This is a genomic window from Burkholderia singularis (assembly GCF_900176645.1).
In the GTDB taxonomy this organism is placed as follows: Bacteria; Pseudomonadota; Gammaproteobacteria; order Burkholderiales; family Burkholderiaceae; genus Burkholderia; species Burkholderia singularis.
On the sequence record NZ_FXAN01000058.1, the window covers coordinates 1 to 49,699 of the forward strand.

At 60.9% G+C, this 49,699-nt stretch carries 42 protein-coding genes, 1 tRNA gene and 3 pseudogenes; 22 read left to right on the top strand and 24 right to left on the bottom strand.

All coding sequences use genetic code 11. The annotated features are described in order from the left end of the window. A partial coding sequence (locus BSIN_RS26220) for a hypothetical protein (RefSeq protein ID WP_218192420.1) occupies positions 1 to 214 on the top strand: 214 nt, incomplete at its 5' end. A 692-nt stretch (positions 215 to 906) separates the two neighbouring features. On the opposite strand, the gene BSIN_RS12530 is transcribed toward BSIN_RS26220, so the two are convergent. Next, entirely contained in the window at positions 907 to 2,223 is a 1,317-nt protein-coding gene (locus BSIN_RS12530) for an APC family permease (protein WP_089340751.1), read from the bottom strand. 247 nt (positions 2,224 to 2,470) lie between these two features. On the opposite strand from BSIN_RS12530, the pseudogene BSIN_RS12535 reads away from it, so the two are divergent. From BSIN_RS12535 to BSIN_RS12545, 3 genes and pseudogenes are all read left to right on the top strand, one after another. Continuing rightward, positions 2,471 to 2,734: pseudogene (locus tag BSIN_RS12535) on the top strand (integrase core domain-containing protein); the annotation flags it as partial. 212 nt (positions 2,735 to 2,946) lie between these two features. Continuing rightward, complete coding sequence (locus tag BSIN_RS12540; RefSeq protein ID WP_089340752.1) at positions 2,947 to 3,660, top strand: autoinducer binding domain-containing protein; 714 nt, start codon at positions 2,947 to 2,949, stop codon at positions 3,658 to 3,660. 56 nt (positions 3,661 to 3,716) lie between these two features. Further along, positions 3,717 to 3,980: pseudogene (locus tag BSIN_RS12545) on the top strand (integrase core domain-containing protein); the annotation flags it as partial. A gap of 44 nt (positions 3,981 to 4,024) precedes the next feature. Here the strand turns inward: BSIN_RS12545 and BSIN_RS12550 are convergent. Beyond that, positions 4,025 to 4,109 (bottom strand) — tRNA-Leu (locus BSIN_RS12550). A gap of 363 nt (positions 4,110 to 4,472) precedes the next feature. After that, complete coding sequence (locus BSIN_RS12555) at positions 4,473 to 5,351, bottom strand: lysyl endopeptidase (RefSeq protein ID WP_143757426.1); 879 nt, start codon at positions 5,349 to 5,351, stop codon at positions 4,473 to 4,475. A 507-nt stretch (positions 5,352 to 5,858) separates the two neighbouring features. Here BSIN_RS12555 and BSIN_RS12560 point away from each other — a divergent pair. Beyond that, positions 5,859 to 8,285, top strand: a complete 2,427-nt coding sequence (locus BSIN_RS12560; protein WP_089340779.1) for a GH92 family glycosyl hydrolase — start codon at positions 5,859 to 5,861, stop codon at positions 8,283 to 8,285. Between the two features lie 50 nt (positions 8,286 to 8,335). Here the strand turns inward: BSIN_RS12560 and gcvA are convergent, their stop codons facing one another. Beyond that, the gene (gcvA, locus tag BSIN_RS12565; RefSeq protein ID WP_089340754.1) at positions 8,336 to 9,268 is read right to left on the bottom strand and encodes a transcriptional regulator GcvA; all 933 of its coding nucleotides are present in this window, start codon (positions 9,266 to 9,268) and stop codon (positions 8,336 to 8,338) included. Between the two features lie 129 nt (positions 9,269 to 9,397). Here gcvA and BSIN_RS12570 point away from each other — a divergent pair, with 129 nt between their 5' ends. Next, a complete protein-coding gene (locus BSIN_RS12570) occupies positions 9,398 to 10,102 on the top strand; it encodes an SDR family oxidoreductase (RefSeq protein WP_089340755.1) in 705 nt (234 codons plus the stop codon). A gap of 435 nt (positions 10,103 to 10,537) precedes the next feature. Next, positions 10,538 to 10,978: a cupin domain-containing protein gene (locus BSIN_RS12575; protein WP_059520243.1), complete on the top strand. Its 441-nt coding sequence runs from the start codon at positions 10,538 to 10,540 to the stop codon at positions 10,976 to 10,978. 144 nt (positions 10,979 to 11,122) lie between these two features. On the opposite strand, the gene BSIN_RS12580 is transcribed toward BSIN_RS12575, so the two are convergent. The 4 genes from BSIN_RS12580 to BSIN_RS12595 form a co-directional block, all read right to left on the bottom strand. Next, positions 11,123 to 11,653: a VOC family protein gene (locus BSIN_RS12580; RefSeq protein WP_089340756.1), complete on the bottom strand. Its 531-nt coding sequence runs from the start codon at positions 11,651 to 11,653 to the stop codon at positions 11,123 to 11,125. Between the two features lie 99 nt (positions 11,654 to 11,752). Then, on the bottom strand, positions 11,753 to 13,048 hold the full coding sequence (locus BSIN_RS12585; RefSeq protein ID WP_089340757.1) for a metal-dependent hydrolase family protein: 1,296 nt from the start codon (positions 13,046 to 13,048) through the stop codon (positions 11,753 to 11,755). A 114-nt stretch (positions 13,049 to 13,162) separates the two neighbouring features. After that, positions 13,163 to 13,921 carry an alpha/beta fold hydrolase gene (locus BSIN_RS12590; RefSeq protein WP_159935955.1) on the bottom strand — a complete coding sequence of 253 codons (759 nt, stop codon included), beginning with the start codon at positions 13,919 to 13,921 and terminating at the stop codon, positions 13,163 to 13,165. A gap of 69 nt (positions 13,922 to 13,990) precedes the next feature. After that, positions 13,991 to 14,611, bottom strand: coding sequence for a DUF1636 family protein (locus BSIN_RS12595; protein WP_143757427.1), 621 nt, complete (start codon positions 14,609 to 14,611; stop codon positions 13,991 to 13,993). Positions 14,612 to 14,977: 366 nt separating this feature from the next. Between BSIN_RS12595 and BSIN_RS12600 the strand changes: the two genes are divergently transcribed. The 3 genes from BSIN_RS12600 to BSIN_RS12610 all read left to right on the top strand — a co-directional run bounded on the left by BSIN_RS12600 (position 14,978) and on the right by BSIN_RS12610 (position 18,528). Then, on the top strand, positions 14,978 to 15,595 hold the full coding sequence (locus BSIN_RS12600; RefSeq protein ID WP_256583777.1) for a helix-turn-helix domain-containing protein: 618 nt from the start codon (positions 14,978 to 14,980) through the stop codon (positions 15,593 to 15,595). A gap of 241 nt (positions 15,596 to 15,836) precedes the next feature. After that, positions 15,837 to 17,195 carry a cytochrome-c peroxidase gene (locus BSIN_RS12605; protein WP_256583778.1) on the top strand — a complete coding sequence of 453 codons (1,359 nt, stop codon included), beginning with the start codon at positions 15,837 to 15,839 and terminating at the stop codon, positions 17,193 to 17,195. A gap of 277 nt (positions 17,196 to 17,472) precedes the next feature. Continuing rightward, positions 17,473 to 18,528: a hypothetical protein gene (locus BSIN_RS12610; protein ID WP_089340761.1), complete on the top strand. Its 1,056-nt coding sequence runs from the start codon at positions 17,473 to 17,475 to the stop codon at positions 18,526 to 18,528. Positions 18,529 to 18,578: 50 nt separating this feature from the next. On the opposite strand, the gene BSIN_RS12615 is transcribed toward BSIN_RS12610, so the two are convergent. Next, on the bottom strand, positions 18,579 to 19,901 hold the full coding sequence (locus BSIN_RS12615; RefSeq protein WP_089340762.1) for a TIGR00366 family protein: 1,323 nt from the start codon (positions 19,899 to 19,901) through the stop codon (positions 18,579 to 18,581). A 267-nt stretch (positions 19,902 to 20,168) separates the two neighbouring features. Here BSIN_RS12615 and BSIN_RS12620 point away from each other — a divergent pair, with 267 nt between their 5' ends. The 4 genes from BSIN_RS12620 (at position 20,169) to BSIN_RS12635 (ending at position 24,269) form a co-directional block, all read left to right on the top strand. Next, entirely contained in the window at positions 20,169 to 20,879 is a 711-nt protein-coding gene (locus tag BSIN_RS12620) for a GntR family transcriptional regulator (RefSeq protein ID WP_143757428.1), read from the top strand. A gap of 110 nt (positions 20,880 to 20,989) precedes the next feature. Further along, positions 20,990 to 21,787 carry an SDR family oxidoreductase gene (locus tag BSIN_RS12625; protein ID WP_089340763.1) on the top strand — a complete coding sequence of 266 codons (798 nt, stop codon included), beginning with the start codon at positions 20,990 to 20,992 and terminating at the stop codon, positions 21,785 to 21,787. A 33-nt stretch (positions 21,788 to 21,820) separates the two neighbouring features. Continuing rightward, positions 21,821 to 22,753, top strand: a complete 933-nt coding sequence (kce, locus tag BSIN_RS12630) for a 3,5-dioxohexanoate:acetyl-CoA acetone transferase (RefSeq protein ID WP_089340764.1) — start codon at positions 21,821 to 21,823, stop codon at positions 22,751 to 22,753. A gap of 211 nt (positions 22,754 to 22,964) precedes the next feature. Continuing rightward, positions 22,965 to 24,269, top strand: coding sequence for an MFS transporter (locus BSIN_RS12635; RefSeq protein WP_089340765.1), 1,305 nt, complete (start codon positions 22,965 to 22,967; stop codon positions 24,267 to 24,269). 39 nt (positions 24,270 to 24,308) lie between these two features. Here the strand turns inward: BSIN_RS12635 and codA are convergent, their stop codons facing one another. The 3 genes from codA to BSIN_RS12650 all read right to left on the bottom strand — a co-directional run bounded on the left by codA (position 24,309) and on the right by BSIN_RS12650 (position 27,262). Continuing rightward, complete coding sequence (gene codA / locus BSIN_RS12640) at positions 24,309 to 25,550, bottom strand: cytosine deaminase (protein WP_089340766.1); 1,242 nt, start codon at positions 25,548 to 25,550, stop codon at positions 24,309 to 24,311. 222 nt (positions 25,551 to 25,772) lie between these two features. Next, the gene (codB, locus tag BSIN_RS12645) at positions 25,773 to 27,035 is read right to left on the bottom strand and encodes a cytosine permease (RefSeq protein ID WP_089340767.1); all 1,263 of its coding nucleotides are present in this window, start codon (positions 27,033 to 27,035) and stop codon (positions 25,773 to 25,775) included. Then, positions 27,032 to 27,262: a hypothetical protein gene (locus BSIN_RS12650; RefSeq protein ID WP_143757429.1), complete on the bottom strand. Its 231-nt coding sequence runs from the start codon at positions 27,260 to 27,262 to the stop codon at positions 27,032 to 27,034. The genes codB and BSIN_RS12650 overlap by 4 nt, the downstream gene beginning before the upstream one ends. 390 nt (positions 27,263 to 27,652) lie before the next feature. Here BSIN_RS12650 and BSIN_RS12655 point away from each other — a divergent pair, with 390 nt between their 5' ends. Next, a complete protein-coding gene (locus tag BSIN_RS12655) occupies positions 27,653 to 27,958 on the top strand; it encodes a DUF4148 domain-containing protein (protein WP_089340769.1) in 306 nt (101 codons plus the stop codon). A gap of 156 nt (positions 27,959 to 28,114) precedes the next feature. On the opposite strand, the gene BSIN_RS12660 is transcribed toward BSIN_RS12655, so the two are convergent. Then, positions 28,115 to 29,125: a LysR family transcriptional regulator gene (locus BSIN_RS12660; RefSeq protein ID WP_089340770.1), complete on the bottom strand. Its 1,011-nt coding sequence runs from the start codon at positions 29,123 to 29,125 to the stop codon at positions 28,115 to 28,117. A 204-nt stretch (positions 29,126 to 29,329) separates the two neighbouring features. On the opposite strand from BSIN_RS12660, the gene BSIN_RS12665 reads away from it, so the two are divergent. The 3 genes from BSIN_RS12665 to BSIN_RS12675 all read left to right on the top strand — a co-directional run bounded on the left by BSIN_RS12665 (position 29,330) and on the right by BSIN_RS12675 (position 33,720). After that, positions 29,330 to 31,534 (top strand): FUSC family protein, encoded by a 2,205-nt coding sequence (locus BSIN_RS12665; RefSeq protein ID WP_089340771.1) that lies wholly within the window; start codon positions 29,330 to 29,332, stop codon positions 31,532 to 31,534. A 143-nt stretch (positions 31,535 to 31,677) separates the two neighbouring features. Next, entirely contained in the window at positions 31,678 to 31,890 is a 213-nt protein-coding gene (locus tag BSIN_RS12670) for a hypothetical protein (RefSeq protein ID WP_089340782.1), read from the top strand. Positions 31,891 to 32,061: 171 nt separating this feature from the next. Next, positions 32,062 to 33,720 carry a histidine-type phosphatase gene (locus BSIN_RS12675; RefSeq protein WP_089340772.1) on the top strand — a complete coding sequence of 553 codons (1,659 nt, stop codon included), beginning with the start codon at positions 32,062 to 32,064 and terminating at the stop codon, positions 33,718 to 33,720. Here BSIN_RS12675 and BSIN_RS12680 read toward each other — a convergent pair. Beyond that, positions 33,711 to 34,841 (bottom strand): DmpA family aminopeptidase, encoded by a 1,131-nt coding sequence (locus BSIN_RS12680; protein ID WP_089340773.1) that lies wholly within the window; start codon positions 34,839 to 34,841, stop codon positions 33,711 to 33,713. The genes BSIN_RS12675 and BSIN_RS12680 overlap by 10 nt on opposite strands. Positions 34,842 to 34,874: 33 nt before the next feature. Then, a complete protein-coding gene (locus BSIN_RS12685; RefSeq protein WP_089340774.1) occupies positions 34,875 to 36,281 on the bottom strand; it encodes an APC family permease in 1,407 nt (468 codons plus the stop codon). 122 nt (positions 36,282 to 36,403) lie between these two features. On the opposite strand from BSIN_RS12685, the gene BSIN_RS12690 reads away from it, so the two are divergent. After that, positions 36,404 to 37,204 (top strand): helix-turn-helix transcriptional regulator, encoded by an 801-nt coding sequence (locus BSIN_RS12690; RefSeq protein ID WP_089340775.1) that lies wholly within the window; start codon positions 36,404 to 36,406, stop codon positions 37,202 to 37,204. A 228-nt stretch (positions 37,205 to 37,432) separates the two neighbouring features. Here the strand turns inward: BSIN_RS12690 and BSIN_RS12695 are convergent. The 3 genes and pseudogenes from BSIN_RS12695 to aptA all read right to left on the bottom strand — a co-directional run. Beyond that, positions 37,433 to 37,936, bottom strand: a pseudogene (locus BSIN_RS12695) (murein hydrolase activator EnvC family protein); the annotation flags it as partial. 215 nt (positions 37,937 to 38,151) lie between these two features. Beyond that, positions 38,152 to 39,669: a CoA-acylating methylmalonate-semialdehyde dehydrogenase gene (locus BSIN_RS12700; RefSeq protein WP_089340784.1), complete on the bottom strand. Its 1,518-nt coding sequence runs from the start codon at positions 39,667 to 39,669 to the stop codon at positions 38,152 to 38,154. Positions 39,670 to 39,956: 287 nt separating this feature from the next. After that, positions 39,957 to 41,312, bottom strand: coding sequence for an omega-aminotransferase AptA (gene aptA / locus BSIN_RS12705; protein WP_059520222.1), 1,356 nt, complete (start codon positions 41,310 to 41,312; stop codon positions 39,957 to 39,959). Positions 41,313 to 41,414: 102 nt separating this feature from the next. Between aptA and BSIN_RS12710 the strand changes: the two genes are divergently transcribed. Further along, positions 41,415 to 42,380 (top strand): LysR family transcriptional regulator, encoded by a 966-nt coding sequence (locus BSIN_RS12710; RefSeq protein ID WP_069236037.1) that lies wholly within the window; start codon positions 41,415 to 41,417, stop codon positions 42,378 to 42,380. A 342-nt stretch (positions 42,381 to 42,722) separates the two neighbouring features. Continuing rightward, complete coding sequence (locus BSIN_RS25355) at positions 42,723 to 43,241, top strand: hypothetical protein (RefSeq protein ID WP_143757430.1); 519 nt, start codon at positions 42,723 to 42,725, stop codon at positions 43,239 to 43,241. Positions 43,242 to 43,522: 281 nt separating this feature from the next. Here BSIN_RS25355 and BSIN_RS12715 read toward each other — a convergent pair whose 3' ends face one another. Beyond that, entirely contained in the window at positions 43,523 to 43,783 is a 261-nt protein-coding gene (locus BSIN_RS12715) for a hypothetical protein (protein WP_059520220.1), read from the bottom strand. Between the two features lie 302 nt (positions 43,784 to 44,085). Between BSIN_RS12715 and BSIN_RS12720 the strand changes: the two genes are divergently transcribed. Continuing rightward, positions 44,086 to 44,556, top strand: coding sequence for a DUF3761 domain-containing protein (locus BSIN_RS12720; protein WP_059520219.1), 471 nt, complete (start codon positions 44,086 to 44,088; stop codon positions 44,554 to 44,556). Positions 44,557 to 44,772: 216 nt separating this feature from the next. Here BSIN_RS12720 and BSIN_RS12725 read toward each other — a convergent pair whose 3' ends face one another. The 5 genes from BSIN_RS12725 to BSIN_RS12745 all read right to left on the bottom strand — a co-directional run. Continuing rightward, a complete protein-coding gene (locus BSIN_RS12725; RefSeq protein ID WP_069236039.1) occupies positions 44,773 to 45,234 on the bottom strand; it encodes a dihydroneopterin aldolase in 462 nt (153 codons plus the stop codon). Beyond that, positions 45,231 to 45,869 (bottom strand): sarcosine oxidase subunit gamma, encoded by a 639-nt coding sequence (locus BSIN_RS12730; protein ID WP_089340776.1) that lies wholly within the window; start codon positions 45,867 to 45,869, stop codon positions 45,231 to 45,233. The genes BSIN_RS12725 and BSIN_RS12730 overlap by 4 nt, the downstream gene beginning before the upstream one ends. Beyond that, a complete protein-coding gene (locus BSIN_RS12735; protein WP_089340777.1) occupies positions 45,859 to 48,870 on the bottom strand; it encodes a sarcosine oxidase subunit alpha family protein in 3,012 nt (1,003 codons plus the stop codon). The genes BSIN_RS12730 and BSIN_RS12735 overlap by 11 nt, the downstream gene beginning before the upstream one ends. Further along, entirely contained in the window at positions 48,867 to 49,172 is a 306-nt protein-coding gene (locus BSIN_RS12740; RefSeq protein WP_089340778.1) for a sarcosine oxidase subunit delta, read from the bottom strand. Before BSIN_RS12740 ends, BSIN_RS12735 begins: the two co-directional genes overlap by 4 nt. 26 nt (positions 49,173 to 49,198) lie before the next feature. Then, on the bottom strand, positions 49,199 to 49,699 hold a 501-nt coding region (locus BSIN_RS12745), incomplete at its 5' end, for an FAD-dependent oxidoreductase (protein WP_143757431.1).

Sequence of the window (49,699 nt, forward strand, 5' to 3'; positions counted from 1 at the left end):
TTTCGCTTTGAACGCCGCTGAGTGCGTCCGTCGGGTTCTCTTCGTCATCTTCCGGGTTCCTTTGCCGGCATTATCGCCGGCTCAGGCCCCGAGCGTTCCACTTATCCGGCTGTCCGAATTTGCGCAGCCACCTCTTACTAAATTTCGCGCCATCGATTCACGCGTGCCTAGCCATCCACCCGATTATGAAATATTGCACCGTGAAGCATATTGATCGCAAAGCGTGGCAATTCCCATATATTCCGAGACCCTGAGAGCGTGTAGATACCGAACACCCCTGGGCACATGAAAATGCATCACTCAACAAATTCGTCAACTGCAAGCGACGAGCATTAGAACCATTAAATCCGAGGTAAAATTATGCAAGCCGCTTCAGAATTCTTGCCCAGCCATCACCTTCTCTCTTTGACACACGTTACCAATACCGCCATGACACGCCAAACATATCGCACGCGCTTACCATTATTTGATACGACATTTTCACCCCGAATAAGCTACCTGGCTACGGAGGTCAATCAACGCAAAATCAAATTTTATCGAATCAATAAGCCACAGCAACATAAATTAATATCTCCATGTAAATACCTACTACGTCAGGCTGGCAAAATCCAAGCAACAAGCACAGCCCCAAAAAACAATTCCCGCAAAGAATTTTTCAGCGATTCCCCCGACCGCCGAATAATAAAAACACCTCATCCAAACACCTTACCCGGAAAGCAAAATGCCACGATAATAAAATGAAGACAAGACATGACATTTCATACACCGTCAATTCAGTACGGGCCATGCGGCATAAATGCGTCACATCGACAACAAGGCGGGACCCATTGGGCGTGCAAAACAAGCATTTAATATTGCGCGATAATCGTGATCATCGCGCGGTGATGGATGGAAAAATTGATCGAGTTAATCTTTAATATCCGCAGTCGCCCCTGCTCCACGCGACAACAAAGATCCCAGCACAAATAAGGTCAACGGGTACACAATCATCCAGCCGAATCCCTGCATCAGAAAAATCCAACTCGCGAACGCGACGAGTGCGACGATTTTACTGCCGGCACTTCTGGTATTTTTGAGAAATGCCAGAATCGCGCCTCCATACAACAAAATAAACCCCTGCGTCGTCATCAGGAATGCATAACTAGTTTTTATTTTAAAATATTGCATTGCGAACATTATCACAATGTAAACCAATAAAGCGGCCAGCAAACTGATTGCAGGAACGCCTTTCGATGTCACATGAGCCAGAAATTTAGGCAAAACACCCGCGCGAGCGGCCGACATGTATGCCCGAGATGCACCAAAAACCCATGAATTCGCGTTAGCAGCGAGGATGACGACCATTAAGAGAATGATGAAGCGACCAAACTGAGTGCTTGGAAGCAGCGATGCGACACCCGCCAATCCAGAAACGTCGATTCCACGCAGCGCCGATGCCGAGATAGTCGCCGCAAAAACAAGATAAATCAATGCAACAAAAACGAAACTCCACCAATATATTCTCGGAATATTTTGAGACGGATTTTCTATTTCATCGAATCCGAACGTAAGATTCTCCCATCCCTGGAAAGCCCAAAATGCAATGGACGCGGAAAGCCACACACTCGACACATGTATTTGAGACAAATCGGCAACGGAAAGAGCTCCCAATGCTTCAGTCACATGCGTTGACGACGTAATTGTGATGTATCCCACGATACACAACACCAGCGCGACAGCTACTCGGTTCATCCAGCCCAGCTTTTCTACGCCGGCCAAGTTGACCGTGGTTGTGACGATGGCAAGGCCGACACCGCATGGAATAGCCCAGATCTTCGTATCGATGCCAAATAAACTCGCCAAGTAACTGCCCCCTACCATAAAAAACGCCGGCATACCCACGGCCAAAGTGCCGCACGTCAATAACAAAATGCCGTTTTTCGACCAGGAACCGAATCCAATGCTGGCGTAGAGCGCGATACCTTCCGAAGATGGATATTTCCGTCCCAGAAAAGAAAAAATATGAATAAGAGCGGGCATCAATAAAATAATTAAAATCCATCCCGCAAGCGCCACCACTGGGCCGGTGGACTCGACAGCAAGCCCCGGCAAGCCAAACAAGCCGGACCCCACCACCATGGAAACCGCGATCGCCACACCGGAGAGGAATCCAATCTTTCTTATTAGCATATCGAAAATGTAGATAATTTTACGGGGACGGATGCTGACTCGGATGATCAGCAATGGTTACTCGAATCCTTGAAAATACCTTGGAGCGGAAATGCTGCACACCGATGATCGCCTCGCGGCACATATCGGGCTTCCGTTCCGGCTGAAGCATCTCCCTGGCTTTCATAACTAGACAAAAATTGAACCCGATAATTGGCACTCTAGAAAGCTGCCCAAACGGGCAGTGTCAGGTCAACTAATTCCGGTTCAGGGTCAATGCTGCGGCGTAGTCGGGAACAGACCGGTGCGCCGTGATCAACCACACCGCACGCGCAGCTTCGCTCGAGAACTGGGCCTTGAGCCGCTGACCACGCCGGTACGTTCGCCGCAGAGCAATGGCATGGCCGAGTCGTTCGTGAAGACCATCAAGCACAATTACGTCGCCTATATGGACAAGCGTAATGTAACAATAGCGCTCTCGCGTCTGGCTGTTGCGTTTGACCACTACAATGAGCGCCACCCGCATAAAGCCCTGAAATACCGCTCGCCTCGCGAGTTCAGGCGCGCTACGGTGTCATCAACCTAACGGTGTCCATGTGTCCTGAGTTACAGGGGCAACTCCAATTGCCGCCCTACATTCAAACCCAGCAATATCGCTCCTTTCTTTCAAACATCAATTTAAATATACACTTAAATAAATACAGAAATACATTCAAGACTGGTTTTTAGTGCCTTAGCGCCTTGGTGATGCCACAAGTACCCCTTTGGGGACACAATTAGCCGATTAAGGTGTACAGAATGAGTGGATGGAGAGAAGTCTATTTAGATTCGTTCGCTACCGCGACGTCTGGTGCCGACGTTTTTCAATCGCTGGCCGCCTCGGTGCGGGAGCTGGGATTCGAGCATTGTGCATTCGGCGCGCGAGTGTCGTTCCCCGTTTCCAAACCGCAATTTTCCCTTCAGTCGGATTATCCAGACGCGTGGGTGGAACGCTATATCCGCCACAACTACTTTGCGATCGACCCGACGGTTAAATACAGTCTGACACAGTCGCTACCGCTGATCTGGCAAGCAAATAATCAAGCGCAGAGCGTGGAATTCTGGGAGGAAGCTGCCGATTATGGCTTGCGTTACGGTTGGTGCATGCCAGTTGGGGGACGAGCGGGAATGATTGGACTCGTAACTATGGTTCGCTCCAGCGAACCCATCACGGAACGAGAACTCGTTGGCCGGGAATATCAGATGTCATGGCTTGTGAATGCAGCCAACGCCGCAATGAGCCAGCATCTTCTCAAGGAATTAGCCCCCGAATACACCGTGGAACTCACTGCCCGGGAGCGCGAAACGTTGAAATGGTCTGCATGCGGAAAAACTTACTTGGAAATCGGTAAAATCATGTTCATTGATGAGCGAACCGTCAAGTTTCATTTGGTCAATACAATGCGCAAACTCAATGCATCAAATAAAACCGAAGCAGCGGTAAAAGCAGCTATGTTGGGTTTGTTGTTCTAGATGGCATCGCGATGCATTCCAGAAAATGAGTGCATGCAATATTGATCTGCTCTAGCACCGACAACAGCTTCATCGAGACATTCAACGGCTCGTTCAGGGACGAATGCCTGAACCTACACTGGTTCGAATCGTTGGCGGAAGCCAAACGTGAGACCGAGGCTTGGCGCCGCGACTACAATGAGATGCGACCTTACACGGCGCTCAAGGATCTGACGCCGGGTGAGTTCGCCCGGCAATACAGCCTTCGGCCGAAGGCTCATGAAAAACCGAACACTAACGCTCGGCGCTGCCCAAGAAATTCAAGCGGTTCACAATCCTGAAACTGATAGGCTTTTTAGCGCCCTTGAGACTCGGGGAAAAATACTGGTGCCCAGGTCGGGACTCGAACCCGAACGCCTCTCGGCGCTACCCCCTCAAGATAGTGCGTCTACCAATTCCGCCACCTGGGCAAGGGGCGCTATTGTAGCGGCTCGTTAAGCTTTTGTGAATACCGGCCAACTCGATGGCGATGGACTCCGTGCAAGGCCGGCCAAGGCCCGCTCGGCAAGCCAACATCCTCGAATATTCGGGTTGCCAATGCGCGCCCGTTGGCGCATGTGCATATGATTCCCGCATGCGAATCGCTCGCGCCGGAAACACATCCCGTCCATTCGACGAAACCGCGATCGGACGGATATGATCGTGCACCGACCAAGCGGTAATCGAAACGCCGCCATCACCTTGCGCAACCCATCGGCACAGAAGCGAAGCGGATTTCGATTCCCACTGGAGCCTGCCGAGCACGAACCGGCCGGCCTCCCGGCCCGACTTGCTCATTTGCCTGCCAGCCCGGCGCTGAAAGCGCTCATATAGGCCGACGCTGTGCTGACGCCCCCATAGCTTTTCCCCGCGATATCGTCATACAGCCAAAGGAACGCACCAACGATCCCGCATTGCTTCTTCCACGCGCTCATCACACTTTGAGCCTGCGGCGGCGAGTCATCCCAATCCGCGACACCCGGAAACACCGGAACGCCGCCGAAATTCCAGCCACTGCACGGGGTATTCAGCGCCCCGCCCGCATAAGTTTGCAGATGAACGCCATCGACCGTTCCCGGCCTTTGCGCATTGATTTGCGATACCACCGAAGTCCAATAAGACGCGTTCGTATAGGGATCGGGCATCACGTGGTAACCCAGGCTGCCCAGCATGACGCCGAATTGGACGGTCGTTGCGGCGTCGTAGCTGTTCTCGTCATCGAAGTCGATCGCGTCGACCGAGGGCAGTGCCTGCTTGATTGCCAAGAAGTCCTTATAGAGGATGCTGGAGGGTCCCGTTCCTTGCGACTGCACGAGAGCCTTGATGTTCTGCCAGTCGCCGACATTGGACGAACCGATGCTGAACGTGATGCGCTTGACGGTGCCCTGCTTCAACGCTGCCAGATTGTTCGCGAAATTCGGATAGGTGGCGTTGCCGACGTACACTCCGTTCTTCACCAACGGAAACTCGCCGTTGAAATTCAGATCGCCGGCCGAACTGACCGCGATGTTCCAGACGACGATCTCGGTCGCGCCAGACGCCGCCAGTTCGCTGATGTTGTTGGACGTATTCTTATAGATTGGGCCGCCGCCGAACAGCGTCGTATAGCCTGTCGCGCCAGCCAGCGCCGTCAGCGAAAACGTCAGGCCTCCCAACAATGACAGCGCGCCCACCCAGCGCGAGCGCGCGCGGGTTCGCGCCGGAAACTGCAGCTTGCGGATCAAGGTTCCCATTGAATACCTCGTCTACTTGAATTCGTGAAAGTTTCCGTGCCCAGATTTATCGGCGCGCTGCCGTCATTGCCGAATGCTTTCAACCAACAGTCGGTCTTTTAATACATCGAATATTGATAAGACATATTATTTGAAATAGCCCGGCACACAACCTGCGTAGCCCTGCATCGATCAGTTTAGCCGAGGCTTCCGCCTGTTTCGTACCCAAGCGAACATTGACACACCATTCTCATTCATATAAACAAAGTAACTTTCATCTAAAACCACAAGCTACCTCGGCGAACGATTATTATTGATTGCCGCGCGCCGAATCATTTTAAAGGGACCGTACATCCGGCCGCTCGTTTCAGAAATCTTTTGTTTATCTCAATTCAATAAACCCCATAAACATCGATGCGGCGCCGAACAGGGCCGGCCGATCCGGAACAAAATCAAACGGAGACGAAAATGCGAAGAAGCGGGAAGCTGACGGGTGCGATGCTGATGCTCTACGCGGCACTGACATCGTATGGCGGCCATGCGCTTGCGTTCGACGGCGCATGGCTCGCGCCGCTAGCCCAACCGATAGCCGTCGCGCCGAATGGTTCGATGGATTCGGGCGGTGCGGCCTCCGAGCGAAACGCAGACCTCGCACTCACGCCATACGTGAACCCATTGATCGGCACGGACTATGCGACGCACCGCCCCGCCGATCCGGTCGGCTCGGGGCTTGGCGGCGGCACGTTCCCCGGCGCGACGCTGCCGTTCGGGATGATTCAATGGAGCCCGATGACGCCGACCGCACAATACGACGCGTCGGTAGGCGACGGCTCCGGATTCTCCGGCGGCTACTGGTATGGCGACACGTCGATCAACGCATTCAGCATCCTGCATCTGAGCGGCACCGGCTGCTGGGCAAACGGCGGCTACCTGAACGTAATGCCGACGCTCTCCCCAGGCGCGCGCACCCAGACAAGCTTCAGTCACGCGAATGAGACCGCGCGGGCCGGCTATTACGCCGTGACGCTCAACAACGGCATCAAGGCAGAATTGACGGCAACGCTGCGCACCGGCTACGCGCGCTTTAGCTATCCGCCGCTCGCGCAGGGCCAGCAAGCCAGCATCTCGATCGATCCGACCGTGCTCAACAACCGCGCACAGGGTTCGACGAGCGACACGATCCAGCAAATCGGCGATCGTGCGCTCTCGGGCCGAATCGCGGGCGGCGGCTTCTGCTGGGCGGGGCATAGCGTGCCAGTCTATTACTACGCAAAGTTCAGCCGGCCGTTCGCGGCAAAGCCGGTGCTCGCCGCCAATCGGCCCGTCTCGGTGACATTCGCGCTCGACGCAAAACAACCGGCCGTGTTGATGAAGCTCGGCATCTCGTTCGTCAGCGAGGCAAACGCAAAGGCTAATCTGGACGCCGAAAACCCCGACACCGATGCCGCCGGCCGGGCAAACTGGAACTTCGATCAAGTGCGCGCGGCCGCCGACGCTGCATGGAATGCGCGTTTGAACGCGATTCAGGTAACAGGCGGCAGCGATGCGGACAAGACCAAGTTCTACACGGCGCTCTATCACGCATCGCTGCACCCGAACGTTTTCAACGATGTCAACGGCCAGTATCCCGACTTTCTCACGTCCGGCGCGACGCCGAAAACGAAGCAGGTCGTGCGCGGCCGCACGATGTACGCGAACTTCTCGGGCTGGGACGTCGACCGCTCGTTCATGCAACTACAGGCGTTACTCGATCCGGTACGAACGAGCGACATCGTGCAGTCGCTCGTTCTGGACGCGCAAACTTGCGGTGCATTCCCGCGCTGGGCGTACTTCAACACGGAAACCGCGGTCATGCCCGGCGACGCCGGGTCGCTGCTCGTCGCGAATGCACACGCGTTCGGCGCAACGAATTTCGATACGCAGGCCGCCCTCGCGATCATGAAGAACAGCACGGCGCCGGGCGCGGCCTGCGCCGGCTCCCCGGTGATGGGCGGCCGCGCCGACTTCGATCGCCTCGGCTACGTGCCGTCGACAAGCGCGGACGACAACCAAAGCGCGTCGAATACGCTGGAGTACGCGCTACGCGACTTCGCCGTATCGCGCTTTGCAATGGCCCTCGGCGACACGGCCACAGCCGCCGCCCTGCTGAAATCGAGCGGCAGTTGGAAAAATCTGCTCAACCAGGGCGCCATTCATCCGAAGACGCCGACTGGCGCATGGGTGGCAAACGGCGGCTTCATGGAGGGCAATTCCGAACAGTACACATGGTATGTGCCGCAGAATTTCGGTGAATTGCTCAGCCGGATCGGCGATACGCGCACGGTCGTCAAGCGGCTCGACGCATTTTTCACGAACCTGAACGTCGGTACCGAAAAACCCTTTTTCTACGTCGGCAACGAAGTGACGATGGCCGTGCCATGGGTATATGCGTGGGCCGGCGCGCCTACCCATACGCAGCGTGTGCTGCACGCGGCGCTCGGAACCCAGTTCGATACGAGCCCAGGCGGCCTGCCGGGCAACGACGATCTCGGCGCAATCTCGGGCTGGTACGTGTGGGCCGCGCTCGGCCTCTATCCAGTCGTGCCGGGCGTGAGCGGACTGGCGCTGTCGAGTCCGCAGTTCGAGAAAATCGACGTGCGCATCGGGCAGGCAAACGGCCGCTACCGGCTGTTGCGCATCGTCGCGCCTGGGGCCGGCTCGAACAACACCGCAGCGCTCTACGTCCAATCGCTGCAATTGAACGGCGCAGCCTACTCGAGCGCGTGGCTGCCGCTCGCGGCAATTGCGCGCGGAGGCAAGCTGACTTTCACGATGACGGGCAATCCGGCTGCCGCAGCGTGGGGAACCGACGCCTCGGCATTGCCGTCGTTTCCGGATACTCACACGACACCGTAAGCAAGCGGCAATGCGCGCCGGTGCCCCGGCGCGCGTTCGAGCCGCGCGGTTCACATGCGCAGCAAGCTCGCCCAGTGGCTTTGCCGGTCCTTGTCGCGCTGCGCGAACAACCACTCGCGCATCGCCCGAGCCGTGTCCGACGATTTGGATTCCTTCGGATATACCACGTAGAAACCCAGTGACAGCGGAAACGAAAAATCGCCAATCCGGCGCAGCCGGCCCGCGGCAATATCGCCGCCCACCAACGGCTCGCTCGTCAACGCGACGCCTTGGCCCGCAATGGCGGCATCGATCGCCAGCGCCGACATGCTGAATCGCGGTCCCTTCGCGGGATCGATCTGATCGAGCAGATCCAGCGCGCCGAGAAATTCGGGCCATAGGTCGTGCGCGTCGTGCAGCAACACATGCTTGGCCAGATCCGACGGTGCGTGGACCGCGCGCGGACCATCGAGCAGCGACGGACTGCCGACCGCAAAGATATCGAGAGAAAAAAGCAGATCGCCGCTCACTGCGTTGCCGAACGGCGGTTTGCCAAGACGAATGGCAATATCCACACCGTCGCCCCTGAACGTGCTGAGTTTTTCGTCTGCCACCACGCGCACTTCGATGGCGGGATATGCTTCGCCGAACTGAGCCAGGCGCGGGATCAGCCATTTCGATGCAAACGAAGGCGTCGTGCTGACCGTCAGTGTCGACGGCCGGCGGTCGAGTGCGTCGGTTGCATCGGAGATGATGTGCAACGCACGCTGAATAGCGGAGAAATACGCGAGCCCTTCGTCCGTCAGTGCAAGTCCACGCGGCAGACGCTCGAAGAGCCTCAGCGTCAGCGCCGCTTCGAGATGGCGCACCTGCTGCGCGACCGCGCCTTGCGTCACGCCGATCTCCTGCGCCGCCAGTCGAAAATTGAGATGGCGCGCCGCCGCCTCGAACGCGCGCAATGCGTTGAGCGGCGGCAGGCGCCGCCTTTTCAGTTCATCTTTCATACAGCAGAAAAACTACAGGCAATGATGAGAAATCATGGTTCGACAGAACCATTCTATCTCTCTAAAGTACCGTGAATAAAAGCAGATTTTTAGGCAGCAAAATATACGACACGAATTCAGGAGAACAATATGACCGTAGAAAAAGTGGCACTCGTCACGGCAGCGGGTAAAGGCATGGGCGCGGCGATCGCAAAGGAACTGGCTTCGAACGGCTACCGGGTAGCACTGATGTCGCCGTCGGGCAGCGCCGAGAAGCTCGCCGCGGAACTCGGCGGCATCGGCATGGCCGGCTCGGTGACCGATACGGCCGACCTCGATCGCCTGGTCCATCTGACGCTCGAACGGTATGGCCGCATCGATGCTGTCGTCAACAATACCGGGCATCCGCCCAAGGGCGATCTGCTGTCGATCGACGACGAAAAATGGCACACGGGCCTCGATCTCATCATTCTGAACGTCGTGCGTGTGCTGCGTCGCGTCACGCCGGTCTTCCAGGCTCAAGGCGGCGGCGCGATCGTCAACATCTCGAGCTTCGCGGCCGACGCTCCCGAGCAGGCGATGCCGGTTTCGTCCGCGCTTCGCGCCGCGTTGAGCGCATTCACGCGCTTATACGCCGAGCGTTATGCGAACGACAACATCCGCATCAATTCGGTTCTGCCCGGCTTCATCGACAGTTGGCCGCAAACGCCCGAGATCGTCGCGCGCATTCCGTTTGGCCGCTTCGGTAAAACGCAGGAGATCGCGAAGACGGTGGCGTTCCTGCTGTCGGATGGCGCGGGCTATATCACCGGCCAAAATATCCGGGTGGACGGCGGAATTGTCCGAGCGCTGTAAACGCGTTGTGCCCCGCGCCTGGTAAATCATACGCACTCCCGGATAAATACCGGACCACTATCACGCCACCACCCGCCAACCTACGCAGTGTCATTCAGGCGGTGCGCCGCAATGCCGCGCATCGAGGCTTTTCCGGCAGGAAAAGTGCACCGCCGCCGCGAACGCGGCCGCCTGCCAATCTGGCGAGTGAATGCATGCCAGTACATTCCACCGCGTCGCACCCATCCGATCTGATCATCTTTTGCAACGACTCTGCAATTCGCTACCAGAATTTGTTAATTCTCTACAAGTAGACAATTTTTTTCTTGCTGGTATGCGGCTCAGCCTTACAAAATAGCCATCGCCGGTTCTTCACCAAGTACACGACAGCCATTTTCCTGTATCGGGAACCGCGCTTTTCCCATCCTCGAATTCAACAGCTGCAAAGGTAGATCGATGTCCTCTCCCGCTTTCGAGTCCGTACGGTTGGACGACGTTGTGTTACAACCCTCGCCCATCAATCCGGCCTGGATCATCGAGGGCAATCCCGTCGCCCGCTGCGGTCAATGGTCGTCCAGCCCTGATTCGACGACGACCATGTGGGTCTGGGATTGCACTGCGGGACGCTTCAATTGGTACTTCGAAGTCGACGAGACCATTCACGTGATCGAAGGCGAAGTGATCATTTCGTCGCCGGGCCATGCCCCTCGCACGCTGCGCGCGGGCGATGCCGCATTGTTTCCCGCCGGCAGCCATTCCGAATGGTACGTACCCCGATACGTCCGCAAGCATGCGATTCTGCGCCCGCACATTTCCAAGCCGGCGCTTCTCGTCCATAAAGTAATTCGCAAGCTGAACAACACGCTAAGCGGCCGCAAGCCAGCAGCGGCGTTCTGAGCGGCTGTGCAAAGCGCGGATATCGCATGCGCGCGCGGAAGCCCACTTGAGCCGCACCAGCCGGCACGTTCACGCGTGCGACGTCGATTTCGGTGGAACGCCCGCACGCGTCGTGCTCAGCAGGCAGTCGTTCCGGCGCTTCGCTCACGTCGCGTCATTCGCGGGCAACGCAATCTTCTCTTTCAACGCCGGATACTCGCGCGCATCGAAGAACCGCTCGCTGGCGTCGTAGCGGCGCGCGTCGGCAATGGGCACCGGCAAATCCGGCTCCGCCGCCTGATCGAAGGTCAGTTCGATCTTGATGCCGTTCGGATCATGAACGAACATCTGCCAGTTCGAGCCGCCGTTTTGGTTTTGCTCCCGCGCGCTGATTCCTAACTTTTCGAAATGCGCACGATAGTGCGTAAACCCGTGCGCGAGCAGCGAAATGTGATCGACAGCGCCTCGTTCGTTGTCCGTTGGAATCTCTCCGCGGCCGTCTGCCGCTGCATAGCCGGCATATACATGAAGAATCGGCTGACCGATCGCGTTCGGCACGGCAAGCCAAGCGCCGGGGAATTTCAGCCCGGCCGGCCGAGGCACCTCTTTCAACCCGAGTGCACCCTTGTAGAAAAGAAGCGTGGCGTCGAGATCCGCCGTGCGGATCGCGCAATGAAAAATGCCGCCAATCATCATCGAAAATCCTCCTCCATGCGGATCGGCTAATACCGTCCACGTTCATCAAATATTTCGGATAACCATGCATTGGATCCGCACGTGCGCAAACACCATCGCTCACGCATAGGCCCGGCGGCCGCCGAGCGGCTCGATCCTTCCCGCGGCCGGCGCAGGCCGTTTGCAATACGCTCCATCCTTCATCACGATCTTGATATTGTCACGATCCTGCAGCAACGTAATATCGTCGACGGGATTGCCGTCGACGACGAGCAAATCCGCGAGATAACCTTCCCGGATCAGCCCCAGATTCGCGATGCCCATGATTTCGCCGCCCCATTTCGTCGCGGCCATCAGCGCCTCGGCCGGCGTGAAGCCGAGTAGATTCACGAAGTGTTCGAGATCGCGGGCATTCGTGCCGATCGGGTTCCACGCGAATCCGTAGTCTCCGCCCGGCAAAATGCGCAGGCCGCGCGCCTTCAAATCGCGGTAAACGCGCGGACATCGTTCGAGCATGTCGAATAACTCGTGGTCCTGCGCAAACTGCCGCGTGATGCCCCAAGGCTCGGCCTCGTAGGCGGCCGTATAGATCGCGCCGATCGCGGGTGCGAGAAAAACGCGGTCTTTTTGCGCTTCGAGCAGATCGAAGGTGTCGCCCTCGATGAAATCGCAGTGGTAAATCACGCGAAAGCCATATTTCAATGCCAACCTCACCGATTCGTCCGCGCGTGCATGGCAAGACAGCCACGCGCCTCGCATGTGCGCCTCCTCGGCCGCTGCGGCCACTTCCGCCTCGGTATACGACAGACGTTGGCCAAAACCGTGACGGCCATAGAATGGATCGCCCGAGATATTCACCTTGACCGTATCGACACCCTCGCGAATCAGTGTTCGAACGGTGCGGCGCACTTCGTCGACGCCGTCCGCGATCACTTCGAACCCCTGATGATGCATATGATATTGACGTTCGTCGCCCAGACCGCCAGTGGCGACCAGCTCCGGCGAAGCGGCGCGCATGCGCGGGCCCGGAAACCGTCCTGAGTCGATCGCATCGCGAATCGGCACCTCGAGCCGAAACTTCGCGGATGCGGCCGAATAAAGGCTGGTGAATCCGGAGTCGAGCATCAGTTTCACGTTCTCGAGCGTCAACAGCGTGTGCTCTTCGAGCGGAATTTGCCCAAGCTCGTTGAACTTCGCCATGTTGCTGTACGTCACGTGCGCATGCGCTTCGACGAGCCCCGGCATCAGCGTCATGCCTTGTCCGTCGATGATGTCGTAGTGCGACTCGTGCGTGATGCTGTGCGCCCCGCGCCCCACGCTTCGGATGAGGCTTCCTTCGACCAACACCTCGCCCTCGAAACAGGGCGCGCCAGTACCATCGAAAATCTTCAACTGCGTGAACAATTGTGGCTTCATTTGCCTCTCTCACGATGAACGCCGGAATGCAACCCTTCAGTCGCGACATTGCCCTCGAGCGGTGCGGGCTTCGATCTGGACGCGGCGATGTTCGCGTGCCGCCGCCACTGACACTCAGTCGGCGACACGCAATAGAAATTCGCGCAGCAAGCCGCTAATCTCGCCCGCTTTCTCTATCGGTGTCCAGTGGCCGCAGGCGGGCAGCTCCGCATACGTCGCGGCCAGAATCTTCTGCGCAATCGCCTTTGCAACCTCTGGCGGTGACGTCGCATCCTGATCGCCAGTCACAACCAGCGTGGGGCAACGCAGCGTCTCGATGGGCGCGGGCGACAGCGCGACGATCGCCTCGCAGGTTTGCGCATACGATTCGGGGTCCTGACGTATCACCAGTTCACGCACGAAGGCTGCGATTTCCGGACGATCGCGCCGAGTTTCCTTTGCAGTTCCCGACAGTACCGTCGTATCCGCCACTTCGGTCATTCCAGACAACCTTGCGCGTGCGGCACGCCCGAGCAAAGCTTGCTTGCCTGCGTCGGTGGGCACCTGAATCGGGCCGATCAACGCAATGCTCTTCACTCGCGGCCAATACCGCACCGCCAAATGCTGTACGACCACACTGCCCAGCGAATGCCCGACGAAATGAGCTGTCTCGATACCCAGCCCGTCGATCAATTCGATCACGTCGCCCACCAGCGTATCGATCGATATCGCGATACCGGTGTCGCGCCGTTGTCTCGTCAGATCCGGCACGAGCACCCGAAAATCGGATTGCAGCGCCGCCACCTGCGCGCCGAAAATATTCGCCGAGGCACCCAGGCCATGAATCAGAACCACCGGCACGCCGTGCCCTGTGTCGTCGTATCGCACCTTCATTCGCATTCCTTGATTATTCGTTGACCGATTCGAAAATCGGTTGAGAGCCGATCCAACCCGCACGCGGCGTCAGTCCGAAGCCGGTTTTTTTGGCGAAATCGCCGATATGTTCGACTTCAATGCCACCGGCAGCATCGACGCGCCAACATGTCCGGCATCGGCTGACCGGTAAGCCAACGCAGCGTCGACGAGATCCCCCGTCATCGATTCCGTCAACCCGGACAAACGAAGCCGTGGCTTCACAGGCGAATCGAGCGCCACGGCGCACGGATCGACACAGCTTCCAAGGCAATGCACCAGCCTGACTTCGACACCCTGCCCGCACAGCGCATCTTTCATCGCCCGGTACAACGCATGGGCGAACGCGCCGCTGCCGGGCCGGTTTCTCGGGCAGGTTCTGCAAATGGCGAATGTCTCGGCCAACAGCCTGGCCGTTGGCGGCTCGCCGGGTCGATCGACTGTTTGGGGGCGCTGCTCGGACACTGTGCACATCGCACTCTCCGTTGGGCTCGCGCGAAAACCGCGCCCGCCAGTTGGAATCGCGGCCACACACCTCGATTCCGTATGCGGCGATTCTACGAATGCTGATTGCCTGCGCCATATCGAAACGTCTGCCAGTCTATCGCGGCGTCTCGCTATTTTTTGAAAACCGAAATCCTTTCCGCCATGCCATTTCTCATCAGCCGTCACTTATCCAAGAATCCATTTTTTTAAAAATTCAGTCAGGATTCGTTCACGCGTCAGATTCCCGGTCAACCACGAAAATGCTAGTCTTATCGCTTATAAATCAAATGCATTGACACGCAAACAGGAGAAAGCATGACGGAGACATTCGCACTCCATGACGGCGCTTTCGGCCGCATATCGCTGTTGTCGCTGCGCTCGGGACTGGTCGCTCACGCTCATCCGGATGCGCATATCGTCTGGTGGCTCGGCGGCGCGCAAGCCGAGGCGCGAATCGGCACCGAGGTCTTTCGGTACAGCGCAACCCAGGCTTCGGCGGTCAATCCATATGAGCAGCACGACCTGAGGTTGCTCGCATCGGATCGGCCCGCGTTGTTTCTTGCCGTCTATATCGAGAAAGCGTGGCTGGAGCAAAAGGCACGCACAGCGGGTGGCCCTTTTTTATTTCCTTCGCCGAGAATCGACATCAACCCGGCGTTACGTGCCGGCTTATGGCAGCTCCTCGCGCTGATTCTCTCCGATTCGGAAAAGAGCGCGTCGATCGATCAAGCCGTCGAGCAACTGATCGCCATGTCCGTGCGGGCGTCGTCGGCCACGACACAGTGCGGAGCAAAGATCGTCAACGCGCCGGTATTGAGCCGTAAGCTCAGAATGGCGGTGCATCTGATGCATGAGCGCGTCGATACCCGCTCGACCATCGACGAAATCGCCAGCGAAGCAGGACTTTCGCGCGCGCGCCTGTTCGTGTTGTTCCGCGATCAGCTCAATACCACGCCGCAAGTATTCTGGCGCGCGCTTCGGCTCGAAGAGGCGATCCGTGAACTGATCAACGGCCGGCTGCCGCTCGCGAGCCTTGCGCATGAACTGGGATTTTCGGCGGCCAGCAATTTCTCGCGTTTTTTCAAAGAACATACCGGTGTATCGCCTTCCGATTATCGGCGTGCAGCCCATGTCCGCTCGGCCCGCCCTTTGGCGGAATCGATGCTGTGAACATTTCCCGACTCGACTAAATCGCCAATCAAGAAAATATCAAACAACGCGCAAAAACGCCTACTCCAGCTGGAAATAAAAATCACGCGCCTGCGATACAAAATCATGCGTTTGCCTTGACGGTCTCATTCGCTGTTTCTCAATCGCTCGTCGGCTCGCACGCCGCGCGGCAATTCTTCTCGGCACGGCCGATGCGAGCAGTCACACCCGATGCCCGCCACCAGGCGAACGGCCCCCAGCGTTGCGCCGCACATCGTGCGTGCTGGCGATCGCGCTCGCCGCCGGCGCGCTCGGGTTCGCTGCATTCGCCTTCGCATTTCCCGCGCAGGTGCCGAATGCAATCGGCGAAATCGTCGAGAACCTGACCGGCGCGAATCCTCACCCCGTTGTCCTGCAACGCCCCGCTGCCGCGCCGCTCAGCGCTGCTGCAAAGCTCGGCCGGGCGCTGTTCTTCGATCCCGCGCTGTCTGCGTCGGGCCGCCAATCGTGCGCGTCGTGCCACAGCCCCGCACACGCGTATGGGCCGCCGAACGATCTCGACGTGCAGCTGGGCGGCCCCACACTCACGTCGCAAGGCTATCGGCCGCCGCCCTCGCTGATGTATCTGTATCGCCAGCCGAATTTCAGCATCGGCCCGGACCAAGGCGAAAGCGACGACGCGCCGAGCGTCGCACAGCTTGCTGCATCATCAGCCGGTGTCGTGAAGGCGCAGAAGACGGCAGGCATCGCCGCCACGCCGCAGATGGTTCCGCAAGGCGGCATGTTCTGGGACGGCCGCGCGGACACGCTTCAGCAGCAGGCATTCGGCCCGTTGCTCAACCCGTTGGAGATGGCCAACCCGGACATCGACACCGTTGCGAAAAAGCTGTCCCATGCGCGATACGCCCGGCAGTTCACGCAACTGTTCGGTCCGCGCATCTTCGACAACACACGGCTTGCCGTATCGGAGGCGATGTTCGCGATCGCGCGTTTCCAGGTCGAGGACCCGTCGTTCCATCCGTATCACAGCAAGTACGATCGATGGCTCGAAGGCGACGCGCGCGTCACGCAAGCCGAGTTGCGCGGGCTGCGCCTGTTCAACGATCCCGCCAAGGCCAACTGCGCCGGCTGCCACTTGTCCAAACCGAGTCCGGACGGCCTGCCGCCTATGTTCACCAATTACCAGTACGAAGCACTCGGCGTGCCGCGCAATCGCAAGCTCGCGCAGAACCGCAATCCCGGTTTCTACGATCTCGGCGTGTGCGGACCGTTGCGCGACGATCTGAAGGACCAGACGCAATATTGCGGCATGTTCATCACGCCGACGCTGCGCAACGCGGCCACGCGCCACGTGTTCTTCCACAACGGCATTTATCACACGCTCGATCAGGTGATGGATTTCTATAACACGCGCAACACCGATCCGAGCAAGTTTTATCCACGCGGGCCGAACGGCAAGATCGACCAATACGACGACATGCCGGCCCGCTACCGGGCGAACGTCGACGTGACCGATGCACCGTTCGATCGCAAGCTCGGCGCTCAGCCCGCGATGTCGCCGCAGGATATCCGGGACATCATCGCTTTCCTGAAAACGCTCATCGATGAAAAGTCCGATTGAGCGTGAACCGGTTCGCCCAATGCGGCCGAGCTCAACACGTGGATGGAACGCATGACGGTAATCAGCGGCCCGCGGCAGGCGAAGCCCAAGCCGCCGCCTTTTCGGATACCGTATCAATTTCTCCGATACCCCGATCGACAGCGCACGCGCATCGAGTAAAAATGGCGTGCGCCGATCGATTGCCGGTTGACGCCGCACCGGTATCCGGTAAATGCGGTCGAAGCGCGACAGACACTCGACATCCGATGCAAACACACCGTTGGCCTGCCACGAACGCATGAAAAACCGACTTGCTCTGTTGACGCTGCTGTTCGCCGCCAACGTATCGGCACCGGCAAAAACGGTGGTGATCGCCAGCGGCAACGGAGGCGACGGCCAAGCCGCGTCGATGCTTGCAACGCAACTCGCCCCTGCGGCGGAGTTCGTCGATCTGGTACAGCTCGCTCCGCAGGAAATCGACGTCACCGCTTCAACCTGCATCATGATTGTCGGGCAGCGTGCCGCGGATTCGTTGCTGGCAACGGGCCGGATAAGATCGTCGCTGCTCACGCGCCCCGTCGCCATTTATACCCATCTGCTGGATAGCACGATCAAGACGTTCGTCAGCGACAAGATCGACAACACGGGCCGGCTGAATCTGTACACGACGGATTCGCAACTTGCGTTATTGCAAGAAAGGGATGCCGATCTGTACAGCCGGTTGCAGCGCGCGCATCCACGCGTTGCCGTATACCTGACACCGCTCGTCATGACGACGGTTAGCAGCGCCAACGTTTTGCCGGTTCCCGCCCCGCCGGTCGATTATGCGATCTGGCTCGGCGGCAACTACACCACCTCCGTCGGCACGCTCAGGCTTTTTTCCACCGCGCAAATCGTCGCCGCCCTCGATAAATTGCGCGCTGCCATTGCGCCGCGTCGTCCGGTCGGCATCTTTATCATGCGCAGACTGTTTTCCGACGACATGACGGGCGTGGAAAAAGCGCACCGTTTAAACGCCATCCGGCGAGTTTTCCCGGACAACCCGGTCACGCTGTATGTCAGCAATGCGATGCAACAGCAGTTGACCGCGCCGGTTGCCGGCATGGCACAGCCGCCTTCGTATCCAGCATTGATGCGTGCCCGGTGGGCCGATTCGACTCGCCATTTTGCTTCCGTCGATCAATACAACCTCTTCAGCGATCTCGCCGGCCACGCACTGACTCCCTTTCTGTTGGACGAACAGGATCAGGATCAGCAACGTTATTCGGCCAGCTATTTGCAAACGCTACACCAACCTCGCAGCCCCGGCATGATGGAACTCATCCGGCAACGCCAATGCGCGCCGGCATCGTAAGCGACGCACGGAGAGTCGAAACCCATCAACGCCGTGGCGGCCGCGCATGCTCAGAACAAATACATCCCCGCCACGAACACCACTGCCGAAAACAACAGTGCCGTCACGCAATACCCCATGATGTCGCGTACCCCCAGCCCTGCGATCGCGAGCGCGGGTAGCGCCCAGAAGGGCTGCGCCATGTTGGTCCACGCCTCGCCATATGCGATCGCCATCGCCGCCTTGCCGAGATCCGCACCGAGCGCTTGCGCGGCCGGCATCACGAACGGCCCTTGTACGACCCAGTGACCGCCGCCCGACGGCACCGCGAAATTGATTACGGCCGAGCTTAGGAATGTGAGCAATGCGAACGTATGGACGTTCGCGATATCGACGAACCACTTGGTGATCACGCCCGCCAGCCCCGAGTGATCCATCAACGCCTGGATACCCGCATAGAACGGAAACTGGATCATGATTCCCGATGCGCCGCGCGCGGCCGCTGCAACTGCGCGCGCATAAGCCATCGGCGTGCGGTGCAGCAGGATACCGGTGGCAAGAAACACGAGATTCACCGTGTCGATGTCGAGTGCGAAGCCCTTCTGCGCGAAGCGCACGCCGAGAAATATGAAACATACTGCCGCAACGAGCATCGACAGCAAACGGCTCTCCTCGAGCCGCTCGGCAAGCGTCGCATCCAGCCCGAGCGTGCGCTCGACACTCGGCGGGTCTTCGAGTAGCTTCGGATCGACCATCACGACGTCGGACGGCTTGGGCATCATCAACCGTGCGAGGAACGGCAGCATCACAATGAGGCCGATCGTCACGAATGCGTTATAGCCGGTAAAGAGGGTGTCCGACACGGGGATCAAGCCGACCGTCTTTTCCATCGGATTGCCCTTCGTCGCGGCAACGAGCGGGATCGATCCGGACAATCCGCCGTGCCAACTCAAAAAGCCCATATAAGCCGATGCGACGAGCAGCCGGTAATCGACGCCGCGCACGCGCCGCGCAACTTCGCGGGCAAGCATCGCGCCGAGCACAAGGCCAAAGCCCCAGTTGATCGCGCACGCGAGCGCCGAGACGAACGCCACGAGCATCACGCCCTGCCCCGGCGAACGCGCCGATGACGCCAGCGCAACCAGCAAGCGCTTGACCGGCGCGGAGCTGGCGAGTGCATGCCCAGTGACGAGAATCATCACCATCTGCATCGAGAATGCAAGCAAATTCCAAAAGCCCGAGCCCCACATCATCACAAGTTGCGGCGGCGATTGAGGCGTGAGGCCGAACGCGAGCGCAAATGTCGCGATGGTCAGCAGGATCGCGAAAATCAGCGGATCGGGCAGCACCCGATGCACGATCTGCGTGAAAAAAACGGAAATGCGTTGAATCAATTGTCTCTCCTCGTCTCTTCGTTCAGGGTAACGCCAATCGCGTGCTCGTTAGCGGGCCAACCGGCATTCAATGCCGCCGGCATGATTCGGCGAACCGGGCGGATTCTTGCACAAACACACTGCGCGTGCTGGCCGCATCCCGATCTGCGCTCGCACGTCTAGCGTTTTCCCCTACCGCTCGCTCCTTGACGCATGCGGTGCCACCGACAACACTTCCATGCATTCACAGTGTGATCACGAATCACACTTCAAAATCAGGAGACCGGATTGATCGCGCGCATCGCCCCGCCCGCATTGAAGGTCATCGAACAAGAAACCATGGCCGACAAGGTCTACCAACAACTGCGCGAAGCACTGATGAGCGGCCGCTTCGCGCCTGGTCAGGCGTTGAGCTTGCGTGGCGTCGCGCAGGCGGTCGGCTCGTCGACGATGCCGGTGCGCGCCGCGCTCACGCGGCTACGTGCCGAGCGCGCACTCGTCGATGGTCCGAACCGGGCGCTCGTGGTGCCGCCGATGACGACCGGCATGCTTGACGAGCTGCGTGACGTGCGCATCGCGCTCGAAGGCTGCGTCGCCGAACGTGCGGCTGCGCGGATGACAGACGCGCAGATCGCCGGCGCACGCCGCCTCTGCGAAATCATGCAAACCCACGCCGAAGCCGGCCGAACCCGCACGTACCTGCAAAGCAACTTCGCGTTTCACAGCGCGATCTATGCGCACGGCGCGAGCGAAAGCACCCTCGCGATCATTCAGAACCTGTGGATGCGGATCGGCCCGTTCTTGAACATGGTCGCGCTCGACATCCCGCACATGCGCCGCTCGATGGATGCGCACCGCACGATCGTCGACGCGCTCGAGCGGCGTGACGGCGCCGGCGTGCGTGCCGGCATCGCGCTGGACATCGGTCATGCCGCGCACGATCTCGCTGCTTCGCTCACGGCCGAACCGGCGTCGCCGCGGCTGCACGCGCGCTCGTGACACTCAGGCAACGCACCTGGCAGCCGCGCCGGTCCGCCGCGAGCCGGTTAAGCGCAAACCGATTCGATTTCGATTCGAACAGCCATCCAACACCGAAGGAGACATTGCGCATGGCCGCACACGACTTGCTCAAACCCTATGACGATCTACGCGTGCTCGTGACGGGCGGTGCGGCCGGCATCGGCCTCGCGATCGCAGACGCCTTCGCCGATTGCGGTGCGCGTGTGCACATCTGCGACGCATCCGAAACAGCACTCGCCGCACTTGTCGACCGCCCCCAACGACCGGCACTCGGTGCGACGCTAGCCGACGTCACAGATCCGCGCGCAATCGATCGCGTGTTCGCCGATATCGCGCACACATTCGGCGGGCTCGACGTGCTCGTCAACAACACCGGCATCGCAGGGCCGACCGGTGGTATCGACGAGATCACGTCTGCTCAGTGGGAACAAACCGTCGCGATCAATCTGAACGCGCAATTCGAGTTCACGCGCCGTGCAGTGCCGCTGTTGCGCAATGCCGCCCATGGCGGCTCGATCATTGCGCTGTCGTCGGTGGCGGGCCGGTTGGGTTACGCGTATCGCACGCCGTATTCAGCGACCAAATGGGCGATCGTCGGTCTGGTCAAAAGTCTCGCGATCGAACTCGGCCCACTCGGCATCCGCGTAAACGCGATCCAGCCGGGCATCGTGCGCGGGCCGAGGATGCGACGCGTGATCGAAGCACGCGCCGCGCAACTCGGCCTCGGCTATCGCGAAATGGAGGCACGCTACCTCGAGAAGATTTCACTGCGCCGCATGACCGATCCCGACGAAATCGCCGCCACCGCGCTGTTCCTATGCACGCCGGGCGCACGCAGCATCACCGGCCAGGCCATTTCCGTCTGCGGCAACGTCGAAACGCTTTAATCCGCCTGCACCCAGACCGACCAGGAGACCATCGTGGCAAACGCTCGCAAAGTCATCATCACCTGTGCGCCGACAGGCGCAATCCATACACCGTCAATGTCGCCGCACCTGCCCGTCACGCCGCGCGAAATCGAAACCGCGGCAATCGATGCAGCGCAGGCTGGCGCGGCGATTCTGCATCTGCACGCGCGAGATCCGCTCAATGGCAAGCCCACGCAAGATCCCGCCGTGTTCGAACAATTCCTGCCGCGCATCAAAGCGCAAACCGATGCGGTGATCAACATCACGTCGGGCGGCAGCCCGCACATGACGGTCGACGAACGCCTGCGTCCGGCGCTTCATTTTCAACCGGAAATCGCGTCGCTCAACATGGGCTCGATGAATTTCGGCCTCTACCCGATGCTCGAGCGCACACGTGAATTCAAGCACCCGTGGGAGCGCGAGCATCTGGAAAAGAGCCGCGACCTCGTATTCAAGAACACCTTCGCGGACATTGAAACCATCCTGACGCGCTGTGGCGCGAACGGCACGCGCTTCGAATTCGAATGCTACGACATCTCGCATCTCTACAACCTCGCGCACTTCGTCGATCGCGGGCTCGCAAAGCCGCCGTTCTTCATTCAAAGCGTGTTCGGCCTGCTTGGCGGCATCGGCGCACATCCGGAAGACCTGATGCACATGCGCCGCACAGCCGATCGCCTGTTCGGCGCGGACTATGTCTGGTCGATTCTCGGCGCGGGTCGCCATCAGATTCCGCTCGCGTCGATCGGCGCGGCTCAAGGTGCGAATGTCCGGGTCGGACTCGAGGATTCGCTATGGATTGCGCCCGGCAAGCTCGCACAATCGAGTGCCGAGCAAGTGCGGAAAATTCGTCAGGTACTCGAAGGATTGGCGCTCGACATCGCTACGCCGGCAGACGCACGCGCGATGCTCGGGCTCAAGGGCAGCGGCGCGGTGAAGTTCTGAGGCGGCCGCCCGCCGCTCGCTGAATACGCAAGCAAACGCAGAGACACGGTGCCGGCCCACGCCGACCACCGTCAAGCCGTCATCGCCCCGCTCCCGGTGAGTGCCGCCGGCGCGCGACTCCGTCATCTGCTCAACTTTTGTCGAACACGAATCGAACACGGTGCGTCGCGCTTGCCGTGCGCGCCAGTTCGCCTTTACCGGAGCCGTCAGCATGTCCACTCGCCAAGCCCAAGCGTTGCGCCCCGCTGCCGTTTACGCCGATCCGCCCTTGAACCGGCTGCTGTTCAGAAAGCTGCTGCCGCTGTTGATTGCCGCCTATGTCATCAGTTTTCTCGACCGTACCAACATCGCGTTCGCGAAGCATTCGATGAGCGTTGATCTCGGCATCTCGTCGGCCGCATATGGTCTCGGAGCAGGGCTGTTTTTCCTGACTTACGCATGCTTCGAAATCCCGAGCAATTTGATCTTGCATCGTGTCGGCGCGCGTTTCTGGATCGCCCGGATCATGATGACGTGGGGCGCGCTATCGATCGCGATGTCCGTCGTGCGTGGCGAAACGTCGTTTTATCTGATGCGGTTGCTGCTCGGCGCCGCTGAAGCCGGACTCTTTCCCGGCGTGATGCTGTATCTGACCTACTGGTTCGGCCGCGACGAACGCGCACGCGCGACGGGCTACTTTCTGCTCGGCGTTTGCATAGCGAATATCGTTGGCGGCCCGCTCGCCGGCGTGCTGCTCGAACTCGACGGCCTGCTCGGGCTGCATGGCTGGCAATGGCTATTCGTGATCGAAGGCATACCCGCGATTGCGCTTGCACTCGTCGTATGGATGCGCCTGCCCGATCGTCCGAGCGACGCGCGCTGGCTCGCACCGGAAACCGGCCGCGCACTGGAGAGCGCACTCGCAGCCGAGCAGGAAACCGGCTCGGCTGCGCACAGTAACCATTCGTTCGGTGTCGCGCTGCGCGACCCGCAAATCTGGCTGGCGATTTTCGTGTACTTCTGCCACCAGTTGACGATCTATACCGTGATCTTCTTTTTACCAGGCATCATCGGCGCGTCGGGACAATTCTCGCCGTTCGAGGTCGGTGTATTGACGGCTACGCCTTGGCTTGCCGCCGCGCTCGGCGCGGCAACGCTGCCGCGCTTTGCGCGCAATTCGCGCCGCGCGCGCACGATGCTGTGCGCAGGGCTCGCCGTAATGGCGCTCGGGCTTGCTGGGGCTGCCCACGCATCGCCCATGATGGAACTGATCAGCTTGTGCGTTGCCGCAACGATGTTCTTCGTCGTGCAGTCGATCATCTTTACGTTTCCCGCGTCGCGGCTCACCGGCAGCGCGCTCGCGGGCGGCCTGGGACTCGTCAATACGTGCGGTTTGCTCGGCGGCTTCGTCGGGCCGACAGTCGTCGGCACGATCGAGCAGGTAAGCGGCGACGCGAAAAACGGCCTCTTGCTGCTGGCCGCCGCGCTCGTGATCGCGGCGTTGGCCAGCTTGCGGCTGCGCGGCGGGCGCGAGTGAAGCGAGAAGACCGCGCCCGGCCTTCTCGCCCTTGCTGCGTTACGCCGGATAGGCAAGCCGCTCCGGCTCACGCTGCATGATGATCTTGCCATGCCGGATCGACAGTCGCGCCTTCGCCTGCCGGCGCACCGCATCGTAGTCGCTGTCGGCATCGAATACGAGCAGGTTCGCGGGCCGTCCCGGCTCGATTCCGTAGCGTTCGCCGAGATGCATCGCGCGTGCGCTATGATCGGTGACGAAATCGAGACAGCGTTGCAGATCGTCGTAGCCCATCATGTGGCAGATGTGCAGGCCCGCGTCCAGCACACGCAGGATATTGCCGTTTCCGAGCGGATACCACGGGTCTTTGATCGAATCCTGGCCGAAACACACATTGAGCCCCGCACGATCCAGCTCGGCGACGCGCGTCACGCCGCGCCGCTTAGGAAATGTATCGAAGCGTCCCTGCAAATGAATGCTCTCGGTCGGGCACGAAATGAAGTTGAGCGCCGAGCGCTTCAGCAGCCGGAATAGCTTCGAGCAATATGCGTTGTCATACGAGCCCATCGCCGTCGTATGGCTCGCCGTCACGCGTGCGCCCATACCGCGCACACGCGCCTCCTCGGCGAGCACTTCGAGAAAACGCGAGTTCGGATCATCGGTTTCATCGCAATGCACGTCGACGAGACAGCCGGTTCGCTCCGCGAGATCCATCAGAAACTTGATCGAACTCACCCCCTGCTCGCGCGTGTTCTCGAAATGCGGAATCCCGCCGACGACATCCGCGCCCATTTCGATTGCCTGTTCCATCAGCCTTCGGCCGCCGTCGAACGATTCGATACCCTCCTGCGGAAATGCCACGATTTGCAGGTCGATCAGCCCGCGCGCCTCGTCTTTCACTTCGAGCATCGCGTTCAGTGCGGCAAGCGTCGGATCGGTCACGTCGACATGCGTGCGTACGTGCTGAATTCCATGATCGCGCAGCATTCCGATCGCAGCATGCGCGCGCGCTTTCGTATCGTCATGCGTGATCGTCGCCTTGCGCTGCGCCCAACGCTCGATGCCTTCGAACAGCGTGCCGCTCATATTCCATTGCGGATCGCCCGCAGTCAGCACGGCGTCGAGATGGATGTGCGGCTCGACGAGTGGCGCGATCACGAGCTGACCGGCCGCATCGATATGATCCGCACCCGGCGTTGAGATTCGCTCGGGTTGCTTGACAACGGCTGCGATCGCGCCGTCGTCGATATCGATCGTGTGCAGGCCGTTGCGCTTGCGCAGCGCGGCATTGACGATTTTCATGAACGTTCCTGTAGTTGAGTGTCCAGCGTCCGCCATGCAAGCAACGCGGCCGACGATTGGGCGTATTGCGGTGAATCGATCATTGCTCCGCCACGCGATTTGCGTGGCCGTTCATTCGTGGCAACGCGTCCGGCGTTTCGATCGGCACGGTAGTATGGCTGCGATTTCCGTCGATCAGGTTTCCGAATATTTTCTTCGCGAAATCATCTCGAACTCATCGGTTCATGGCTCCTGGATCGAAGGCGCACGTGCGACGCGCTGCGTGATCTGCACGAACACGATATATGCGAACGACGAAGCCGCAATCCCCACGATCGGCGCGATCCAAGGCGACATATACGCCGTCACCGCGCCTACCGCATACGCGGCCAGCCCCGGGACGTTGAAGCGCGGCAATCGCACCGACACGAGCGCCGGATAGCGGCCGCGGTGCCGGAACCAATAGTCGGCCATGATCACGCCGCCGACAGGCGGAATGATCGAGCCGAGCAGAAGCAAAAACGGGATCAGCAATTCGTACATGCCGCCGATCGCCAGCACGATGCCAAGCACCGCGCCCGCGAACGTCAGCGTGCGGCGACGCTCGGTGCGCAGCAGATGGCATGCGGCGGCGGCGACGTTATAGATCGTCGGCCCCTGGATCGTCCACAAATTCAGGCACAGCATCACGACTGCCGCAATCGACAGCCCCTGCAACATCATCACTTCGACGATATCCGGCTGCTGATAAACGATCGCGCAATATGCGCCCGCGACGATCATCAAGCCATTGCCGACAAAAAAGCCGATCAGGCTTGCGAACATCGCGGTACGGCCGCCTCGCGCGAGGCGCGTCCAGTTGGTCGCCTGCGTCGCGCCACTTGCAAACGTGCCGAACACCATCGTGATCGCCGCCGGAAACGCCATCGGATGCGCGGGCGACACTTTCATCAGCCCCGGCCAGCCGCCGATATCGCGCGTCGCGATCCACATCGATACGATCAGCAGCACGAACATCAGCGGCACCGATACGCGTGATAGCGCGTCCATCCCGCGATAACCGACGATCGCGGTAATCGAGAAACCCAGACCGAACAGCACCATCAGCGGCGGCGTCACCGCCTGCGGCCAGCCGAGCAGCTTGACGAGAACGATCGAAACCGTCGCGGTGCCCCAAGCGTACCAACCAAGCTCCGCGAAACCGAGCAGGAAATCGGACAGCTTGCTGCCGATCTCGCCGAAACAAAAGCGCCCCATCAATACCGAATTGAGGCCGCTGCGCGCCGCGATCAGCCCAAGCGACGCCGCATAGGCGGCCAACAACAGGTTGCCGGCAACGGCGATCCAAAGCATGTCGACCACACCGAATGCCATACCGATCTTGCCACCCGCGAACATCGTGCCCGTGAAAAACGTAAAACTCAGCAATACCATCGTGATCGAGAACAAACCCTTGCGCTCATTCTGCGGCACTTCGCTCAATGAAAATTCGCCTTGCTTCGTCATCGTTCAGGTCTCCAGCGCTTCAGCGCGAACAGTTGGTATGCCGCGGCTGGCGGCACGCCGATGATCGCAAGGGTCATGCCATGCTCACGGCCTGCACGACGGCGGTAAAGCGCGGCAAAGCGGGCATATGCGATGTGCCGATTGCACAATGCCCGTAGCTCGGCCGTCAATCCGGCCGCCATTTTAATGTGCAAAACATGATGCGATGCACCACCACGAACACGCATCGCACATTTTTCCGCACGAACGGCACGTTGCCGATTTCGATGAAAAGAAACTGGATGGAGCAGCGCAATTGGCGTTCATATGTCCGTCCGCCTGCTTCGGATAGATACTGCTATCGCACAACGCGTGTCCGGTAGGGCGGAATCGCATCGATAGCAACGCACAGGCAGCGATCGCACGCCGTATGCAACACGACGCCGCGCAATACGACGTCATGTTATGCCGCGCGCCGCAGCGCCATTCATTTCGATTCAATGTTGTTCGATCTGGAAGGCTGCAAACCGGCTTCGAGGGTTTTTCCACACGTGGCGACTCCATAAACTGCGTATCGACAGTTCGGATCACTAGACGCGAACTACGTCGAATCACACTGAATCATCTCGGAGTTCTATATGAAATCGATCGTCGCCACTGCCGCTGCCGCGCTGATGCTCGCCGCACCGGTCGTCTCATTTGCGCAGCAGCCGTCGAGCCAAGGGCCCACGCGCGCCCAAGTCATCCAGGAACTCGTCGACCTCGAATCGGTCGGCTACCAGCCGGCACGCGGCAACGACGCGAATTACCCGGAAGACATTCAAGCCGCTCAACAACGGCTCGATCAGAAACGCCTCGCCCAGAAAAAGGCGGCGACGTCCTACGGCGCGGCCGTCAGCGGTACCGTCGAGGCCGGCAAACCTACCGCGGCCCGCGTCCAATAAGCGACACCACCCTTCGCACGCATTCCGTATGCGCGGCATGACGTGCGAAACGCGCGCGCAACACAGCTGAGTTCAAACCGGTCAAATGTGTCGTACACTTATCGCGACCGTTTCAGGCACCTCGAAAACGCTGAGAAATCCGCACCGGTTCGTGCATCAATGCGTCAACGTCCGTTCGGGATCGGCAAACGCCTCTCGCGCAACCGCACAGGCAGTCTGCGCCACCTCGGACGTCTGCGCGCCGATCGAAGACAACACCGCCTCGTCACGCGCGATCATCGCGGGCATATGAAAACGCAATGCATCCACCCAGGTCCGAACTTTCGCATCGATAAAGCGCCGTGACGCATAGAGCGCGTAAACGTTCATCTTCTGCAGCCGATACGCGGGCAACACGCGCACAAGCATGCCGCGCCGCAAATCTTCGATTGCCGCGTAGAGCGGCAGCATGCCGATGCCGATACCGGAACGAATCGCCACTGCGAGCGATTCGGCGGTGTTGGTCTGCACCGGCCCTTCCACCTTGATCGTCTCGGTGCCCGCCGGCCCTTCGAGCTGCCACTCGTGCGGCGGAAACGCGGGCGTGCACAGCGTCAGACACGCATGCCGCGCGAGATCGCGCGGGCTGCACGGTGCGCCATGCGCGCGCAGGTAAGCCGGCGTTGCGCACAGGATGTTAAAGGTCGAACCCAGCGGATGCGACACCAGCTCCGAATCGGGTAGCGCGGCGGCCGTGACGACTGCCATGTCACTGGTGCCGTCAAAGAGATCGGGCATTCGTTGTGACAGCGTAAGCTCGATCGATACATCCGGATGCTGCTCGCGATACGCAGTCAATGCAGGCAACACATAATGTTGGCCAATGCTTGCAAAGCTATGCATGCGTAACACGCCCGCCGGACGCTCATGCGCGCGGCTCGCTTCTTCCTCGGCCTGGTCCACGTCGGCCAGAATCTGCCGGCAGCGCAGCAGATAGCGCTCGCCGGCCGGCGTCAGTGCCAGGCGGCGCGTCGAACGATTCATCAGGCGCGTTCTCAGCCGGGCCTCGAGTTCGGACACAGCGCGCGACATTGCGCCCGTCGTCGAATTCAGCGATTGCGCGGCTGCCGTGAAGCTCCCCGCTTCCACCACACGGGCGAATACCCGCATGTTCTGTAACGTATCCATGCTGGTTCGAAACTTGTCGAAGAGCCGCTATTGTCCTCCAGCACCCGGTGTCGATTGTTACCTCTGTTGCAACGATGGTTTCCTCGTAGTTTTGTTAATACGCGTGCGCGACGCTCCTACAATCGGCGCCGCTCTAATCGATCCGGCGCCGCCGCACTGATTGGGGCTCCCCGATCAGCACCGTTACGAGCATTCGCCCTTGTCATGAAAACCGAGCCTGCGTCATCGCGATTCTGCATCGATCCTCAACGAGGGCAGTCGCGGTGGCCGGTGTTCGTCAAGCTGGCTCGGGACTGGGCGAAGAGCAGCGGACTTGTGTGGCTTCATCTGACGAAAACGGTCTCGGCGGCGTTGCTTGCGATGGGTATCGCCATGCTATTCGACATGCCGCAGCCGCGCATTGCGATGACGACCGTCTTCGTACTGATGCAACCGATGAGCGGCATGGTTTTCGCGAAAAGCTTTTATCGAATCGTGGGCACCGCCGTCGGGCTCGCCGCCGCGTTGACACTGGGCGCACTGTGCGCGCAACAGCCTGAGCTTTATATGACCGGCATGACGCTGTGGGTCGCGCTCTGCATTACGGCGGCCGTGCGCAACCGGCATTTCCGTTGGTACGGCTACGTGCTTGCCGGCTATACCGCCGCGCTCATCGGTCTGCCAGCCGTGATGGCGCCAAATACGCTGTTTCTCGCGGCGCTCACGCGCGCGAGCGAAGTCAGCGTCGGAATCATCTGCTCGGCCATGGTCAGCGCGATCGTATTCCCACTCAGTGCGAGCAACGCATTGATGCGCACGCTGAACACGCGTCATCGCGATTTCATTGCATTCGCCGCCGGCACGTTCGGCGGCCTCGTCGAACGAGGCACGTTCGAGCGGCGTTTCGCGGATTTCGTCGACGGAATCGTTGGTTTCGAGGCAACCCGCGCGTTCGCCTCGTTCGAAGATCCGCGGATTCGCGCGCGCAGCCGAAGGCTTGCGCGGCTCAACAGCGAATTCATGAATGCATGCGCGCGGCTGCACGCGTTCCATCAACTGATCAAACGATTGCGAACTAGTCATGCGAGCGACGTGCTCGCCGCCGTCGGTTCGCATATCGAATCGTTATCGGCATTGCTCGGCAAGCTCGGCGCCGAGTTCGAACGCGACGGGAACGCGCACTCGTTGACCATTGCAGTACTGAGCGATTACCTCACCGCGCTGCCCAAGCGCGCGCGTGCATCGCGCCGAATCATCGAAGAGCACGCACGGGCCGGCTTGCTCGATTTCGATACCGCGATCGAACTGCTTTATCGCTTCGTCGACGAATTCCTCGGCTATGCGCAGACGCATGTGTCGCTCGCGCTGGACAGTCACGTTCTCGAGCGCTCGGTCACCCGGTATGCGGTGAAGACCAACCGCTATTTTGTCGGCTTCACGTTCGTTCGCACGATCGTGGCGATGGGCGCGATGAGCGCATTTTGGATCGCTTCGGAATGGCCGAGCGGCGCACTCGCGGTAATTGGCACCGCCATCGCGTGCGCGCTCAGTTCGAGCGCCGCGCGCTCGAGCCGCTTCATCGCACAGATGGCGGCAGGCGCGGCGGGTGCGACGCTCGCCGGCTACCTGTACCTCTGCTACGTGTACCCGAACATCGACGGTTTTGGGTTGCTATGCGCAGCGCTCGCGCCAACGCTCGCATTCGGTGCGTTTCTCGCGACGCTGCCCGGCAAGTCCGGCTACGGAATCGGCTTCGTCGTGTTCTTCTGCCTGCTTGCCGGGCCGGACAACGTAATCGCCTACGCGCCGGACGTGTTGCTCAACAACGGGCTCGCGCTGATCGTGTCGATGCTCACCACTTCGCTCGCCTTCGCGATGATCTTGCCTACCGAGTCGCCCTGGCTTATCAGCAAGATTACACGCGACCTGCGCCGCCAGGTCGCGCTCGCGTGCAACGGCCCGTTGGCCGGCTTGGATCAGCGGTTTCAATCGAGCACGCATGACTTGATGTCGCAGTTGCGCAACCTGCTCGTCAAGCGCTCACGTGGTTATCGCAATGCGATGCGCTGGATGCTCGTCACGCTCGAAGTGGGTCATGCCGTCGTCGATCTGCGCAATGAAATGCAAGTCTACTCGAGCACGCCAACCGTGCCCGCGCCGCGTTGGACGACGCTCGTCGGCGCGGTATCCGACACGCTGCCGCGCCTATTCGAATCGCCCGACGCCCACCGGCTCGCAACCGCGCTGAAGTCGGTCAGTCTCGCGATTCGGGCGCTTCAGCATACGCAACACATATGGCATGCGATCCCGGACGAACGCCGGCGCATGCAGCGTATCGCCAGTTGTCTGCATTTCATCCGCAGTGCGTTGATCGACCGGGACACACCGTTTCGCCGGTATACGCGGGCGCGCACGCCACGTCGACGCTGACGCCGCCCTTTATCGATATGACGCGTGAATCGTTGTTCGATATGGAAAGAAGCTCTCCAACACCGACGATTAATGGGCTCGAATCCGAGTCATATAGTGTCGTCAACGCCAAGCAAGGCGTTGAACATCAAGGAGAAAACAACATGAAGTCGCTGTGTGCCGCTCTCTTCGCCCTATCGATTGGCACCGCTGCAATGGCATCTCAAGGACAAACCGCCGCCGGCGCGAACCCTCAATCGGCAAGCCGCGCCGAATCCGTTCTGCAAAACGGCCGAGTGCCCGCTCATCAGAGCCGCAAGCAATCGGGCGAGTGCGTGGGCCCCGTCAGCTTCTGCAATATCTATTTCGGCAGCTAGACACTATGTTCGCCGCAAGCGGATGCGAACGGAAAGCGTGCGGGACGCTTTCCGTTCGATGACTTCAAGCTGTCAAATAGTTTTGCGAGACTGCGCGATCGACCGACCGTCCGCGCACAGCTTCCACAAGCGGCGGTGCCCTATGCCTTTCCATTGCGCGCTACCACCCCGATGAAACGCCACCTCGCCCGCCTCTTCGGACCGATTCTGCTATGTACCGCATTCGCCGGCTGCAATTCGGATAACGCCAACGACAATCCGCCGCCCAGCGCTGCGTCGAACGCCGTGCCTCATACTCCCGATACACCCGCGTCGACGCCCGCTCCGGCTCCTGCTCCGGCTACACCAACCTATTATCAAACGAAAACGCCGTATCGTCCGCTTCAGGATATTTCGGCATACGAAGCGCCGCCCGCCGGTTATACGCCGATCTACACACAAATGGTTGCACGCCACGGTTCGCGAGGACTGTCAGGGTTCAAATACGACGGCGCAATCTACGACATGCTGCAAAAGGCTGATGCAGACGGTGCACTGACTGCACTCGGCCAGCAACTCAAAGCAGATACGTTCACGTTGATCAAGGCGAACGCGCTGCTCGGCCACGGCATAGCGGGCATCTCGGCTCCCGGCTACGGAAATTTGACGCAAGCGGGCATCAGCGAGCATCAGCAACTCGCCTCGCGCCTGCTGCAACGGATGCCGGCGTTGTTCGACGCTGTCGCGGATGCATCCGGCGTGTCGCGCCGCAAGATCGTCGTCGTCAATTCCGGTCAAGACCGCGCAGTCGATAGTTCGACCTATTTCGCGAATGCACTCGTATCCGCACGGCCCGCACTCGCCTCGGCGATCGTGCGGCCCGCCGCGCCGGCAGGTTATCCGCAAGGCACGCCAATCGCACAGCCGGCGGGCGTCAATCGATTTCTGTTGTACTTTCATGCGCTGAAGCCCGCAACCGATCTCGTGACGTCGAGCGCCGATCCGTACTACGCGACATATCGCGACAGCCTCGCCTATCAGGCCTACGCGAACGATCCCGTCGTCGCCGCGAAGCTCGATGCAATCACGCAAGCGCCGCAAACCGCACAGGTCGCACAAACTGTCCTCGCCGCGTTGATGAAACCCGATTTCGTCGCGAAACTCGGCACGGCGGGCTATACATTCTCGAATAGAGGTACGTATACGTTCACGTCGGCGGACGGCAAATTCAGCAACACGCTCAACGGCGACGGCAAGACAAAGATCAAGTCCGCCACCGACGCAGCAAACGTACTGTACAACCTATTGCAAATCGCACCGGCGATGGCGGCGGAAACCGGCGGCGTGACGATGGAGCGCTATATCGCCGCGCCCCAGGCCGAATATCTCGCCTATCTTCAAGATGCAGAGGATTTCTACACGAAAGGCCCAGGTGTGGCCGAAGCCAATCCGATAACCTATCGAATGGCTCAACGGCTGGCCGATGACTTCTTCAATGAAATCGATGCTGTCGCGCGCGGCGATTTGACGAATGCGGCGACGCTGCGTTTCACGCACGCCGAGATCATCATTCCGTTCGCATCGATTCTGCAGCTCAAAGATGTATTCGTTCCCGTGCCGCAAGCGCAAACCTACACGTATGCAAACAACCCTTGGCGCGGCGAAACCGTATCGCCGATGGCCGCGAACCTGCAATGGGACGTATATCGCAACGGCTCGCGGCTTATCGTGAAGATGCTGTACAACGAGCGCGAAACGGATTTTCAACCCGCTTGCGACGGCGCACGAATCGCAGCCGGCAGTCATTTTTATGACTACGCCGGCCTGAAACGCTGCCACGGTTATAGCTGAAGCTGAGCGTCACGCGCGGGCCGCCAACCAGTCTGCCGCAATGCATCCGTCAGCCGGGCCGCGCCAAGCGCCTCGACGCGGCATCCACGCGCAGCAAGATCGGTCGCGGCGACAAGCGCGTTGACGATCGCTTCCTCCACCGCCTCCGCCGCCGCCTCGAACAGCGCGGAAATATGCGAATCGGCGACCATCCGCACGTCGAGCGTCGCAGCGGCGGCGCATCCGTAGCTCGCAATCGGCAGCCCGCTGTTACCCGTGGCGAACGCAACGAAGATGTCGCCGCTCGAATTGTCGGTGCCGCCGCCGGCTCGCGCGAGCCCGATGCTGGCCCGCTGCGCAAGCCGCCGGCATTGATGCGGCAGCAGCGGCGCGTCCGTCGCAAGTGTCACGACGATCGAGCCCATTCCCGGCTCGCCCGCACCCGGCACGCGAAACGGCGAATGTACGTCGCGCAGCACCTCGCCGACCGGATAACCGGCAACGCGCAGTGCCTCGCGCTGCCCATAGTTCGCCTGCACGAGCGCGCCGACGGTCCAGCCGCCTGCCGTCGCGTCGACGACACGCGACGCGGTGCCGATGCCGCCCTTGAACTCGTGGCAAATCATTCCGGTCCCGCCGCCGACGCTGCCTTCGTCGACCGGCCCGGTACGCGCAACGGCGCGTGCATGCGCGACATGCTCGCCGCGCACATGCTGCCCCCAGATGTCGTTCAGGAGTCCGTCGAACGTCTCCAGCACAACCGGCATGCACCAATAAACCTGCCCACGATCACGCACGCCGCCCTCGGCACGCTCGGCCGCAATCAACGCGTCGCGCACGACGCCGACGCTGTGCGTGTTGGTATACGCGATCGGTGTGGTCAACAACCCCGCCTCGCGTATCCATTCGAGCCCTGTCGCGTCGCCGTTGCCGTTCAGCACGTGCACACCGGCGAAGCACGGTTCGTCACGCGCGCGGCCCACGCGCGGCTCGATCACCGTCACGCCGGTATGCGCCGACGCATCGCCTGCATCGACGTGAATCGTATGATGGCCGACCCGCACGCCCGTCACGTCGGTGATCGCGTTGAAGCGCCCTGGCCGGCCGCGGCCGATGCGGATGCCCAGATCCCGTGTGCGCATGTCGCTAGTCCTCCTGATGAATGGATGCGTGAGTCAAAGCTGCCGGAATGGGACACTGCGGCGGACCCAGAGCGCGTAAGCCGCGAACGCGACGCCGGCAATTCCCACAATGATGTACAGATCCGTCGGCCCGGCCGCGGCAGCGAGTGTCGTATAAAGCGTATAACCCGCGCCGGCGATTGCAACGATCGGTGGCAAAGGCCACCACGGCATCCGGTAATGATGCTCGACATCGCGCCGCAGCACGCGGCTCGCGAGCGCGGCAATACCGACCGCGAGATAGACGAGCAGCAGTAAATCGACGGTAAAAACGGTCAGTTCGTCGAGACTCGACACGAACACGAGCAGCATCGACGGCACGGCCAGCGCCAATGTCGCGCCCCACGGCGATTCAAAGCGTGAATGAATGCGCGTGAAGGCAGCATTGCATGCGGGCGCCCACATTGCATGCCGGCCGCTGCTGTACAGCAAACGGCCGGTCATGATCACGATCGCGATGATCGCATTGAACACCGATAGGAAAATGCCCGCGCTCACGACGCGCGATACGGCAGAACTGCTCAATGAACGTATGACATAGCCGATCGGGTCCGGACTTTTCGCGAGTTCGACGAACGATGGCGCGCCGATCACGATCGCGCTCAGCGGTACCAGTTCCACGGCAAGCACCACCGCGAGCGAGCAGATCACGGCTTTCGCGACATCGCGATTGCCGCCTTCCAGATCCTCGGCAAGAAAGACGGCCGTGCCAAAGCCGTTGTAGCAGAAAATTGCCGTTCCGATGGCCGGTATGATCGCCGCGAGTGTCACGGGTACGAGCGCGTCGCCGCTCACGATGACCGGATTGACGAACGCAAACGCGGATCGGTGCGGCGCCGAGAACCCCAGATACGCGATCAGCGCGAGCACGAGTACCTCGATCACGAGGAACCCCCCAGTAATCCACGCACTGGTGCGAATATTCAGGATGCCTAGCGCATAACTCGCGAACACGATCGCGAGCGCCACAGGCTGATTGCCGATATGCGTGCCGAGCGCCGCATTCAGATAGGGGGCGGCGCCGCTCGCGAGCACCGCCGGAATGAATGCGTTGACGGCGAGTACCGCGGCAAACGTCAGGTAGCCAGACAATCCACCGAACACGCGCTTCACCATCACGTACTCGCCGCCCGCACTGCGATGGGCCGCGCCCAGTTCCGCGTAGCAAAGCGCAAACGCAAGCGCGAGCAAGCCCCCGAATACGAAAGACATCACCGCACCGCTGCCCGATTGCCGAATCGCGAACGGCGCGATCACGAAAATAGAGCTTGCCGGCGTCACGCCCGACACGGTGATCATCACGACATCACGCACGCTGAGCGAGCGCACAAGCGCATCGGCCGCTCGCGCGTCGCGCGGCGCGTCGGACGTCGTGCTCGAAGGCTCCGATATCATCGCCATCTTGCTCTCCTTTGCCGCCGGGTTTTTGAACGCCCATACTCGGGCTATGCATGGCGCGCAGTCTAGGAAGACAATTTGCGCGTGCCAATTCCCCTTTGTAGGTACGCCAATCTGGGGCGTTTATGGATCGATTGTTCAGTGAAGTGGCGATGCATCAGGCGTTCGGACGTGCACTCGAGCATCTCGGCGAGCCGCGCTTCTGGCGCTTGCTGATCCTGTTTCTCAACGAGCTGGTGCCGTTCGACAATGCGCTCGCGACCTTAATCGGCGCCGACGGCGTGCCTGCCGTGCTCGACGAATATGACACCGGCGGCGCGGGCCAGCCATCGCCCGTGCCGCTCTATCTGGACGGGCTGTATCTGCTCGATCCGTTCCTGCAGGCCGCCCAGGACGGTCTCGCGGACGGTTGTTACCGGCTCGAGGAAGTCGCGCCGGACCGGTTCAGGCAGAGCGAATATTTTCTGAGCTATTTCCGCGACGCAGTGGGCGAAGACGAATTGCAGATCATCGTGCGTACACGGCCTGACGAGATGCTGTCGCTATCGCTCGGCGCACGCACCCGTTTCGACTCCGATTCGCTCGGCCGTCTGTGCGCGTGTTCGCCGTGGTTGATCGCGACACTGCGCCAGCAGCGCAGGCTGCAAAACGACAGTGCGCACGGCCGAACCGACAGCGACCTCGCGGTACGCGTCGAGCGTGCGCTGGCACGCTTTGGCGCCGAGCGTCTGTCCGAGCGCGAGATGGCGATCGCGCGGCTCGTGCTGCGCGGCAACTCGTCGAAGGCGATCGCCGAGCGGCTCTCGATCTCGCCCGAAACCGTCAAGGTACATCGCCGGCACCTGTATTCGAAACTCGGCATCGCATCGCAGCCCGAACTATTCTCGCTGTTCCTGCAAGCGTTAGGACAAAATGACGCACGCTGACGATTCGCGCAGCGTGCGAGCATGCAACCACGTCACTGCATACAAGGCGACGGCTTCAAGGAAGTTTGGCACGTGGTCAGGCCATCGCCCTAAAAGGCGGTCTGCCCGCGACGGCATCGCAAACGGGCGGACAAACGCGAAGGCAGGTGGCAAGTCCGCGACGATCGATCGGATTCCCGAACGATCGGATAAACGATCACCGGCGTTCGCTGCCCGCCCGCTGAGGCTTTATTGAGGCGGCAGATATTTCAGCGGATCGACAGGCACACCGTTGCGGCGGATCTCGAAATGCAACATCACGCGACTCGCATCGCTGCTGCCCATCTCGGCGATCGTCTGCCCTTTTTCGACCTTGTCGCCTTCCTTGACCTTCAGCACGCGATTGTGCGCATAGGCGCTCAGATATGTATCGTCATGCTTGATGATCACGAAATTGCCATAGCCGCGCAGGCTGCTGCCCGCATACGCGACAACGCCGCCTGCGACCGCCTTCACGGGCTCGCCCGCCGTGCCGCCAATGTCGACGCCTTTCGTATTGCCGGCTGGCTTGAGAATCGGACCGCGCACTGGCCATGCGAAGGCCGGCGTTGATGCATCCGGCAATGGGGACCGCTGAAGGAACGACTGCGCGGACTGCGTCGCGCCGGCAGGCGGTTTGCCCTGATAGCCGGCAGCAGGCGCCGAATTCGGTGGCGTCGCACAGGCGGCGAGCATTGCAGCAGCAACCACGCCGGTCACGCGCGACGCTAACGTGAACGATTTTCGAACGCAGCGATGAGTAGGTTTGGACGACGACATCATCGGTATCAACATCTCCTCGTAAACAATGCAAGTGCGCCGCGCCAACGAACATCCGTCGACGCGAGGTCGGAGATTAATACCACGCGACACCGAATCAATGCCTATCGCTTTCAAAAAATTACATCGGTCGTTCTATTCGGCACGGTCTATCGACTCGACGGGAAGCTGAACACCGCGCCCTCGCGCACGCCGGCCGATGGCCAGCGTTGCGTGATCGTCTTGCGTTTCGTATAGAACCGCACCGCATCCGGACCATAGGCATGTAAATCGCCAAACAGCGAGCGCTTCCAGCCGCCGAACGAATGATACGCAACCGGCACAGGCAGCGGCACGTTGATGCCGACCATGCCGACCTGGATGTTGTCGCTGAAGAAACGCGCAGCCTCGCCGTCGCGCGTGAAAAGGCAGGTGCCGTTGCCGTACTCGTGAGCATCGACGAGCGCCATTGCTTCGGCCAGCGAAGCAACGCGCACGACGCCGAGTACCGGCCCGAAAATCTCGTGCTGATAGATCGGCATTCCGGGCTTCACGTGATCGAACAGGCACGGGCCGAGATAATAGCCCCCTTCGTGGCCGTCGATCTTCATACCGCGCCCGTCGACGACAAGCGTTGCGCCGGCGGCCACACCCGCGTCGACGAAGCCGGCCACCCTGTCGAAGTGCTGCTTCGTGACGAGCGGCCCCATATCGACGCCCTCACCGGCACCGGGCCCCACCTTCATCTTCTCGATCTCGACCTTTAAACCTTCGACGACCTGATCCGCCGTGTCGTCGCCAATCGCAACGACGAGCGGAATCGCCATGCAACGCTCACCGCACGAGCCATATGCCGCCCCCATCAACGCACTCACCGCGTTGCCGATATCGGCATCGGGCATCACGACCGCGAAATTCTTCGCACCGCCAAGCGCCTGCACGCGCTTGCCGTGCGCGCAGCCAATCGTATAAATGGATTCGGCGACCGGCGTCGAACCGACGAAGCTCACAGCCTTGACGCGCGAATCGGCAAGGATGACGTCGACCGCTTCCTTATCGCCGTTCACCACGTTCAGCACGCCGGGCGGCAACCCGGCATCCAGCGCAAGCTCGGCCATCCGCAGCGTGGACGAAGGCGTGCGCTCCGACGGCTTCAGCACGAACGTGTTACCGCAAGCAACGGCCATCGGCCACATCCATAGCGGCACCATCACCGGAAAATTGAACGGCGTAATGCCCGCGACGACACCGAGTGCCTGAAACTCGCTCCACGAATCGATCGCCGGCCCGACGTTCTTGCTGTGCTCTCCCTTCAGCAGCTCGGGCGCATAGCTCGCATACTCGACGTTCTCTATCCCGCGCTGCAACTCGCCCATTGCATCAGCGAGCACCTTGCCGTGCTCGGCCGTGATCAGCGCGCACAACTCGTTCGCATGCTCTTCGAGCAGCGTCTTGTAACGGCTCATCACGCGCGCGCGCTTCAGCGGCGGCGTGTTGCGCCACGTGGGATACGCCGCCTGCGCGGCCGCGATCGCGGCTTCGACGGTCGGCTTGTCGGCAAGCGTCACGCTCTTCGCCGATACGCCCGTTGCCGGATCGAACACCGGCTGGACGCGTTCGCCGCCGTCGGCGCGCTTGCCGTCGATCAGATGGCCGAGGGTGGAGGTCACGTTGCTGTCGTGTTTCATCGCGAAGGTTCCTGCGATCTCGGGTTCGAATGGATCGAAAAAAAGCGGCGGCGCGACACGCGGCTCATTGCAGGCCAGGTGTGACGTCGCTCGCCGCAACGGGCACAAACTCGGTAATGCGCCTACGGGCGAGCGGTCGCTCGCCAGCGGGCTGAGCGGCCGGCCCCGGTCGGGCAGCCCGCGGCGGCTATTGGCAAACGGCGGCGGTAAACCCGTGAGCGCGGGACCATCAAGACGGCGGGCACCGCATCCGCCGACCGCGCAGTGCGGCCGTCAGCCTGCCGCGCTCAATCAGTCGCGAGCAGCGCGTCGTTCAACGCGCCGATCAAATCCTCGATCTCGCGCTTGTCCGCGACGAACGGCGGCGCGAGCTGAATCGTGTCGCCGCCATAGCGCACGTAGAAGCCTTTTTGCCAACAGCGCATCGCGATCTCGAAGGGGCGGCGTGCGGGCTCGCCCGGCGCGTGCGCGATCGTGAGCCCAGCCGCCAGACCGCAATTGCGAATGTCCGTGACATGTCTCACGCCCTTCAGGCCGTGCACGGCGGCCTCGAAGTGCGGCGCGAGCGCGCGCACGCGGCCGAGCGCATCCTCCTTCTCGAGCAGATCGAGTGCGGCAACGCCTGCCGCGCACGCGACCGGATGCGCCGAATACGTATAGCCGTGAGGGAATTCGACCATGTAGTCAGGGCCGCCTGCCGCCATGAACGTATCGTGGATATCGCGCTTCGCGATCACCGCGCCAAGCGGCTGCGCGCCATTCGTCACCTGCTTCGCGACGTTCATGATGTCCGGCACCACGCCGAACGCATCGGCGCCCGTCATCGCGCCGGTACGGCCGAAGCCGGTGATGACTTCATCGAAGATCAGCAGGATGTCGTGCGCGGTGCAGATTTCGCGCAGCCGTTGCAGATAGCCCTGCGGCGGCACGATCACGCCTGCCGAGCCTGAAAACGGTTCGACGATCACCGCCGCGATGTTCGACGCATCGTGCAGCGCGATCAGATCGAGCAGGCGGTCGGCCAGTTCCGCGCCGCGCGCAGGCTGCCCGCGCGAAAACGCGTTCTCCGGCAATTGCGTATGCGGCAGGAAATCGGCGTCGATGCCTTGACCGAACAACTTGCGGTTCGGCCCGATCCCGCCGACCGAGATGCCGCCGAAATTCACGCCGTGATAGCCCTTCTCGCGGCCAATCAGACGCGTCTTGGTGCCCTTGCCTTTCGCGCGCCAGTACGCGCGCGCCATTTTCAGCGACGTGTCGGCCGCCTCCGAGCCGGAGCCGGTGAAAAACACGTAGTCGAGTCCGGCGGGCGTCAGCGCCTTGATCCGGTTGGCGAGTTCGAACGACTGCGGATGACCGAACTGGAATGCAGGCGAATAGTCGAGCCGCGCGATCTGCCGGCTCACCGCGTCGGCAATCTCCTTGCGGCCGTGGCCGAGGCCGCAGCACCAGAGGCCGGACAGGCCGTCGAAGATCCGGCGGCCGTCGGCGTCGATATAGTACGCACCTTCGCCCGCGACGATGATCCGCGGGTCCTGCTTGAACTGGCGATTGCCGGTAAACGGCATCCAATGCGCGTCGAGCCACTCGGCGTCGGTGCGCGGCGGCGTGTCGAGGGTCTTGGGATCTGTCGGGGCGTTCATGGCGGTCTGCGCAGCGCGCGGAGGTTGAGAAAGATATTGCGCATTGTCGAGCCGACAAATAGTCTTTTAAATATCGCAATATCAATGTTTACTTGAGCATTCATGCAAGCAAAAAAACCGAAGAGCCGTGCGCTGCTCGGCCAGCTCACCGATATGGATCTGCGCCTGTTGCGCGTGTTCAGGAGTGTCGTCCAATGCGGCGGGATGGCGGCGGCCGAGCTGGAGTTGAACATCGGCATTTCGACGATCAGCCGGCATGTGAAGGATCTCGAAACGCGCGTCGGGCTCGTGCTGTGCCGGCGCGGGCGCGCAGGCTTCACATTGACGCCGGAGGGCCAGACCGTCTATGAGGAAACGCTGCGGCTGCTCGCGTCGGTCGAGGCGTTTAAAAGCCGGATCGACGGCATCCACGATCGGATGGGCGGCGAGCTGCACGTCGCGATATTCGACAAGACCGCAACGAATCCGTTATCGCGGCTGCCCGACGCGATCGGCCGCTTTCACGATCAGGCGCCCGGCGTTGCGCTGAATCTGCATGTCGCATCGATCAACGAGGTCGAGCGCGGGGTCATCGACGGCAGCTATCAAATCGGCATCATTCCCGCGCATCGCAGTTCAGGCAGCCTGGTCTACACGGACCTATTCGACGAGCGGATGCTGCTCTATTGCGGCGCGGGCCACCCGCTGTTCGACGCGCCGCACGGCAAGCTGACCTGGCGCCAGGTGCGCGACTACGCGTTTGCCGGGCTTGGCTACCATTCGCCGAACATGGACGTCAGCCATCGGGCAAAACTCACGCGCAGCGCGACGGCATCGGATCAGGAGTCGATCGCGACGCTGATTTTGTCCGGTCGCTATCTCGGCTTTCTGCCGGATCATTACGCGGAGAGTTTCGTGGCGAAGGGATGGATGCGGCCTGTTGCGCCGCAGCGGTTTCGCTACGCATGCCGGTTCGTGAGCTTGTTGCGACGTTCACCGCAGCCATCGAGAGCAGCGCTGCTATTTCAGGGGTGTTTGGAAGCATCGCACGGGGCAATGCCAAGCCGCCCGGCAAACCGGGCATATTGACGGCACAAATAGCGGCCCCGTTTTAGGTCACGCCTGCTCGAGCTGAATCGCATCATTCTGATTCGATTGAGGCAGGAATGATCGTTTTATGCGTTGCAATTCCGGGGCAATGATTGCGGGAACGACATACGCGCACCGCGTCGCGCCGTATGCACTCGCCGCCAAGCGTTTATCTGACGTCCGTCATCTGCCCGTTGGGCTACGGCCATGCCGGATGTCTAGCGGGCGACGTTCCCCGGTCACCTTCGGCAGCAAGCAACAATAGTATAAAAATATCCCAAATAAATATTACATATGAACGCCGGATACCCGTAATTTCAATCGAATCGACGGAGGCCTTCCATGAATAAATCACATCTCCCCATTCGCTTAAAATTAAGTTTGGTTGCCTTTTCGTTTGCTTTGATAGGCAGCGCTCATGCGGGCTTACCGATGACCATCCCGGTCACATGGAAAAATTGGAAAGGCATCCCCGGCCACGACGTGGCCTATCACGTCAGTCTTATCGATCATACTTGCCTTGCCGATTTCGGTCCCGAATCATTTGACGTTTCAACAGACGGGCAAGTAACCATCAATTTAAAGCGCTTGTCGGCGACCTGCCTCTTTGACATTTCATGGACCGTGACAACAAAACTGTCCAATGAAAAAATCGCCAAAGTTCGGGTTCGGTATTGGGAACCGCTGATTGGCCGCGGCCAAGTGAATGTCGAACATCGCCCTCCCGCTCCGGCATTTTTCCTAGAGGTAAAATGCAACGGTAAGCGGTGTGTCAATCGTTCGGTGGACGGAGGAGAAAACGGAGCGGTCATCCAGGCAACCGGCAGTTCGGTCGTTTACCTGTTGTCACGCACACTCTAATCAACCAGCCCACCTTCGCGTCATGCCATACGCGGATGGAAAGCACGCCGAGAAGGCAGGGGTGGCCAACATGGCGGCTTCGACTGCTGCGCCGTTCCCGCGCCCTTGTCATTCGGATGCGCCAACCAGGGGACACGAGAAGCTGGGACTTCACGGCGGCCCCGTTCAGCACAGACGAACGCGCGCAGCAACGTGAAAACATAAAAACGCAAACACCAATACACCGGAGCGCAAGCGCCGAAACGCAACAGCAAGCCCCCTCGCTGCGTTTCCTTCGACGATTACGCCGCCTCCGGCGGATGTGCCTCCAGCCATGCGACGATCTGCTGCTCGGCTTGCAGCGGCGTCACGGTTTCGCCGGTCGCGAGCACTTCATATTTGTAAGGATCGGCGCCGTCGAGGTTATCAGCCTCCGGTTGCGCAATCGTCCAGCGCCAGTCGATCCGATCGGCGATCGGCGACGGCGCGCCTTCGATGCTGCAACGGCATCCGTCGATTTCCGCGACAAAACCGGTGGCGGTCGGCTCAAAACTCGCAAACACGGCAACTCCCGTCGATATGTCATAGCAGGCCGCGGCGCGGCCGGTTCGCGAGTATCGCACGATCGCAGCGTCGGCTAGCGTGCCGCGCGGCCACGCCTGCCGCCGCGTTACAGATTGTCACGGATCGTTGCATTAATGCACGATTCTCCACGCCGCGAGCGTCAACCAATCGACTGCAACAAGAGTTATTGACGGTACTGGCGCACTGAATCGCGTCAGGGCTGCGCCCTCTTCGAAAGAAAGCGCGCACGCACGGATCACGCAAGTGAATGTGCGCCAATCCCATACAGTCAGGAGTCGAAATGAAAAAGACCGCAATCCTCTCGGCGCTCGCCGCCGGCTTGTGCATCTCGATCAGCAGCTTCGCGCAAGTCCCCGCGAATGCGCCCGCCGGCACGACCGGTCTCTGCAAGGACGGCTCGTACTACTCGGGCGCATCGAAAAAAGGCGCGTGCGCCGGCCATAAGGGCGTGAAGACCTGGTACGGCGCATCGGCGGAAACCGCCGCGAGCGGCGCGTCCGCCACGACCGCGCCGGCCGCTGCCGCATCGGCTCCGGCAATGGCATCGGGCACGGGCGCCTCGACGAAGAGCACGGCAAAGAGCACGGCGGCCGCGGGCGCGCCCGGCCAAGTGTGGGTCAACACCGGCACCAAGGTCTACCACTGCCAGGGCGACAAGTACTACGGCAAGACCAAGCAAGGCTCGTACATGTCGGAAGCAGATGCGAAGGCGAAGGGCTACCACGCATCGCACGGCAAGGCCTGCTCGTAACGCGGCCGCGCCGGCGCGGCTTACGCTGTGAGGCGCGCCGGCCGCCGCTGCACCCGAGCGGCATATCGCCGGCATCGCGGCATCGCGTGCCGGCTTTTGCCGTTTTATCGAATCATGCGATAAATGCGGCTTGCGCGATCGATGCGCCCACGAACAAAGTTTCAACTTGCCGCGCGCGCGGCTGTCGATAGCCTAACGAATCAAGCGCAACGCGCATCAACGTATCGCGCTCGACGCACGGTCGGCGCCTGCACGCCACGCAGCGTAATCGGCGCGCGTCCAATTAAGCTCAATGCCGATACGCTGCGTGCCCGGCCTGATCTTCGGTTTGTGCAACGCGAGAATCAATGCATCAAGCGCGGGCCAAGCCTCGAACGAAAGCGCCGCGATTTCGACTGCGAGCGTCTCGAGCAGCCGCGTATGCGGCTTATGCGCGAGAAATGACGTGATCCGCGCGCAATACGCGTCATAATCGATCCAGCCGTCGTTGTCCGCATCGGACGGCTCGCATCGGTAAGCGAGCCGCGCATCGATCACGACTGGCTGCGGCGCTGCATGCTCATGCGCATAGATGCCGATGCGCGCCGATACGCTCAACCCGTCGACGAATACGCTCCAGCCCCGGCCGTTCTGCATCATCGGCTCGCGTGCCGCAAACGGCGATTCGACGGGTTTCATCCGATCAACGGCTCGGCCGCGTCGAGCATGATGCGGCAGAAATAATCGGCAAAGCTGCGGCGCACCACGATCTCGAATGTCGCGTCGCCGGTCGCGACGAGCACGATCGATGCCTTGAAGTAGTGACTCTGCGCGCATTGCCCCACGCCGAACACGCGTGGATGCAGATCGAGCGGACAACCGCGTGCCAGCACGTCGCGCACACGCTCGCCGCTCGCTTCGACCACCGTGTAGCCGCTTCCGACGTCCACCGCCGCCGCATAGATGCCGTTGAGCGCCGGTACGAGCTTCGCTTCGAGCTGGCCGGACGCGACCGGTCCGTTCGAGCGCACCAGCCATTCGTCGGGGCCGAGCCACAGCACGTCGTATTCGGCGGCGCGGGCGACCGTGTTCGGCTCGACGGGCGGCAAGCAGCCTACTGTCTGCTCGAATGCGCGAACGAAAGCCGCATCGTCCGGCTCGCCGCGCACGTTCACGAGATCGAGGAACGCACGCTCGCGAAACCGGAATTTCGTCGACTCGCGCGCCTGAAACGCCTTCAATACATCACCGGCGCCCACGAGCGGGGATTCGAGCGCTATGCCGCCCGGCGCCTGCACGCGCGCGGGCGCTTCGTTTCTTGTCTCATTCCACATGCTGGCGCACCCCTTGCGTGTCATAGAAAACCGGGCTTGCGATCGTTGCGCTCGCGCGCGTGCCGCTTGCATCCGAGATCGCCACCTTGTCGCCGATTCGATCCAATCCGCCCTTGATCACGGCGAGCGCAATCGAGCGCTTCAGAATCGGGCTGTAATAACTCGACGTCACATGACCGAGCATCGCGCAAGTGCCGTCCGCGCGCGCCGTCGCGTCGGCCTCCGTGATCTGGCCGCCTTCCGGCAGCACGTGCTGCGGATCGTCGCTCAGCAGTCCGACGAATTGCTTGCGGTCCGCCTTCGCGGTATCGGTGCGCGTTAGCGAACGCCGGCCGAGAAAATCCTTCGATTTCGCGACGAGTCCGCCCATGCCGAGATCATGCGGCGTGACCGAGCCATCGGTATCCTGCCCGACGATGATATAGCCCTTCTCCGCACGCAAAACATGCATCGTCTCGGTGCCGTAGGGCGTAATGTCGAATTCGGCGCCGGCGGCCATCAGCGCCTCCCAGACCGCGCGCCCGGCATTCGCCGGCACGTTGATCTCATATGCAAGCTCGCCCGAAAAGCTGATGCGCATCACGCGCGCGCGCACGCCGGCGACGGTGCCTTCGCGGAAACTCATGAACGGGAACGCGTCGTTCGCGAAATCGATGTCTTCGCATACTTTGCGCACGACTTGCCGGCTCTTCGGGCCGACGACCGCGAACGTCGCCCAATGGTCGGTCACCGACGCGAGCCGCACCTTCATATCGGGCCATTCGGTTTGCAGCCAGCGCTCGAGCCATGTGAGCACGCGCGCCGCGCCGCCCGTCGTCGTCGTCATCATGAAATGCTGTTCGCCGAGACGCACGGTCACGCCGTCGTCGAACACCATGCCGTTCTCGTCGAGCATCAGCCCATAACGGCATTTGCCGATCTCGAGCTTGTTCCACGGATTCGTATAGACCCAGTTCAGCAGCTTCACCGCATCCGGGCCCTGAATGTCGATCTTGCCGAGCGTCGACGCGTCTAGCATGCCCACGCCGTTGCGCACCGCGAGACACTCGCGCGCCACCGCCGCATGCAAATCCTCGCCAGGCTTCGGGTAGTACCAAGGCCGCTTCCAGTTGCCAACGTCCTCGAACAGCGCGCCATGCCCGGCGTGCCATTCATGCATGCAGGTCTTGCGGACCGGATCGAGAAAATCGCCGAGTTCGCGCCCCGCGAACGCGCCGAACGACACCGGCGTGTAGTTCGGACGGAACGTCGTCGTGCCGGTTTCGGCGATCGTCTTGCCGAGCGCCTGCGCGAGAATCGCCATTCCGTTGATATTGCCGAGCTTGCCCTGATCCGTGCCGAAGCCCATCGCCGTATAGCGCTTCACATGCTCGACCGATTCGAAGCCTTCGCGCGCGGCGAGCAGAATGTCGGCTGCGCCGACGTCGTTCTGGAAGTCGACGAACTGCTTCGGGCCGCGCACCGCGACGTCGATGCCACTCGCGAGCCATACCGGCAATATCGCGTCGTCGGCCGTTTCGACGACATGCGGCACCGCAGGGCGCACGGCATCGGTAAAGCCCGCCGCCCTCGCCGCATCGACACCGGCGTCGAACGCGAGCCGCAATGCACGCGACAGATCGAACTCGCCTGCCGCCGCACCGACGCTCGTCTCCGCCTGCACCGGCCTGCCCGGCACGAAGCACGCCTTGTCGTCGTTCCAATGCGCTTTGCCGCCCGATTGCGCGAACAGATGCAGCACCGGGCTGAAACCACCCGACATCGCGACGAGATCGCACACGAGCGTCGCAAGCCTGTCGCCCATTTTGCCGTTCGTATACGACGCGACGTCAACCGATGCGACGCGCAGCTTACCTTGCGCCGCCATCACAACCGCGCCGCTCATCACGGTCACGCCATTGCGCTTGGCGACAGCCGCCAGCGCACCGCGCGTGGACGGGCGCGCATCGACGACCGTCACCTGCGCACCGCACGCTTTCAAATCAAGCGCGCATTGATAGCCGCGGTCATTGTTGGTCGCGACTACCGCGACACGTCCCGGCAACACGCCGTAGCGGTGAATGTACGTCGACACCGCCGAGGCGGTCATCACGCCGGGCAAATCGTTGTTGCCGAACACGAGGGGCCGTTCGTGCGCGCCCGTAGCCAAAATCACACGCTTGGCGCGGATTTTCCACAGCAGCTCGCGCGTGCCCTTACGCACCGATACCGGCAGATGATCAGTCAGCCGTTGCACCACGGTGACCAAGTTATGATCCTGATACCCAAACGCCGTGCTGCGCGTGAGAATCGTCACGTCCGGCTGCTTCGCGAGTTCGGCTTCGGTCTTCTCGACCCATTGAAGCGCCGGCTTGCCGTCGATCTGCGCACGGCACGAAAGCAGGCTGCCGCCAAGTTCGCGCTGATCGTCAACGACGAACACGCGCGCACCGCTGGCTGCCGCCGCTTGCGCGGCCGCCAAGCCAGCCGGGCCGCCACCCACGACGAGTACGTCGCAGTGCGCATAACGCTTATCGTAGCGGTCCGCGTCGCGTACATCGGGCGCGCGGCCAAGGCCCGCCGCATCGCGAATTTTTTCCTCATACTTCGGCCACCACTTGCGCGGCCACATAAACGTCTTGTAATAGAAGCCCGCAGGCAGAAAGCGCGAGAACTTCTGCATCACGGCCATCCGGTCATGCTCGAGCGACGGCCGCGCATTCACGCTCGTCGCAACCAGCCCTTGATACAGCTCGACTTCGGTCGCGCGCGCGTTCGGCACCGTGTAGGCGCCGCTCTCGAGCTGGACGAGCGCGTTCGGCTCGTCGACGCCCGCCGTCACGATCCCGCGCGGCCGGTGGTATTTGAAGCTGCGCGCGACGAAATGCACGCCGTTGGCGAGCAATGCCGAGGCGAGCGTGTCGCCCTGATAACCCTGATAAGTGCGGCCGTTGAACGTGAACGTGAGCGGCTGCGCGCGGTTGATGCGCCCACCCGTGCCGAGTCGGTCTTTCTGGCTCATTTACGCGCTTCCTCCGTTGCGCTCGAGGCCGGCCTGTCGATTGGCTTGTCGAACGTTTCGTATCCCTGAAATGTGTAGCCGACGGTGTCGCGCTGCGCGATGAACCAGCGCCGGCAGCCATGCGTGTGCAACCATTGTTCGCGATGCGTGCCGCGCGGATTCTTGCGCATGAACAGGTAATCGCCCCATTCGCGATCCGACAGTTTGTCGGTATCGAGCGGACGCGCGATGTCAGCCTCGCCGCCGCACGTGAATTCGGATTCGGCGCGCGGGCCGCACCACGGACATTCGATCAATAACATTCAGTTCTCCTCGTGGCGTGCGATGCTCAGTGCGCAACGGCAGCCGCGCCGTGCTCGTCGATCAGGTGGCCGGTGTAGAAACGCTCGAGCGTAAACGGCGCGTTCAACGGATGCGGCTCGTCGCGCGCGATCGTATGGGCGAACACCCAGCCCGAGCCTGGCGTGGCCTTGAAGCCGCCGGTGCCCCAGCCGCAGTTGAAGTACAGCCCCTTCACGTCGGTCTTGCTGATGATCGGGCACGCATCCGGCGAGACGTCGACGATACCGCCCCACTGCCGGTTCATCCGCACACGCGAAAATACCGGAAACATCTCGACGATCGCCTGCAGCGTGCCTTCGATAATCTGGAAGCTGCCGCGCTGGCCAAAGCCCGTGTACTGATCGATCCCCGCGCCGATCACCAAATCGCCCTTGTCGGACTGGCTGATATACGCGTGCACCGCGTTCGACATCACGACCGTATTGACGACCGGCTTGATCGGCTCCGACACGAGCGCCTGCAAAGGATGGCTTTCGAGCGGCAGGGG

Bases quoted from the DNA above. Each gene is read 5' to 3' on its own strand.
- BSIN_RS12540 (WP_089340752.1), top strand. From the start codon at position 2,947: ATGAGTGGATGGAGAGAAGTCTATTTAGATTCGTTCGCTACCGCGACG.
- BSIN_RS12560 (WP_089340779.1), top strand. From the start codon at position 5,859: ATGCGAAGAAGCGGGAAGCTGACGGGTGCGATGCTGATGCTCTACGCG.
- gcvA (WP_089340754.1), bottom strand. From the start codon at position 9,268: ATGAAAGATGAACTGAAAAGGCGGCGCCTGCCGCCGCTCAACGCATTG.
- BSIN_RS12570 (WP_089340755.1), top strand. From the start codon at position 9,398: ATGACCGTAGAAAAAGTGGCACTCGTCACGGCAGCGGGTAAAGGCATG.
- BSIN_RS12575 (WP_059520243.1), top strand. From the start codon at position 10,538: ATGTCCTCTCCCGCTTTCGAGTCCGTACGGTTGGACGACGTTGTGTTA.
- BSIN_RS12580 (WP_089340756.1), bottom strand. From the start codon at position 11,653: ATGATGATTGGCGGCATTTTTCATTGCGCGATCCGCACGGCGGATCTC.
- BSIN_RS12585 (WP_089340757.1), bottom strand. From the start codon at position 13,048: ATGAAGCCACAATTGTTCACGCAGTTGAAGATTTTCGATGGTACTGGC.
- BSIN_RS12590 (WP_159935955.1), bottom strand. From the start codon at position 13,921: ATGAAGGTGCGATACGACGACACAGGGCACGGCGTGCCGGTGGTTCTG.
- BSIN_RS12610 (WP_089340761.1), top strand. From the start codon at position 17,473: ATGAAAAACCGACTTGCTCTGTTGACGCTGCTGTTCGCCGCCAACGTA.
- BSIN_RS12625 (WP_089340763.1), top strand. From the start codon at position 20,990: ATGGCCGCACACGACTTGCTCAAACCCTATGACGATCTACGCGTGCTC.
- BSIN_RS12635 (WP_089340765.1), top strand. From the start codon at position 22,965: ATGTCCACTCGCCAAGCCCAAGCGTTGCGCCCCGCTGCCGTTTACGCC.
- codA (WP_089340766.1), bottom strand. From the start codon at position 25,550: ATGAAAATCGTCAATGCCGCGCTGCGCAAGCGCAACGGCCTGCACACG.
- codB (WP_089340767.1), bottom strand. From the start codon at position 27,035: ATGACGAAGCAAGGCGAATTTTCATTGAGCGAAGTGCCGCAGAATGAG.
- BSIN_RS12650 (WP_143757429.1), bottom strand. From the start codon at position 27,262: ATGCGTGTTCGTGGTGGTGCATCGCATCATGTTTTGCACATTAAAATG.
- BSIN_RS12655 (WP_089340769.1), top strand. From the start codon at position 27,653: ATGAAATCGATCGTCGCCACTGCCGCTGCCGCGCTGATGCTCGCCGCA.
- BSIN_RS12660 (WP_089340770.1), bottom strand. From the start codon at position 29,125: ATGGATACGTTACAGAACATGCGGGTATTCGCCCGTGTGGTGGAAGCG.
- BSIN_RS12665 (WP_089340771.1), top strand. From the start codon at position 29,330: ATGAAAACCGAGCCTGCGTCATCGCGATTCTGCATCGATCCTCAACGA.
- BSIN_RS12670 (WP_089340782.1), top strand. From the start codon at position 31,678: ATGAAGTCGCTGTGTGCCGCTCTCTTCGCCCTATCGATTGGCACCGCT.
- BSIN_RS12675 (WP_089340772.1), top strand. From the start codon at position 32,062: ATGAAACGCCACCTCGCCCGCCTCTTCGGACCGATTCTGCTATGTACC.
- BSIN_RS12680 (WP_089340773.1), bottom strand. From the start codon at position 34,841: ATGCGCACACGGGATCTGGGCATCCGCATCGGCCGCGGCCGGCCAGGG.
- BSIN_RS12685 (WP_089340774.1), bottom strand. From the start codon at position 36,281: ATGGCGATGATATCGGAGCCTTCGAGCACGACGTCCGACGCGCCGCGC.
- BSIN_RS12690 (WP_089340775.1), top strand. From the start codon at position 36,404: ATGGATCGATTGTTCAGTGAAGTGGCGATGCATCAGGCGTTCGGACGT.
- BSIN_RS12700 (WP_089340784.1), bottom strand. From the start codon at position 39,669: ATGAAACACGACAGCAACGTGACCTCCACCCTCGGCCATCTGATCGAC.
- aptA (WP_059520222.1), bottom strand. From the start codon at position 41,312: ATGAACGCCCCGACAGATCCCAAGACCCTCGACACGCCGCCGCGCACC.
- BSIN_RS12710 (WP_069236037.1), top strand. From the start codon at position 41,415: ATGCAAGCAAAAAAACCGAAGAGCCGTGCGCTGCTCGGCCAGCTCACC.
- BSIN_RS25355 (WP_143757430.1), top strand. From the start codon at position 42,723: ATGAATAAATCACATCTCCCCATTCGCTTAAAATTAAGTTTGGTTGCC.
- BSIN_RS12720 (WP_059520219.1), top strand. From the start codon at position 44,086: ATGAAAAAGACCGCAATCCTCTCGGCGCTCGCCGCCGGCTTGTGCATC.
- BSIN_RS12725 (WP_069236039.1), bottom strand. From the start codon at position 45,234: ATGAAACCCGTCGAATCGCCGTTTGCGGCACGCGAGCCGATGATGCAG.
- BSIN_RS12730 (WP_089340776.1), bottom strand. From the start codon at position 45,869: ATGTGGAATGAGACAAGAAACGAAGCGCCCGCGCGCGTGCAGGCGCCG.
- BSIN_RS12735 (WP_089340777.1), bottom strand. From the start codon at position 48,870: ATGAGCCAGAAAGACCGACTCGGCACGGGTGGGCGCATCAACCGCGCG.
- BSIN_RS12740 (WP_089340778.1), bottom strand. From the start codon at position 49,172: ATGTTATTGATCGAATGTCCGTGGTGCGGCCCGCGCGCCGAATCCGAA.